This is a genomic window from Thalassospira lucentensis (assembly GCF_032921865.1).
GTDB classification, from domain to species: domain Bacteria; phylum Pseudomonadota; class Alphaproteobacteria; order Rhodospirillales; family Thalassospiraceae; genus Thalassospira; species Thalassospira lucentensis_A.
In genome coordinates, this window is sequence record NZ_CP136684.1 from 4,077,407 (window position 1) to 4,135,077 (window position 57,671).

Consider the following 57,671-nt stretch of genomic DNA (forward strand, 5'->3'; position numbering starts at 1 on the left):
CATTATCTGCTGCCCTTCATGATCCTGAATGTCTATGTCAGTCTGGATGGTATTGACAAAAACCTGACCGAGGCCGCTCAAAGCCTTGGCTGCACCGGCTGGCAGGCCTTCCGCGAAGTCACCCTGCCGCTGTCCTTCCCCGGTCTTGCTGCCGGATCCCTGTTATGTTTCGTGCTGGCCGCGGGCACCTATATCACCCCGATTGTTCTGGGTGGCCCGCGTGACGCGATGTTTGCCAATCTCGTGTTCGAGGCCATCGTCACACAGCTTAACTGGCCGCTGGGGTCCGCTCTTTCGCTTGTCCTGCTGGCGCTTCTGGGTGCGCTGGTTGTCATTTACACCCGTTATCTTGGCGTCGATCAGATCGCCAAAAGCTTCAAATAGGGGGAATGTAATGATGTCCGGCTGGTCCCTGATCCGTATCGCAACCATCCTTGTTTATCTGTTTCTTTTTGCGCCGGTTGCGGTTGTCATTCTGCTGGCCTTCAATGCCAACCAGTTCGGCGCCTTCCCGATCGAAGGCTTTTCCATGCGCTGGTTCGAAGCATTATGGAACAATGATGCGATTGTACGGGCATTCAAAACGTCCCTGATACTCGGCGCGCTGACCAGTGCCATTTCAACGACACTGGGCACGCTCGCAGCCCTTGCCATGGTCAGGTACGATTTTCCGGGGAAGCGCTCAATCTCGACGCTTCTGGTTGCTCCGATCCTGATACCTGAAGTCGTCCTGGCTGTGGCTCTTTTGCTGTTTCTGCAATTCCTGTCGATGCCCAAAAGCTTTGGCCTGCTTTTGATGGGACATGTCGTATTTACCCTGCCCTTCGTGGTTCTGGTGGTTCAGGCGCGCCTTGTATCAATCCGGCGCGACGTCGAAGAAGCCGCCATGAGCCTTGGCGCGACACCGATCCAGACATTCTTTGAAATCACCCTGCCGCTGATGATGCCGGCCGTCATGGCCGGGATGCTGTTTTCGTTCACCATCTCGTTTGACGACATCACCGGAACCCTGTTCTGGAAACCGGGCGGTGTCGAAACTGTCCCGACCCAGATTTTTGCCATGCTGCGCAATTCCATCAGCCCGGAAATCAATGCACTGGGGGCAGTGATGGTGATTTTCACCATTGCCTTGCCGCTGATTGCGACCGCAATCGCGCGTGTGGCATCTGCGCAAAAAATACGGGCACAGAAAACAACAGCATAACGCACAACCAGATACCGCGGGAAACCGCCAAAACCAACAACAAGACCCAAAAGAAGACCATAAGACCGACAAGAAAACGGATAAAAACCTTTATCAGGAGGCCTAAATGGACGAGACGAAACGCTATGAACGCCTGCTCACCCGCCTTAAAGACGGCGATATCAACCGTCGCACTTTCCTGACCATTCTGGGGGCTGCGGGTGTCACCGCCGGGATCACCGGTGGCCCGATGGGCATGCTGGCCCGCAACGCCCTTGCCGCAACACCAGAACAGGTCCGCTTTGACGGCTGGGGCGGCGTGGTATCCGAAGCATTCGAAAAATATGCCTTCGCCCCCTATACCGAAAAAACCGGTATCAAGGTCGTATCAGGCACCTTTGGCGGGGCGGATGAATATGTCGCCCGCGTCAAGGCCGGCCAACCGGGCGAGTTCAACCTTGCCCACCTGTCGGGTGTGTTTGACTATGCCCGCTATCATGGGCTGGAACTGACGTCCGAGCTGAACGAAGCCAATATTCCGAACCTCAAAAACGTTATTCCCGGCCTGATCGAACCGCTGCGCAAAATCACCGGTGGCACCATTTCGGCAGTCCCGTATGATTACGGCACCACCGGCATTGCCTATAACCGCAAATATATCAGCGATGATGAAGCCAAGGCCAAAGGTGCCAAGCTGATGGTCGATGAAGCTTACAAGGGCAAGATCGGCGGCTGGGGTGAATGGAAAACCCGCGTCTGGTACGGTGCCCTGCAATCCGATCAGGACCCGAATGCGATCAAGGATATCGATGCCGTCTGGGACATGATCCGTGCCCATCGCGATCTCGCCCTGAAATACTGGAGCTCAGGGGCCGAACTGATGAGCCTTCTGGCCGAAGAAGAAATCTATGTCACCGAAGGCTGGTCCGGCCGCATCAAGGCATTGCAGGATCAGGGCCACGATATCGGCTATCACGACCCGAAAGGCGGTCTTGGTTGGCAGGAATGCCTGTTCGTTCTGCGCGGAAGCCCGATGGCCGCCTGTGAAGAACTTCTGAACTTCATGCTTGAACCCGAAGTCGCGATTGCGGTTGCCGAAGGCCAAAGCTATCCGCCTGCCCTTGACCCGCAGAAAGTCGAACTCGGCAAAGTCATCCCGACCCTGCCCGCGTTTGATCCATCCGGCACACTCAAGGAACTCAGCTTCTTTGATCCGGCCTATTGGAACGAACACGAAGCCGACTGGTCGAAAACCTTCTCGCGGGTTCAGCGCGGCTACTAGGCCGGACTGATCGCATAAACCGGATCTCCGGTCGCTGGTTTCAAACTGGCGACCGGGGCACCACCGCCTTTTTCTGACAGGGTTATTTGTGATGGCTGACATCGAAAATGCGGTCGAACTGCAAAATGTCGTCAAGCGTTACGGCGAATTTACCGCCGTGCAGCGCATGGATCTGACCGTGCCTGACAACAGTTTCGTGACCTTTCTGGGTCCGTCGGGTTGCGGCAAGACCACGACACTTCGCATGATTGCCGGACTGACCGACATTACCGAGGGTGATTTGCTGATCCGTGGCAAACGGGTCAATGCCCTGCCGATCCACAAACGCAATCTGGGACTGGTGTTTCAGAACTACGCCCTGTTCCCGCATAAATCGATTTACGACAATATCGCCTTTGGCCTGAAATACCGCAAAGTGTCCAAATCCGACATCCGGGAAAAGGTCAATCGTGCCCTTGATCTTGTGCAACTGCCTCATGTCGCCGACAGGTATCCCAGTCAGCTTTCCGGCGGACAACAGCAGCGCATTGCGCTCGCGCGCGCCATCGTGATCGAACCCGATGTGTTGTTGCTTGATGAACCGCTATCCGCCCTTGACGCCAACCTGCGCGAAGAAATGCGGGTCGAACTTAAACGCATTCAGCGCGAACTGGGTATTGCTACGGTTTTTGTGACCCACGATCAGTCCGAAGCCCTTGCCATGTCCGACAAGCTGGTGGTGATGAATAATGGTGTTGTCGAACAGGAAGGCGCACCTGAAGAAGTCTATAACAATCCCGCATCGGCCTTTGTTGCCGACTTCCTTGGGCATTCCAATATCATTCCCGCCGCCCTTGGCGCACCGGATGCGGCCTTTACCAATGTCGCCCTGCAAAGTGGGGAAACATTGCTGACGACATCCGAACAGACTGCCAAAGCCAACGGATCAAAAGATGTTCGCGCCGTTATCCGCGCTGAAAAAATCGGGCTATCGGATCAGAATGGTGCCACAGACGGTGTGATCGCCATCCCCGGCAGGATCAAAACGGTCGACTATCTGGGGCAGCAGGCCCGCTATTTCGTCACGGCCAATGGTCGTGACTGGCAGGTGATCAACCCGATTGATGCCCGCCCCCATCACGAAGGTGCCGATGTGTTCATGCACATTGCCGCCCGAAATTGTGTGTTGTTGCCCGGTCATCACGACTGACCGGATCTGGAGTGCCACCCGAAGTGACGCATGATACCCCCAACAAAACCGGCCATAACCGGGAATCCCGCCTGTTTTATCAAAGCCGTTCGCGCCGGCCGCTGATTGACCGTGCCAAGGGCGTCTATATGTGGGATGTCGATGGCAAACGCTATATCGACGCCTCCAGCGGTGCGATGGTCAGCAATATCGGCCATAGCGACCCGCGCGTGATTGCCGCAATGAATGCGCAGCTTGAAAAAGCCAGTTTCGCCTATCGCCTGCATTTTGAAAATGATGCGGCCGAAAATCTGGCATTCCGCTTGGCCGAACGCGCACCGGGCGATCTTGAACGGGTATTCTTTGTCTCCGGCGGGTCCGAAGCCGTCGAAAGCTGCATCAAGCTTGCCCGGCAATACGCGTTGGCCAAGGGGCAAGCCCAGCGGACCAAGATCATTTCGCGTTTCCCCAGCTATCACGGTTCAACCCTTGGTGCGCTTGCCATCACCGGCTATACGCCAATGCATGCGCCCTTCGCCCCGATGATGGTCGATCAACCGAAAATCCCGGCCCCGACCTGCTATCTGGATCACGATGATCTGACTGATCATGAACGCGGCCTGAAATACGCCAACATGTTAGAGGCCGAAATACTCAAACAGGGTCCGGAAACTGTTCTTGGTTTCATCATGGAACCGGTTGGCGGGGCTGCGACCGGCGCACTGGTCGCGCCTGACAGCTACTATGCCCGTATCCGCGAAATCTGCGATCAATACGGCATTCTTCTGATCTATGACGAGGTCATGACGGGTGCCGGGCGCACCGGCAAATATTTCGCTGCCGAACATTGGGGCATCACGCCGGATATCTTGGCCGTGTCAAAGGGATTGGCTGCCGGTTATGCCCCGCTGGGGGCGATGATTGCGCCTGATCGTATTGTCGGACCGGTTCTTGATCATGGCGGGTTTATTCACGGTTATACCTATGCCGGAAATCCGATGGCCTGTGCAGCGGGCAACGCGGTTCTTGATGTCATCGACGAAGACAACCTTCTGGAAAATGCGACCCAAAGCGGGGCGGGATTAAAGGCCGAACTTGGCAAACTTGCCGCTGATTTTCCGTTTATCGGCGATGTGCGTGGCCTTGGATTACTTCTTGCGGTCGAACTGGTCAAAGACCGCGAAACCATGGAACCGATTGATCCCAAACATCTTGCGGCTGCCCGCCTTGTGGATATTGCCTATGACAAGGGCTTGATCATTTACTGGCGTCGCACCCGCGGCGGTTATCGCGGTGATCATGTGATGGTCTGCCCGCCCATGACGATCACACCCCATCAGTTTGACGACATCCTCATTCCGTTGCGCGCCGCCCTTGGCGACCTTCAGGACGAACTCACCCGTGCCGGAGCCTTCGCATGAGCCGGAAAGTCATCATCACCTGCGCAATCACCGGATCGGTTCACACCCCGTCCATGAGCCCGCATCTGCCAATCACCCCCGACCAGATTGCCGATCAGGCAATTGCGGCGGCAAATGCCGGGGCTGCGATCCTGCATCTGCATGCCCGCGATCCCGAAACCGGGTTTCCAAGCCCAGAACCGGCTGTTTTCGACCAATTCCTGCCACGCATCAAATCGGCTACCGATGCGGTGATCAACATTTCGACCGGCGGCGGCATGACCATGACGGTCAAGGACCGTATTCGGGCGGCAAAGCAGGCCGCGCCCGAAATGGCGTCGCTGAATATGGGTACGATGAATTTTGGCCTGTTCCCGGCCCTTGCCGGACGCAGCGACTGGAAACACGACTGGGAACCGAAATTTCTCGAAGACAGTCGTGATTTCGTATTCAAAAACACCTTTGCCGATATCGAAACCATTCTGGTCGATCTGGGCGATGCCAATGGCACAAGGTTTGAATTTGAATGTTATGACGTCGGGCATCTTTATACGCTGGCCCATTTTGTTGATCGCGGCCTGATCAAGGGTCCGATTTTCATTCAGTTCGTTCTGGGCGTTCTGGGGGGCATCGGGGCTGATCCCGATAACCTTGCCCATCTGAAACGCACCGCCGACAAACTTTTTGGCGATCAGTACCAGTTTTCGGTTCTGGGTGCCGGCCGTCATCAGATGCCGCTTGCCACGATGTCGGCCACCATGGGCGGTCATGTCCGGGTCGGGCTTGAAGATAACCTGTATCTGCGCAAGGGCGAACTGGCCCCGGACAACGCATCACAAGTTCGCAAAATCCGTGAAGTTCTCGACGGGTTATCCCTTGAAATCGCAACTCCGGACGAAGCCCGCACCATGCTGGGCCTGAAAGGTGCCGATCAGGTCGCCTTTTAGGAAATAACAAACTGCCACCAACACCACGACGCAAAGCCAACGAAAGGCGGCGCCCATGATGCATGCCTATTTCTCAGCCGATCAGCTTCGCCATCACGGCCAGACATTCATGGTCGCAGGCGAAGCACGGCCAATCCCCGAAGTCCCCGAACGGGCGGAAATCCTGACCACGGCCGTCAAACGGCTTGACCTTGATTTGCGCACCCCTGATGATTTCGGCATGGGTCCGATTGCCGCCATTCATGCGCCGGAATATCTGAAATTCCTGCAAACCATCCATGCCGAATGGAAGGTTTTTGGTGGTTCTGATCTGGTCGTACCCGGCATTCATCCGTTTGACCGGCTTGGCCCCTATCCAAGATCCCCGGCGGGCAAGGCCGGTTTTCATATGGGCGATACATCCTGCCCGATATCGGCAACCACCTGGCAATCGGCCTATGCCAGTGCGCAAACCGCGATTGCCGCCACCCGCCGTGTCCGAGATGAAAATGCCCAATCGGCCTATGCCCTGTGCCGCCCGCCCGGCCACCATGCCAGCCGCGATATTGCTGGTGGTTTCTGTTACCTGAACAACAGCGCGATTGCCGCACAGGAACTGCGCGCCAAATATGACCGGGTTGCGATCCTTGATGTGGATCTGCATCATGGTAACGGCACGCAGCATATTTTCTATGCCCGTGATGATGTCATGACGCTGTCGATCCATGCTGATCCACGCGATTTCTATCCGTTTTTCTGGGGCCATGCCGAAGAACGCGGACAGGATGCCGGGCTTGGTTTCAACCATAATTATCCCCTGCCCCTTGGCAGCGGTGATGATGCGTTTCTGAACGCCCTTGATCGCGCGCTTGCCATGATCGATCATTTCAGCGCCGATGCAGTTGTCATTGCACTGGGTCTGGATGCATCATCGGATGATCCGTTTGGCGGACTTGCCGTGACACCCGGCGGATTTGCCAAAATCGGTGAAAAAATTGGCAGCCTCAAACTGCCAACCGTGCTAGTGCAGGAAGGTGGTTATGTCAGTAACACACTGGCTGAAAACCTTTTTCAGTTTATCAGCGCCTTTGACGCCACCACCGCTGGGAGCCCCAAATGAAAACATCCGATATCCTGATCATTGGCGGCGGTATTGCCGGCATGTCAGCAGCCTATTTTTTGGCCAAACGCGGCAGGTCCGTCACAGTTCTCGAACGCGAAGATCAGCCCGGCTATCACAGCACCGGCCGGTCAGCCGCACTATACAGCGAAACCTATGGCCCGCAGATCATCCGCAAAATGTCGACGGCCAGCCGGGAATTTTTCCTGAACCCGCCCGAAGGTTTCACCGAAAATCCGATCCTGACCCCGCGCGGTGTGATCCTGACCGCCGCCCACGGCAATGAAGGCGCGATTGACGAACTTCTGACCGAAGGCCGCGCAAATGGCGCGAATGTTGTCCCCCTGACAGCAGATGACATCAAAAAACTGATCCCGATCCTTAATACCGATCTCATCGCGTGCGGTGCCCTTGAAACTGATGCCATGGATATTGATGTTCATGCGCTGCATTGGGGCTTCATCCGTCATTTCAAAAAGCTTGGTGGTGATCTGGTGGTCAAGGCCGATGTCACCGCAATTGCAAAAACCACAGCTGGTTGGCAGGTCACGGCGGGCGGCGAAACCTATGAGGCACAAATCCTCGTTAACGCATCAGGTGCATGGGCCGATGAAATCGCAAAACTGGCGGATGTAACACCGCTGGGCATCACCCCCAAACGCCGCACGGCGGTGATGGTTGATCTGCCATCTGATGTCAATGCGCATGGCTGGCACATGGTGTCAGACGTGGGCGAAGGCCTGTATTTCAAGGAAGACGCCGGGCGCCTGCTGGTGTCACCTTCCGATGCCACCCCTACCATGCCCCATGATGTCCAGCCCGAAGAACTAGATATCGCCATCACGATTGACCGCCTGATGACGGCAACCACGCTTAAGGTCAATCGGCCCGGCGAAGCATGGGCTGGCCTGCGCAGCTTCTTTGCCGATGGCGATCCGGTATCGGCATTCGACCCGGATGCGGATGGCTTTTACTGGCTTGCCGGTCAGGGCGGCTATGGCATTCAAACCGCCCCGGCCATGGGCGAATATGCCGCGAGCCTGATTTGCGGCGATGGCGTTCCGGACCGGATGGTGAAACTTGGCGTGACCGAAGATGCCCTTGCCGCCACCCGCCCCGGCCTTGTCCGAACCGCGTAAGGATGAATACGGAAATCGTGCCATGACCCATTTTGATCGCAATGAACTGCGCCGTAGCGTTGCCAATCGCCGGGATCGTGCGATTGATGATCTGTGCGCACTGGTTCGCCATGACAGCCTTCTGGGCAATGAAACATCCGCCCAGAACTGGGTTGCGGATCGTTTCGTCGATATGGGACTTCTGGTCGAACGGGTTGCGATCAATATTGACGAATTGCGGGATTTACCGGGCTTTTCCCCGCCAGTTACGACAGAATATGGCGGACGGGAAAATATCGTCGGCATTCATGAACCGGCAAAGCAAACCGGACGCAGCCTGATTTTAAACGGGCATATCGATGTCGTGCCGACCGGGCCGGTGGCGCAATGGCGACGTGGACCGTTTGATCCTTATGTCGAACGCGACTGGCTTTATGGTCGCGGGGCTGGCGATATGAAGGCCGGGATCATTGCCTATTGCCATGCCCTGGCAGCCCTTCATGATCTGGGCCTTGAGCCCGCCGCCCCCGTGATCCTGCAATCGGTTGTCGAAGAAGAATGCACCGGCAATGGCGCGCTGGCCTGCCTGCATGCCGGGTATCGCGCCGATTGTGCGATCATTCCCGAACCGTTCAACCAGACGCTGATGACCGCCCAGCTTGGCGTGATGTGGTTTCAGCTTCATGTCACCGGAAGTCCGGCGCATGTGCTTGATACCTCGGCCGGAAGTAACGCGATCGAGGCGGCCTTTGGCTTTTTCGAAACCCTGAAAGAAGTCGAAGACATCTGGAACCACCCCACCCACCGTCATGCGGCCTATGGCGCGCATATCCATCCGGTGAATTTCAATCTGGGCAAGATCGAAGGCGGTGAATGGGCATCGACCGTTCCGCCGGTCTGTTCGGCTGATATCCGTGTCGGGTTCTATCCCGGTATGGAATTATCCAAGGTCCGCGAAACCATCGAGGCGGTTGCACAAAGTGCGATGGAAAATCACCCCTCCTGCAAGGGTGCTAAATTCGAGATCACCTATCGCGGTTTTCAGGCCGAGGGATGCGTGATGGACGAAAGCCATCCGATGATGACGATGATCGGCAACATCCACCACGAAGTCACCGGCAGTGCGATCAAAAATTATGCCTCCACCGCGACAACGGATGCGCGGTTCTTCCAGATTTACGGCAATATCCCGGCCACCTGCTATGGCCCGAAAGCCGAACGAATTCATGGCATTGACGAACGGGTCTCGATTTCCAGCATGATGGAAGTCACCGAGGTCCTTGCCCTGTTCATTGCCGACTGGTGCGGCGTTACCAAACGTGATAATCACGCCGCATAAACCAACCAAAACCTAATCATATCTTGATATCAGGAGACTTTGATGAGCATTCAGCGTTTTCACACCGGCCCGCGCATGAGCCAGGCCGTTGTCCATGGCGACACCATCTATCTTGCCGGCCAGGTTGGCGAACCGGGCAGCGACGTTACCAACCAGACCAAGGAATGCCTTGCCAAGGTTGATGCGCTTCTGGCCGAATGCGGCGCGTCAAAGGAAAACATCCTGTCGACCACCATCTGGCTGGCCGATATGGCTGACTTCGCCAAAATGAATGAAATCTGGGACGCATGGGTCCCGCAGGGTCACACCCCGGCCCGTGCATGCGGCGAAGCCAAACTTGCCACCCCGGACTATCTGGTTGAATTCATCGTGGTCGCGGCAAAACCGTAATCCGGTCACTTCCGCCCCGAATATAAAACGCCCGGCCGATTGCGCCGGGCGTTTTTGTTTGCACTTTGCGTCAAGGAAGACCGGCTTTAACGATCCCGCTCATCACGGGTCACGATCAGCGACTTGGCTTCCAATGTGCGATGCACCGGGCATTTATTGGCAATCGCGATCAGTTTTTCGCGGATTTCCTCGGTAAAATCACCATGCAGGGTAATGATCCGTTCGAAACGGTCGATCTTGCCGCCCTTCTGTTCGAATTCCGCCCCGCATTCCATGCAATCCGTCGCATGGATTTTATCATGCCGGACTTCCACCCGAATGCCATCAACCGGGATCTGTTTCTGATCGGCATACATCCGCATGGTCATCACCGTACATGACCCAAGGGCGGCCGCCAGAAAATCATAAGGTGACGGTCCGCTGTCAAACCCGCCGACGGCCTCGGGTTCATCGGCCAGCATCCTGTGATGCCCGGCCAGAACCATCGCCTGAAACTTGCCAAGCCCGGTTTCACGGACAACCACGGCCCCATCGGGCACGTCCTCGTTGACCGGTTCTTCGTCGGTGATATACCGCCGCGCCCATGCACTGATCACTTCCGCGGCATAGGTCGCATCATCGGGATCACGCAACAAATGGTCGGCACTATCAAGCGACACAAAGCTTTTCGGATGCTTGGCGGCATCAAAAATTCGCGCCGCATTTTCAATACCCACCGTCTGATCCATCGGCGCATGCAGCACCAGCAACGCCTTGTGCAATTTGCCGACCGATTTTCCGATATCATGGGCGCGCAGATCATCAATGAAATGCTTCTTGATCACAAAGGGTCGACCGCTTAATGAAACTTCGGCCTGCCCGTCACGTTCGATATCTTCAAGGTAACCGGCGAAATTATGGGTCACATGCTCGACATCTGCGGGTGCACCAATCGTTGCAACTGCGGTTGCCTCGGGCACGCTATCGGCAACGGCCAAAACCGCCGCGCCGCCCAACGAATGCCCGATCAGCAAGCGGGGGGCGGCAAATTCATGCCGCAGGAAATCAGCCGCACGTTTCAGGTCATCCAGATTGGATGTGAAATTGGTGGATGCAAAATCACCGCCCGATCCGCCAAGCCCGGTAAAATCGAACCGCAAAACCCCAATCCCCTGCATGGTCAGCGACTGCGCGATCTTGCGCGCCGCCGTCAGGTCCTTGCTGCATGTAAAGCAATGCGCAAACAGCGCATAGGCCCGAACCGGCCCCGTTGGCAAATCCAACCGCGCCGAAAGCTGCGCACCAAGTGCACCTTCAAAGCTAAGCTTAATTGGCCTTACAGCCATATCGGACCTCCGCCGTCGGTGTTTCGCGAATTCGTTATTTGTTTACACACGTTCTGCGTTAGCATGCGTATCCGCCACCACGAAACCAAGGGTAATACAGTATGACAATACTGGAAACCAAAAGAACGCTTGTCCGTCATGCGACCCATGATGATGCCCCCTTTATCCTGCAACTGCTGAACGAACCGGGCTGGATCCGGTTTATCGGGGATCGCAATATTCGGGATCTTGATGCCGCACGTGACTATATCGATGAACGGCTTCTCAGCAGTTATCTGAAACACGGTTTTGGTTCTTACATTGTGATCGAAAAGGCAACGCATATGGCGATCGGTCTATGCGGCTTTGTCAAACGCGATACCCTTGATGCGCCCGATATCGGCTATGCCATTACCGAAAGCCGTCAGGGCATGGGCTATGCGTTTGAAGTCAGCAACGCCCTGATCGACTATGGTTACGACACCCTCGGGTTTGAGCGGATATTTGGCTATACCCTGCCGGACAATACAGTCTCGCTAAAACTTCTGACCAAACTTGGCCTGACCTATGAACGGGATCAGGACGTCAATAACAGCGGCGAAATCTGCAAGCTGTTTGTAAAGGTCGCCTGAATGCAAAAACCCGCATCACCGGATGCGGGTTTGATCGTTTCAGGGATGACTATCATCATCCTGCGCGGCGAATACCGATCTTGCGCCCAACCCCGCTTGGCACCGGCAAATCACGATGCGCATCACGGATCAGATCAAGCGTCTTTTGAATGTCATCGGGAAATGGTGCCGAACGCCGCGTTTTCATATCGATATGCATCGTGATGATTTCATTGGTCGCCGAAAGCCACCCTTCGGTCCCATGCCGTAATTCATGATACATGTGAATGCGTTTGTGATCGCAATCAAGAATTTGCGTATGGATCACGAACGGATCATTCAGATGAATTTCCCGGTCATAGGTAATGTGCATTTCAAGCGCAAAGGTCGAAAATCCGCGCCGCTCGGGATATGTCCGCCCCATCCCGACCCCATCCAGAAACGCCACTGATCCCAGATCAAAACCAACCACGTAATAACCGACATTCACATGCCCGTTAAAATCGATCCAGTCCTGCGGCACCGTCCCGCGATAGCATTCCAGCATCTCCGGGGCAAAAAGATCGGTACTGATCATTTGCCAGCCTTCCCGACGGCATCGACAACCGCAACCGCCGCAACGAAATCTTCCAGCGAATGGCCAACGGATTTGAAAACGGTGCATTCTGCATCGGTTTGGCGTCCCTTGACCTCACCGCGCGTCAGGCCAAACAGATCGCCCAGAATATCGGATTTCGAAATCAATCCGGCATTCAACGGTTGCACCACGTCGCCACCTTCGGCCGCTGCCCCTTCAAAACTATCAACATAAATCCGGCATTTCTGCATCAGGGCATCATCGGTTTCGCGCATGGTCGGCTTGAACGCCCCGACAAGATCGACATGCGTCCCCTCACGAAGCCATTCACCGCGCACCAGCGGCTCGGTCGAAAGTGTCGCGCATGAAATCAGATCGGCACTCTTGCAGGCCGTTTCCAAATCATCCGTGCCCACCGCCTCAAACCCAAGGGTGGCGGTTTCGGCGGCTAATGCGCGGGCCTTGTCGCCATTGCGGTTCCAGATCGTGACTTTTTTGATCGGACGCACCGATGCATGTGCATTGATCAGGTTGGGCGCCATTGCGCCAGAACCAACCATGACCATTTCGCGCGTATCCTTGCGCGCCAGATAGTCTGCCGCCAATGCCGATGCCGCCGCTGTCCGGCGTGTGGTCAGTTTGGTGCCATCAATCACGGCGGATGGTTGCCCGGTCACGGCATCAAGCAGGATATAAGTCCCCGAAACCGCAGGCAGGTTACGCGCCGAATTGCCCGGCACCACGGCCGCAACCTTGACCCCGGCCGCGCCATCCTTTTGCCAGGCAGGCATGATCAGAAACGTCGCGTCATCCTCATTGCTGCGTTCCATGTTGAAGTGGCTTCGCAACGGAGCTTCGCAGCCCTCGGAAAATCCTTTGCGGAGCGCCTCAACCAGATCGCGGGGCGAGACGAATTTATCGATTTCTTCGGCAGAGATGAAACGCATGGGCCTTCCTGTAAATTTATTTTCGATTTCAGCGTGGTAGCGTGGATATCTTATACCACGTCAAAGGACACGCGTCACAGGATCGCACGCTGTTTTTCACTTTGTTTCTGGTGAATAATCTGCCCGCCACATCTGGCCTGTTGGCCTATTAACGCTGCAAAAAGCGTTTCAGATGCCCAAACAGCGAACCGGTGCCAAGGTAAAGTTCTTCAAGCACCGTAAAATGGTTCGCCCCCCATGCCTTATAGACCGGGACCTTCAATCCCTCGCGCCCGCAATAGGCAGCATAGGCATCACTTTGGCGAACAAATTCAGGGCTTTCGTTACTCCCGACCACAACCATCATTTTGACGTCATGCGGGATAGCATCAAGCATCGGTGAATTATCAGCCGCCGTCGCAGCATTAAGCCGCACATCGTCATTGATGCTGGTAAAACGGATCGGTTCCAGATCAAAAACCCCCGAAACCGGAACAACCGCACAAAACGGATTGGCATCATCAAGGGTATCTTCCCAATGATGCGCCGCAAGGCGTGCGACAATCTGCCCGCCTGCCGAATGACCGGAAATGCTGATACGGTCGCGGTCCCCGTTAAAATCGCCGACATTCTGATAAATGAAAGTCATGCAACGGACCGCTTGCAAGGTAATTTCGGCAACCGTGACGTCCGGACAAAGATCGTAATTCGGGCAAATGACAGTAAAGCCCGCGGCATTCAGATCGCGGGCAACAAACGCATAATCTTTTTTGTCCTGGCTTCGCCAATAGCCACCGTGAAAAAACACATGCACCGGTGCGTCTGGCTCGGCCGCCGGGTAAACGTCCATGGTTTCCTTTGGCCCGTCACCATAGCGGATATCGGTAATGTGACGGACACTGGCACGCGTGTCATCGGACAGACGCACAAAACGATCAAAACAGGTCATATATTCCGGCACGGTTTCGCGCGGATTATACTGCCATTCAAGTTCGGCAAGGGTAAAACCACCCCAACTCATCTGAACCTCGTTTGCTCTGCCCGGACCGGAATTATTATCGGTAGATCATGCCTGTCCGATAATCTTTCTTTATTTTCCCGGTTTTTGCAAATGCTTCACACAGGAGCATAATTCCCGCTGGTAAACAGCCGGTCTCGATTGCGCTAAGGGAACGGCAATGGCAGAATATCGAAAATCAATTTTAAAATCAGTTGGATAGACCATGAGAAACCGCACATTCCAAAGCCCGTTCCCCGCCGATGATGCGGATCGCAACCAGATTTGGGAAATGCTGGTGCCGCGCGATATTGCGGCCTTCGTCGCAGCCGACTGGTCCATGGTCAAAGACGACTTCAAGGCCGACGGCTTTTACGCCATCGATGCCTGCAAATCCGACGATCCCGATGACTGGAAAATGATGTTCCCCGATCTGGCAGCCTATCGCGATGAATGGCTGCGTCAGGCCATCGCCGCACAGGAAATCGACTATGCCGAAGACCTGTTTGATGGTGTTTTCCGGGCCACCGACCTTTCGAAAATCGATATCACCGGTAACCGTGCACTGGTGCGCAAACATTTCAACGGCACGATAAAAAAAGCAGACGGATCAACCGACCGTCTGCTTTGGAAAACCCATTATTACTGCGAAAAACAGCTGAATGGAAAATGGCTGATTACCGGTTTCACCGGCTATCTGCCCAACCATGATCCGACATAGGAACCGGTCTTAAAGCACGCAACCCCGCGCGGCAACATCAACTGTTTCGATATCGCCATCACGCACCAGATGCACCTGATCCAGCATATTGCTGACAACACAGACATGGTTCGGAATGATTTCAATCCGCTGGCCAATCTCGAACGGCTGTGTCGCCGGATCAAAATGCAGAATGCCATGTTCTTCCGAAAGCGATTTGACCGCGACATCGGGGTACCCGACGACATAGCCATATCCTTCAAGGCCCAGCAGATCAGATGTCAGGACCTTTGACCCCGCATCAATGATCGCCCGGCCCGGGGTTGGCAAGGATACGATTTCGGTCAAAACCCGAAGCGCACAATCATCTTCCTTGCAAACACCGCGCGCCATCAGGGACCGGTCATTATAGATGTAAGTTCCGATGCGATGTTCGGTCACGGACGGTACTTCGTGGGCCAACCACATATCAGGTGTCCCGCCGGAACTGCGCACCGGGCATTCAATACCAATCGCATCCAGTTCCTTCATGGCCGTGGTAAAAAATACCTCAACCCTGGCACCACCACCGGTCGCCGGATAGGTCATGAGCCCGGCAAAACTGAGCCCCGGCAATGATTTGATTTTCTTTGCCAGTTCAACGGCCTCAGCCGGGTTTTGCACCCCGCAACGCCCGCCACCGGTATCGCACTCAATCAGGATTTCAAGCGGCTTCGCGCTGCTGGCAAAGGCCTTGGACAATCCCTCAACCACAACCGCATTATCGGCCACTACACGAAGGCTTTTGATACGGTCAAACAGTGCACGCAAACGTGCAAGTTTGCGTTCGCCCAAGACGTTATAGGTCAGAAGAATATCATCCAGACCGGCATCTGCCATCACTTCGGCCTCGCCGATTTTCTGGCAGGTGATCCCGATTGCACCTGCCTTCATCTGTTGGGCGGCGAAGGCAGGGATTTTATGAGTTTTGATATGCGGGCGCAGCCCGATCCCGTGTTTGTCGCAATAAGCCTGATAACTTTCGATATTCCGGTCGACAGTATCAAGATCAACAACCGCGCAGGGCGTATCAAGTTCGGGATATTGGGGCATTCCGGTCATCGGGGCAGCGTCCTTATCAAATCTGGTGGTGGCAGCAATCAGCTTGCGATGGCCGCAAACGGGTCATCGACAATCGGCCAAAGCGGACGGGTCAAATGGCGATATCCGTTGGTTTTCGGATCGGACGGATAAGGTCCGTGGACATCGACATAAATGATCTCGCCCGCGATCTTGGCGAACGCATCGTAGAAGTGATTGGTCGATTTGATAAACAGATATTTTTTCGAAGACGGATCAATTCCCATATTCGAAAACAGGCTGGGGTCGAAGCTTTGCGATCTGTTGGAATTCAGGATCACCTCGCCCCCACCCGGAAGCTCGATCACCGCGCAATCGCCCAACGGTACGATGCTGTCACCGAAATATTGCCATGAATCGCGCCGGATTTTTTTCACCCGCACTTCGGCATCAATCGGTGCCCCGGCATGTGCACCGGTTTTCCCGCCGAAGCGTAACGGCAATGTCGCGCCCTCGCCGGCCGAAATGCAAATCCGGACCGCCATCGGGTCCCAGATGGTCCCCACCGCAAAATCACGAAGCCCGCGTTCCATCGCCGCACGCAACAAAATCGTGCTGTCACCCGGAACACCACCACCCGGATTATCCCAGACATCGGTCAAAACGATGGGTTTGGCTTCGCTTGCCAATGCCTGATCAAGAGCAGCATCCGGCGTCAGGAAACTGGGTCTGGTCACCCCGCGGAACCCGAAAAGCTCCTGCCCCAAAAGCTGGGCAATATCATCTGCCTTGTCCGGATCATTGTCGGTGGTCACAATCACCTTTGCACCAAGATCAGGAACATCACCAGCCATAAAGCCGTGAATGAAAGATACCGACAGGACTCCATCCGTTCCTTCAAGGGCTTTGGCGCGATCAATAAAGGAACGCATCGGCTCCCGCGATGTCGGCAGAACTTCGATCATGTGGCAATCAAATACCGCCTTGATCGGCTTGATCTCGCCGCGCAATGTGCGCAATACCAGATCAACAACCGCACGACCGGTTTCAACGAAATCGGTATGAGGAAATTCCTTGAACGCGACGATAATATCGGCGTTGGAAACACGCAGCTCCGTCAGATGACTGTGCGGATCAAAACTGGTACCGATAATTACGTCGGGGCCAACGATTGCGCGGATACGCGAAATCAGATCACCTTCGCAATCCAGATATCCTTGCGCCACCATGGCCCCGTGCAGGCCCAGAATAACCGCATCAACCGGCATCGCCGCACGCAACTGGCCCAGAACCTCGTCACGCAACTGTTCATAGGTTTCCCGATTGACCAATCCTCCCGGCTCCGCCCAGGTAGCAGTCCCTTCGATCAGATCCCAGCCTTCCTTTGCCGCCCGCACACGCGCCTCGGTAAAGACGGCACTGCACAGTGTCGGGGTCACCGGATGCTGTCCGGGCGGGGCATAGAAGCTTTCCTTGAAATCGGAAAAATCGGTGCGCAACGGAGAGAATGTGTTGGTTTCGGTCGCAATAGAGGCGCAAAAAATCCTCATGACCCCATCCTTTTTGTTCTTTGTAATCATCATATTTTATGTGCAAAAGAAAAAAGCGTGCGGGTGAAGCACCACCCGCACGCGCATGGATTATTCCATGTAGCGGTGGGCGTTGGCTTTATCGACTTCCGTCTGGAACAGTTCGAGAAGTTCAACGCCTTCCGTGCCCAGGGATTCCTGAACGTGTTTGACCACGACCGGCTGGGTCACGTCTTTAAGCTTCTGACGCTCTTCTGCGCTCAGTGCCGTGATTTCCATTTTGTCGGTCAAACCGGCAAGACCACGATCAGATGCCTCGATCACGCGCGATACACCACGGCTGGCAACAACGCAGGACTGCGCAGCATAACGAACAATCTTCTGCTGGTCGGCAGTCAGATCATCCCAGAATGCTTTCGACAGCATGAAGGTGTAAGGCGAGAACAGGTGATTGGTCAGGGTCAGATACCCCTGCACTTCGTTGAACTTGGCAAAGGTCACGGTCGGAACCGGGTTCATCTGGCCATCGATCACGCCCGTCTGAAGACCGGCATAAACTTCGCCCCACGCCATCGGATAGGCTTCGGCACCCAGTGCCTGCATGATTTTCTGATGCGACGGCAGCGACATGGTGCGAACACGAATGCCCTTGAAATCGTCCAGCGTTGCAATCGGATGCTTGGAGTTGGTCACGGCAAAGAACCCGCCGGTATCCGGGAAACCAAGAACCTTGACATCGCCAAGGGTGTTTTCGATGTCGCTTGCCAGTTTCTGACCAAACGGACCATCAAACACGTCATAGGTCGATGCGTTGCTGTCGAACGCGAATGCAAGGTTCAGAACATCGATACGCGGATAATAGGATGCAATCGCCCCGGTCGAGGTCAGGGTCGCCTGAATAAGACCATCGCGGACCATCTGCACATGTTCTGCGGCCGAACCAAGCTGGTTGGACGGATAAACCTCAACCTTGATCTCGCCATTGGTGTCGGCTTCGACAATGTTGGCGAAAACAGCGGTGCAGGCATGCGCCGGGTTTTCAAACGGGTCCATTTTGTTGTCATGGGCAAATTTCAGAACCTTGGGCTCTGCATAGGCCAATGACGTCGTGCTGGCCAGCATGGCCGTCGCAAGGGCAAAAGCCCCCAAACGTTTCATCGTTTTCATTCTACCTCTCCTTGATTAAGGCCTTTTATTTCTGTCCGCTTGTCACCTTTCGGTGCCCCGGTCCGGACCTGACCGGGGCGTTTCATTGCCGCCGGTTACCTGAAACCAAGCAATCGCGGGATCGCGAGTGCAAGATCGGACCAGAAGGCAAACAGGAACAGCACACCCAGTTCAGCCAAAAGGAACGGCCAAAGCTGGGCGGCAATTTTTTCAAGCTTTTCACCCGTAACAGACGACAGCACGAACAGGCACGCACCCACGGGCGGCGTCATCAGGGAAATGTTAAGCGCAAGAACAAAGATGATCCCGGCATGGATCGGGTCCATTCCGATCTGGACCGTCAGCGGCACCAGAACCGGGGCCAGAATGATCAGGATTGCATTGATATCCATGACCATCCCGATCATCAGCAACAGGGCGACGATCATGAAAATGACCATATAGGGATCAGACGACAGCCCCAGGACAAGGCTCGCGACTTCCTGCGGAATGCGGTTGAAGCTCAGCCACCAGCCAAGGATCGACGCAAAGGCAATGATGATGAAAATCACCCCCGTCACCCGGGCTGTACGGATCAGCATCTTGAAGAAATCAGCAAAGGTCAGCGCACGGTAAATAAAAATACCGATAAACAGCGCATAGGCCACGGCGACCGATGCGGCCTCGGTCGGTGTAACAATCCCGCCCAGAATACCGCCCAGAATGATCAATGGCATGATCAGGGCCGTGATCGATGATTTGAAAATCTTCCAGATTTCCAGAAGGTTCGCACGACGTTCGTTTTTCGGCAGGTTCTTGGACCTTGCGGTTACCGCAATCACCGTCATGCAGATCAGACAGATCATCAAGCCCGGCAGGATACCGGCGGCAAACAGCCCGCCAATGGAAACCCCCATCAGCGATCCATAAACAACCATCAATCCCGACGGTGGAATGGTCGGGCCGATGATTGACCCGGCTGCGGTCACCGCACAGGCATAATCCCGGCGATACCCCCGTTCGACCATGGCCGGCACCAGCGTCTTGCCAAAGGCCGCCGCATCGGCGGTCGCCGCCCCGGTCAGTCCGGCAAAGAAAACCGATGCCAGCATATTGGTGTGCGCCAACCCACCACGAAAATGCCCGACCAGCGCCTGCGCAAACAGCACAAGGCGACTGGTAATCCCGATATGGTTCATGATCTCGCCAGCCAGAATAAAGAACGGCATGGCAAGAAACGGAAATACGTTCAGACCGTTAAAGACCTTGCTTGGCCCCTGAACAAGGAACATGCCCCCGCCCATGTCATAAAGGCCAATAACCCCGGCAACGCCCAGCGCAAAGCCGATCGGCATGCCCAGAACCATCAGAACGACAAAAGTAATACCGACGATCATTCTGCGCCCTCCGCCAGATCAATGGGAACGAAGCGGCCCTGATCGCGAAGCGCGACCAGCAACAACTGAATGGCAGCAAGAAGGGATGCAACCGGCACCGCGGCATAAGGCAGTGCCAGCGTCATGCCAAAGATCATCGCCTGACGGCGCATACCGCCCGCGGCAAAATCAAAGCCGTAAATCGCCAGATACAGAAATGCACATAACGCAATCAGATCGACACAGAACAGAACCGTGCGCTGCACGGGCATCGGCGCGTTAAGGATAAACATCCCGATGCCGATATGTTCGCGCCGCGCAATCCCGGCCGATACCGCCAAAAGTGCCGCCCAGATCATCAGGTAGCGCGCAAGTTCTTCGGGCCAGGGCAGTTGCCAGTGGAAAATGTAACGATCAATCACGCCCAGCCAGACATCCAGCACAAGGGCCAGCATCAGGACGGCAATCACACGTTCGACCACCCAGTTTAGCGACCGGCTGATCATTGCGGCTGTGGTTTCAACACGGCGCAGCGCCATCTTACTTAATCTCTCCGCTGATGAATGTTTTATGTAATTTTTCTACATCCTGAGGATATTTTTGTAGCTTGTCTACATATTTTTGAGTCATAATTGCAAATATCACCACGAATGATCCGCGAACAATGACATTATAGGTAGTTAAACTACATTTTTACCTATATTGTTTGGGCTACCCACCCAAAACCACCGGAAGACAACAACGGCGATCAAACAATTCGGCAATCAACGCCCTACCCGCTTTACGGTTAAATCCGGCAGGATGGATAATCTCGGGACCAAGATCGAAGCTATCGCCAGCAAACCAAAAAGTGATATTTATCAGCGGGGTGCCAACAACAGCACCTCATATTCGAGAATGATCGGAACGCTCGCATGCAACCTACTGTCGATATCATCAGCCTCCTGCGTCGAAAGGCCGGTACCTTTCCCGCACGTGAACAGCGGGTTGCCGACTACGTTCAGGATCACCTGCAGGACGTCACCACCATCGCCCTTTCCGATCTTGCGCAAAACGTTGGCGTCAGCGAACCGACCGTGATCCGGTTTTGCCGGACCCTTGGCTGTGACGGATTTCGCGATTTTAAAATACGGCTGGCACAGAACCTTGCGGTCAGCATGCAATATCTGGCGCCCGAGGACCTTGCCGACGACACAACAGCCGCCGACGTGCTTTCCAATCACGTGCTGGGCGTGATTGTCGATAATCTGCGTTTGCTGCGCGAACAGCTTTCAAGCACCGAAATCGACAGGGCTGCCGATATTCTGGCCAATGCCCGCCAGATCGCCTTTATGGGGGTCGGCGGCGGCTCCACGACGGTTGCCTTTGATGCCGCCAACCGTTTTTTCCGCCTTGGCATTCCCGCACAGGCCCAAAGTGATGGCTACCTTCAGCGCATGCTGGCATCGACCTTTGGCGAGGAAGATGTGCTTTTTGCCATCTCCACCAGCGGCCGACCAACCGAACTGATCCACAGTGCCGCCATTGCCCGCCAATATGGCGCAAAGGTCATCTCGATGACCCACCCGCAAAGTCCGCTTGCCGCCGAAAGCGACCTTGTGATTGGCATTGATATGCCTGAAAACCCTGATATTTATAAGCCAACGGCCACCCGGCATGTTTTTCTGGCAACCATCGATATCATTGCCACCGCGGTTGCCCGGCGCACGCCGGACCGAACACTTGAAAAACTTCGCCGGATCAGGTCATCTTTGCTGACTCTCAATCCGCCGACCGGCCGCCAGCCTATCGGCGACTAATCACGCCACCATCCCCATCGAGGCCCCAATGACCCGTACTGCCTTTATCGGCGAATGCATGATCGAGCTTGCCGGAACATCCCCCGGCAGCATTTTTGGCGCAGCCAATCTCGGCTTTGCCGGTGATACGCTTAATGGTGCGACCTATATGGCACGCACCAGCCGCCTGCTTGCAACGCCTGATACAGATGTTTCCTACATCACGGCACTGGGTACGGATCCCTATAGCGACGCGATGATTGCCGCCTGGCAGAACGACAATATCGACACGACACTGGTCCGACGGATCGATGGCGCCCTGCCCGGTCTTTATGCCATCCAGACCGATGAAACCGGGGAACGCAGCTTTTCCTACTGGCGCAATAATGCCGCCGCCAAACAGCTGCTTCAGGGCGGCCACGATACCGTGTTGCGCGATGCGCTTGGCGGGTTCGATTGCCTGTATCTTTCGGGAATCACACTGGCAATCCTGTCTGAAAAGGATCGCCAGACCCTGATCAGCATTGCCAGGGATTTTGCCAAACAGGGCGGCAAAGTCTGCTTTGATACCAATCACCGTCCGCGCCTTTGGGCCGATCAGGACGATGCAATGGCAACCTATCTGGCGATTGCGCCTCATTGCCACACCGTCCTGCCGACATTTGACGACGACAGCGCGCTGTTTGGCGACGCAACGCCCTCTGCCACCGCCAAACGCTGGCATTCGCTGGGCGCGGACGAGGTTGTTGTCAAATGCGGTGGTGAACCGACCTTCTATTCGATCAGGGACGGCGAAAACGGCACCGTAACACCGCCCAAGGTCACCGATATTGTCGATACGACGTCGGCCGGGGATTCCTTTAACGGATCATACCTTGCCGCCCGCAATGCCGGGCGCGATGTGCCTGCCGCCATTGCCGTTGCGCAAAAGGTCGCTGGTCGCGTGATTTCACGGCGCGGCGCGCTTGTTGATATCAGCGATATCAAACTTGATCAGTAATCCAGCCGGAACTGAACACCGGCTTTGCTGTCGATTTCGGTGGTTTCGCTGGTCACGCTGATATTTGGCGTCAATTCAATCTCGACCTCGACCCCGCTTGATCCCGGGGTCGTGCCGGTCTTGGTGCCGACATAGACCCCGTCCGTCAGGTATTTACCCACCTTGACGTTCGGGCCATCTTCGCCGCCGCCCACCTGCAAAACATCCGCCCCGATAAAGCGACGGACCGAACCGACGATGTCAAGTCCGCCGCCCCCGCCCGAAAGCTCGTTCACCGCACTGGCAAGCTGGACCGCCTCAATCGCACTCAGGCTTCCCTGCGATTTGCCAAACAGCACCTGCGACAGGATTTCGTCCTCCGGCAGGGACGGGTTGGATGTCAGAACCAGTTCCGGATCGCTTGCCGGTCCCTGGAACCCGGCCGTCACCGTCAGGTCGTCGGTGGTATAGACCCCTTCAATGTCCAACAATGGATCGGGCGGTGTTGCACCGGAAAACGTGATCTTGGAATCCTTGATCACGAATGTCTTGCCAATGATATCCAGCTGCCCGCGCAACGCCTGCAACTGCCCGACAATGACCGGCTCTGCGGTTGTCCCGCTGATATCAAGCTTGCCACCCCATTCAGAATCAAGCCCCCGCCCGCGCACAAACAAACGCCCGGGAATATCAACCGTCACATCCAGATTGCCGACAAAACCCGATGCCGCTTTTTTCTTTTCCTCTTCTTCCTCGCGCTGCTTGGCGTCCTCGATATTCTCGACATCAAGGGTCGAAACCGACGCAGGCAGCGCAAGTGTCAGGTCCACTTCACCACGGCGAAGCGTTACATTGCTTTTGATATCGGCGGTTTTTTCGGTCCCGGTGACAGATGTGTTCACATCCGCCCAGAATTGCAGCTCATCCTTGCGCGACAGGGCTGCGTTATCAATCTTAAGCTCCGCCTTGTAACTGACCACCGGATCGTCATCCAGTGTCACCTCGGCCGAGCCACTGATCCGGCCATTCCCGCCATCCGTTGCCGTAATTTCCGGCACCCGCAAACCGTTCTGATCAAAGTCACCATTGATCGTGATCTGCTTCAACAGCGTGCCATATTCCAGATGCTCATATGCCCCGTCAGACAGGGCGATATCGCCATTCCAGTCAAGCGCATCAAGCGTTCCCTTGGCAACCACATCCAGTTTGAGATGCCCGGACATCACATGATCAGGTGCCGGGACATAAGGCCAGAATTGTGCGATTTCGCCGTCCACCTTGACCTGCGCATCAATCGGCGCATCGGGGTCCAGTGTGAAATCCTGTTTGAGGATGGAAACACCCAAAGGCACGGTACCACGCGCCTCGACAATCTGTGCCTCTTCATTGCCAAGGGTAGCATTGCCGTCAAACTGACCGTCCTGCAACGCCAGATCAAGCACCATCCCAAACGGTGCCATATCCTTCACAGCCGCAGTCGTGATGTTTTCAATTCCGCCTTTGACGGTCGCAATCGGCAATTGTCCGGACGCTTCGGATATATCCGCGGTCACATTCATCGTACCATCCAGCCCGCTTAACCCGAACATCTCCCCCCACGGCCCCAGAACGAGGTCGGCAATTCGCGCATTGGCGGCAAAATTGCGCTTTGGCCGATGATCAAGTTTTGCGGTTACCTGCCCGGCACCGACATTCAATGCCGCGTCAAGTTTCTGCTGCCCGGCATCGGACTGGCTAAACAATAACGGTTCACGAAGTGCAATCGTCTGGCTGCCAATTTCGGCATCCAACCTGTCTGCCCGGACATTGATCCCGTCTGAAAGACCAAGTTCCACATCGCTATCAAGCTTGACCGGGATGTTGCCGTGAAGCTGACCATTGGCATCAAGTGCAATCCCGATGGCCGACATATCACCAGTGATTTCGGTGACAACTCGGTCCACCGCCAGCGGCGCAAAACGAATATCACGACCATTCAGTTTCAGATCGAAACCGGGCTCTTCAAACGCGTTCAGGATCGATCCCGCCAGAACGACATCCTCGATCGCAGGTTGCTCCGCACCTTCTTCGGCGGCAAACCGAATGCCTTTGATGTTCGCATTCACATCAATCTGCTGCTGGCCCGATTTCGGCACAAACGCCACATCCGCGGTTAGCGTACCATTCGTCACCGGTGCCCCGAAATCCGACAGCATCGCGGCATCGAGTTTACGCACCGAAAGCTTGCCACGCATCGGCACCGCGTAATCTGGCAACATCAGGCTACCAACAAGTTCAAGCCGCTCGCCGCTCAGGGCAATGTTATCAACCCGCAACCCATCCGTGGGCAAAACCACATCAGCCGCCAGATCGTAATTTCGGCCCATCAACCCGAACCCGGCCTTGTTGATCAGCGACAATACCGCCTGATCGGACCAGCGCATTTCGCTCACAAGATCAAGTTTTTCAAACTTCTGCCCACCGGCCAAAACCGATGGCGTTGAAAGTTTGATGGTCCCGACCGGTGCCGCGATATCCCCATCAAGATTGATCGCAACCGTCGCCGGGGCGATGGAAACACCGATATCAGGTGGCACCACGCCGGGCTGAACCGAAAGTTCAGAATCAACCGACAAATTACTGAATTCATTTGAAATATCGATCTGCGCCGGGCCGGAAACCATCGCCGTGGCAATCTGACCCAGCGTGATCGACAGATCAAATGCATCACTAACCGCAAGCTTGCCATCAATGGTTGGCGTCGCCCCGACAATGCGATCAAGATCGGCAATGCCAAACCCGGACTGATCGGCCTTGATTGCAATATTTGCCGTACCACCCTGCTCAACCGACCATGTCAGATCGCGTATCGCAACCTGCCCCGTCCCGCGCAGATCAAGCCCCGAAATCGGCGCAAAGATCGAAAGGTCTGCGACATCGGCAATCAGTTCGCCATCCGTCACCGCCATCACGTCATTGATATCGGTCTTGCCGTTAACCGAAATGCCCGGCGTTGTGATATTGATTTCTCCAAGCGCAAACTTGCTGAAATCCGGTGCGATTGCCGCATCAAGGGCAACCTGCTGCGCATTGCCCAGCATCGCACCAAGATCGGCATCCTGCCAGTCATTGCCTGAAACATCGATCCGGCTTTGAACAGAAAACCCGTCCCCGTCACCACGAAGATCGGCATCAAGTGCCAGCGTCGCGATGGTTGATACCGGCGTTACGACCTTATCCCCACGCAGCATCACCGTCACATCAGGCAATTCAAGCGGCCCTTGGGCATGTGCGACCACATCAAGCCCGCCCCATGTCACGGCATCCTCGATCAGGCCCGATGTCGCCGGATCAATATCACCGTGCAGATCGGCCAGAAGAGTACTCTCATCAAAATCGATTTCCGCCGTCGCGCCAATCGTCGCAAGCCCGGATTTCGCGATATCGCCGCGCGTGATAGAAAGGATATTGGCATCCGCATCAAACTGCCCGCCAATCCCCAAATCGACATCGCCCCGCAACGGTTCAGGAAGCTGCCCGGCAAGGTCGCCCTGCGTTGCCAGAACACCATCAAGGTCAAACCCGATCCGGCTGTCATCCAGCCGAAGTCCCAAATCACCACCAAGCGTCATCAGATCACTTGCCGCAAGTTCGATCCGCCCTTTCCAGCCTGTCGCCGGGCCATCCCCCTTAAGGCTGATCGTGACATTTGGCGCATCTTCGGGTGCCACCCCGGCAAGGGTCATGACCAGCCCTGCACGATCAAGCTTGCCGTCAATGTCGGCTTTCAACCGCTGTTCATCGCCGTCAAAATCAATATCGGCCTTCAAATGGTCGATGCTGTCATCTAGCGGTTGCAGATCAAGCGACAAGGCCGCTTCAAGGTTTTCGCGAATTGCCGCACTGGCGCTTAGACCATATTCAAAGCTTTTGCCACTGGCCGGGTCGGAAATGCGCACATTGCCAAGCGCCAGCTTGCCAAGTTCAATGGCAAGCGGCGGCGCAAAACCGCCCGACGTACTCTCTTCTTCCTCGGCCAGGTCTTCGGTGCCTGACATATCGGGCAAAACGACATCAATCGTGGCACTTTCAACCCGATCAATCCGAAGCGTCCCACCCAAAAGTGCCAGCGGCGACCAGTCAAACCCGAACTGGCTGACCTCCACAGCCAGGCCATTTGACGGCATCGACATCGACAGCCGGTCAAGCGAAAGCCCCGTCCAAAGGCTGCCCTCGATCCGGCCCAGTTCGAAATCGCCCTCTATCGCCTCTGCCACCGTGGTGTTCAGCCACGGCGTTATCGCACGCAATACCGGCCCGGTTCCCGCAATGCCGACAATCGAGATCATCAGCAGCAACAGGCACGCAAACGCAATCGCGCCACGTCGCGCCCATTTGGCAACCTTTCCGCGTTTGGTGGTTCCGGATGGTTTGGGATCGTCAGGCAACGTCAAAATGCTTGTCCAAGGCTAAGATAAATCTGGAAATCGTCGTCAACATTGTCACGCTTATCAAGCGGCACTGCGAAGTCAAAGCGCAAGGGGCCGACCGCCGTGTAATAACGGAAACCAAGCCCCGCCGCCCAAAGCAGATCAAGGTCGTCGGGGTCGCTTGCCTCAAAGACATTACCGCCTTCGACAAATGGCACGATGCCAAAGCTTTCCGTAACCCGTGCCCGGAATTCCAGCCCGGCCTCAAGCACCGAACGCCCGCCAAGCGGATCGCCATCTTCGTCAAGTGGCCCGACTTTCTGATATTCGTAACCGCGAACCGATCCGCCGCCACCGGAATAGAACCGTTTGTTGGCCGGAAGATCCGAACGATCTTCACCAATAATCATCCCGGCACGCCCCCGACCTGCAAGGACATAATCGCCTTCTTCGTCAAAGGCGAAATATTGCGATCCATTCAATGAAACGGATGTGAATTGTGCGCTCGGGCCGCTCAGACTGGTATAGGGCGACACGTTAAATTCAAGCCGGTTGCCTTCGGTCGGATCAAGCGGGTTATCCGTGCTGTCACGCCGCAAAATACCCCGCAAACCACCCAGATAGAATTGCTCGTTGGGCAAATCAGCCCCGGTCAAATCGGAATATTCCGCCGTCGGGCCCAGCGTGACAGACCAGTAATCACCAATCTTGCGTTCAACCCCGACAAAGGTTTCGACCAGTTCGCCGTCATAGGCATCCGTGCTGTAATTCTTGGCCGATCCATCCGCCACAAGCGCCTGACGACGCTTAAGGAATTGCGGCTTGCGGAATGTCGCTTCAAGCCCCTGGCTTTGTCCCGATCCTTCGATACCAAGTCTGAGCCGTTCCCCCGCCCCGAACAGGTTGCGGTTTTCCCAGAACGCATTCGCCCCCGGCCCGTCAGCGGTTGAAAAATCAACCCCGCCACCGATTGTACGATGCTTGCGTTCGCGCACTTCGATCTCGACGGGGATTTCACCATTTTTGGCGACCGGCCCGACCGGCTTGACAATCACACTGTCAAACAGGTTCGATTGCGCCAGATCACGGCGCGTTGTCCGGACTTCTTCGGGGGAATATTTCTGCCCCGGTTTCCAGCTGCGATAACCGGCGATGAAATCCTCATCAACGGTCTCGGCTCCTTTGACACTGACCTTGCCAAAATTGGCTTCCGGTCCGGTGACCAGCTCGTACGTCACGGAAATGGTTTTTTCCGCCGTATTGGCAATGACCTTGCGCTTGCCCGCTTCCACCAGCGGGAAACCGCGATCTCGCATGAAATCAACCGCATATTGCTCGGCCAGAATGATCGGGTCGGCAGCCGCACGCTGCCCAAGATGCAGATTGGTACGTTCCAGTTCCTCGTCCGTGGCTTCGCGGCGCGTTGTATGATCCGGGCGGACAATAACCAGTTTCACTTCCGACAGAAGATAGGGCTGATTGACATCAATCTGATAAACCAGATCAACCGGATCGGGTTGTTCTGCACTGTCCGGCGCGCCGGCTGCCGGTTCGCTTGCCGCACTGACAATGTCATCGCTCTCCCCGCCATTTTCACCGTTCGGTGTATTCGGATCATCGGGTTCGGCTTTGCGGATATTGAAAGATACCTGTCCGTCATAGAACCCGAATGACCGCAAAACGGTTTCAAACCGTTCCACATCATCCTCGGCACGGCGTTCAAGCCCGGCAAGCGATGGCGTCGGGCGGGATTGCAGCCGGATCGACGTGCTGACATCGCGTAACGCAGCTAACAGTTTTTCTTCCTGCGGGTCGATACCTTCGATCTGGACTTCATAGGGGATTTTCGCGCCCAAGGCGTCCTGTGCGGCACTGTCGCTGTCCTGTCCGAAACCAAATTCGGATAAAACATTGTCGCCCGAACAGGCCGAAAGCGCCGTTCCCATCAGCAAAACAGACACAACACCAATGCCGCGCAATCTGGATTTGCGGTTGTAGCGTTTATCCGTATTCACCAACGACGTCCCCAATATCTTCACTCGGTCCCGATAGACTTATGTAACGTCCGGCCGCATTCATCGCACAGGCCGATCCGTTTATTGTTTTAAGGCACTTGCCAAGCGTCTACCATATTTTCATTCTATACGCAGGTCGAATGCACCAACGATCAAACAGCATGAAAAAATGGCATGGCTGTGATCGGTAATCGCACTTGTCAGAAAAAACTGTTCCGCTTACTCGAAGTTGAAAGCAATCTGTTTGCTGTTGCCACCCAAAAGCCGGAGGCCACCCATTGACTCCAAACGTGACTTCAACCCCGTCCCTGCCCGTCATCATCCGCAACGCCACCCGTTCTGATCTGGATGGTCTTTGCGCCCTTGAAAGCGGCAGCTTTACAAGCGACGCGATTTCGCGGTCCGGCTTTTCGCGCTTCCTGCGTCAGGCATCCGCCCGTCTTCTGGTCGCCGATGCCGGCGAAAGCGGCAAACCCGACATTGTCGGCTACGGCCTGCTTTTGCTGCGCGCCAACACGACGACCGCGCGCATTTATTCGCTGGCGATTTCCGATAACTGGCGCGGCAAGGGTCTGGGCACGCAACTTCTGGCCGGTCTTGAAAACCTTGCGATGGATGCCGGATGTGTCCGTATCCGCCTTGAAGTGCGCGTTGAAAACAGCAATGCCCGCAATCTTTATGACCGCCACGGCTATCAGCAGATTGCCGACCTGCCCGGCTATTACGAAGACGGTGCCAATGGCATTCGCCTGCAACATGATCTGTATGACATCCCGACTGAACGGTCGCCAGCGGTCGCAACCGGTGCGCCGCTGATCCTTGTTGACCGCCTCAAAGACCTGCCGTTTCAGGTGCCCGGTGCGCGCATCATGCGGGTGCGTGAATATCTTGCGCTTGATCACGGGGTGCGAAACCGGCGTGTCATCAACCTGTGCCAGTCTTATGAATATCTGTCGCGGGGTTATTATTGCAGCTTGCTTGCCGCCGCACGCAGCGAACGCGTAATCCCCGAGGCCGACGTGCTTCTGGATCTGAACTGGAAACGGCTGCAAAAAACCGCGCGTGCAGAAATGAGCCCGCAAATCGTCGAGGCACTGGCCAAACCGGGCGATCACCCGACCAAGATCGACGTATTCTTTGGCCGCACCGTCGATAAACGCTTCCGTGATATCGCCCAGCGCGCCTTTGATCAGTTCCGCTGTCCGATCCTGCGTCTGCATCTGAACCCGTCGGACAAGAAAATCCTGCGCGAAATCGAAGCCCCGGCACTAAGCCAACTGGGCGCTGAAGACCTGCCTGCATTTGAAAGCGCCATCCGTGCCTATCTGCGCGGTCGCGTGCGCAAACCGGCGGCTGGTGGCAACCCGCCAAGCGCGCTGGTGGCAATCCTGCATGATCCCGATGCGGTCCTGCCGCCATCCGATAGCGATGCACTGGCCCTGTTCATTCAGGCCGCCTCCGACCTTGGTGCGAAGGCCGAACTGATCACCGCCAAGGATTTCCATCACCTGTCGGAATTTGATGCGCTGCTGATCCGCGAAACCACCGCCCTTGATCATCACACCTATCGCTTTGCCAAACGGGCGCGCAAGGAAGGCATTCCGGTGATTGACGATCCGGACTCAATCCTGCGCTGCACGAACAAGGTGTATCTTGCCGAATTGCTGCGTACACACCGTATTCCGGCCCCGCGCAGCATGATTTTCGATAAACGCCGCATTGCCGAAATCGGACAGCAATTCAGCTTCCCATCGGTGCTTAAGGTACCCGATGGCTGCTTCTCGCGCGGGGTGCGCAAGGTGAAATCACCCGAACATCTGGCCGAAGTTGCGACCGAGATGTTCAAAAATTCCGAACTTCTCGTCATTCAGGAATATGTCGAAACCACCTTTGACTGGCGTATTGGCGTTCTGGGGGGCGAGCCACTCTTTGCCAGCCGCTATTTCATGGCGCCGGGCCACTGGCAGATCGTCAAACACGAAGATGACGGCAAATCGTTCGAGGAAGGCGGCTTTGAAACCGTCGCCGTCGAAGATGCCCCGGCTGATATCGTTTCCACAGCCTTGGCTGCGGCCCGCCTGATGGGCGATGGTCTTTATGGTGTGGATATGAAAGAAACCCCGCATGGCCCGATGGTGATCGAAGTCAACGACAACCCCAACATCGATGGCGGGGTCGAGGATGTCGTGCTCGGCATGGATCTGTATCGCCGGATCATCGCCCATCTTCTGGGCAAGATCGCGCGTCCGTGACGCATTCCATTCAAAATGACAAAGGGCCGGTTTATCCGGCCCTTTTTTCAATGAAGACTGCTGCCTGAAGCTTGTCGCGGCCATAACGCACCATAAGGTCAAACTCGTTGCGCAGGATCGGCGTTGATACGCAATCGCTGCCGCTGAATGGTTCGTGATCATCGCCAATATCCGGATCGGTGACATAGACATACCGGTCATCAAATCCCGAAACCACAACCCAGTGCGGGATTTTATCGCCGTAAATACGATACTGGCTGATCAGGACAAGCGCGATCTTGCCCTGTTTTGACCGTTCCTCGATTTCTGCAATGCTGAACGGCCCGGTGGTTACCGGAATACCGGCCTCGCGCGCCTGACGGGCGAAATCATAATGCACCAGTTCCACGACTTCGCGGTTCTTGGGTTTACGTACCGTATCAACAAAAAGCGGCCCGTCACGGCTGCTTAAAACCTCGACATCAAAACCGCGTTTGTGCGCCGCCAGTCCAAGGCCAAGCGGCCCGCACCCGCCATGCCCCGATGTCATGAAAACGGTCGTTGCCTCACGCCAAAGCGCAATTTCCTGATTGCGATCCATTTCGACATTGGGATCAAGCGCGTTCATCGCCATCATCAATGCCGCTGGTCCACAGGTGAATGGCATGGTCTGGTGATAAAAATGGATTGGCGATGGCCGACGCAGGGATTGCGGCACCAGAACACGTTCCATGCGCAGCGCGTCGGAATGATCGGGATAATAATCGGGATAAAGGGCAAACTCGCGATATCCCGCCGCCTTGAACAATCCAATCGCCGTTTCGTTACCCGGATTGACTTCAAGCCGCAGGATCGGGGCCCCGAAATCAAGGCTGAGTTCCTCGGCCCGGGTCAGGAGTGCCCGGCCGATCCCCTGCCCACGCTGCGTCTCCAGAACCGCCATGGAATAAAGCCGTGCCATCGCAACGTTGGATCGGAAAATTACCAGGGCATAGCCGACAACCGCACCATCGCGTTCAGCAACACAAAGGCGCGCCGTCTCGCTGCCAAGGAAACGCTTGAAAGCGCGGCGTGACAAACGGTCAATATCAAATGAACTGTTTTCGATCTCGCACAGGGCATCAAGGTCCCCATCTGTTGCGATACGAAGGTCAAGTTTGGTCAAAAGGCACCCGAAGCATCAATACTTGCCGATCCCATAGATCAAGGCGGTTTCACCCATTTCGCCATGAAACGGATGAAACCGGAAGTGCATTTTCGGCAGGTTAGCTGCGCGCGGCAATCCGGGGTGCCAGAGGCGACATGTCATATCCCGCCCCCGCAGCCGTTTTGACAATATCTTCAACCGGCAAATTGCCAGCACTGGCAAGCGACCAAAGGATCGTGCAGCGCGTGCCACTACGGCAATACGCGAATACCGGTTTTTCAGCCTCGCTCAGAACCTTGGCAAAGGCATCGGCATCGGCATCCGAAACATTGCCGCTTGCAACCGGAAGAAACACGGCGGCAAGACCAAGGCTTTTTGCCTTTGCCTCGACTTCTGCGAATGATGGCTGACCGGGGTCCTCGTTGTCCGGACGATTACAGACAATGGTCTTGAAACCGGCCCCGGCGATGTCATTAACAGCATCAAGGGGCATCTGCGGCGAGACGGTCAGTTCATCATTCAGGCGTTTCATTGTTGCGGGTCCGTATTTCTGGGTCACAAGGACCGCTTATGCGCTTGGAACGTAAAAGCGGAATACCAGGATTACGGATGCCACTATATCCGTCGGCTGACAACTCCCCGACATCATAAAAGTCGATTATCTGGCGGATTTTGTATCAATCGGGCATGTCCCGATACCCAGAATGCGATAAAGCGGGCAAAACCGCATCCCACCGGTCAGGATCATGATTGCACCGGCAATCATCGCCACCCAGCCAAATCCGCCAAGTGCTGCAAACGGGCCGGTCTCCGTCGCAACAACAAACGGCAGCGCAATCAGAACGACGCCAAGAATTACACGCAAAGCACGATCAATTTTTCCGACATTGGATTTCATCGGGAACTCCTGTTTCTGAAAACCACGGGATCAATATCACCCTGATAATATATAATATTATAATTAACAAATGTAATTTTATCATTTATTTGTGTTAAAACTGATCTATCGCAAGGAATGCGGCACATGATCCGGTTGCAGGCCGTGAAAACGCGTGCTACGCCCTTGTTTGATTTGCAGGTAAAGGGCCCCGACATGACCGATAAATTCGCATCCGTTGCCGATTGGCCGATCTGGCACGATCAAAATCCGGGCAACACTTTTTCCCAATGGCTAAAGGCATGTGTTGCCGATGACTGGCACAAGGTCACCCATCATCCCTTTACCGATGCCTGGGGCAAGGCCGCCGTTCCTGACCGCAACCTTAAAAACTATCTGATTCAGGATCACCGTTTTATCGACCGGTTTGTCGCTCTTCTGGCTGGTGCCGTATCGCGTGCCCCGACCCTTGCCGACAGGATTCCGGCCTGCCAGTTTCTCGCCCTTCTGACCGGACCGGAAAACACCTATTTCGAACGCTCACTTGATGCGCTTGGCGTCACCGAACAGGAACGCTGCGAAATGCCCGACTGGGACGTCACCGCGGACTTCAAGGACCTGATGCGCACCGCCATGGAAAGCAACGACTACGCCAGCATGCTGGCGGTTCTGGCTGTCGCCGAAGGCACCTATCTTGGCTGGGCGGACCGGGTTCACAATGAAATCGAAAGCCACCCCAAAGAGTTCTGGTACGCCGAATGGCTTGATCTGCATATCGGGACCTATTTCGAAAGCGTCGTCGCCTTCCTGAATGATCAGCTTGATAAAACCGGACCGACACTGGATGACGCTGCCCGCGCAAACTGTCTTTCCTGTTTCCGCAAGGCAACCGAACTTGAAGTCCGGTTCTTTGACGCGGCATGGGGTTCACAAACGTGATCACCATCCGCCCGTATCGCGCAACCGATGCATCGGTGCTGACCGAAATTTATACCCGTTCTGTTACGGAACTGGGATCGCGTGCCTATAACCCCGATCAGGTCGGCATCTGGGCAACCCTTGCTCCAACCGCAGAACGGTTTGCCGAACTGATGGACGATGGTCGGCTGCGCCTGATCGCGGCGGATGAAAACGACCAGCCCGTCGCCTTTTGCGATCTCGAAGCCGACGGACACATCCATTTCCTGTATGCCCTGCCCGAACTTGCCGGGACCGGTGCGGTCACGACACTGTATGACGCCCTCGAAAAAGCGGCACGTGACCGCAACATCGCAAAGCTTTATTCCGAAGCCAGCGAACTTGCCAAAGGCTTCCTGTTAAAACACGGTTTTCACGTGCTTGAACGCCGGGATTTTGAAGTCGCCGGTGTCCCGATCCATAACTATGCCGTCGAAAAACGCCTGCGGCCTGTGACCTGATCGCGGGCAAAATCAAAAGGCGGTCATTTTCCGACCGCCTTTTTGTTTCAGCTATCCTTGATCGCCCGCCGTGCGGTTGTCACCACCCGCTCGACATAGCTATCGGCCTGTCCGATATAGTTCGCCGGATCGCGCAGCTTGGCCCAGTCAATCCCGACATCGGTCATTTTGGGCAACTCATCAAACAGATTGCTTTGATTGGCCGCAGATCGCGACAACGCGTCTTTCACCAACTTGTCTGCCACATCACGCCCAAGATGCTCGGCAAGGGCAAAGGTCGCGGCTTCCGCCAGCATCGCCCCGCGTGACAGTTCAAGATTGGCCGCCATCCGGTCAGTATTGACCTTAAGGCTCGGCACCATATCAACCGCCTGCGCCAATCCGGCCCCGGTTGCCATGATCATCTGCGGCAATGTCAGCCATTCCAGCAACCAGCTTGCCCCGGATCGTTCATGTTCATGGATCTGGCTTTGCGCAAATGTGCCAAGCTGCCCGGCATTGAACCGCGCCAGCGTGATCAGCATCTCGGCCTGAACCGGGTTGGATTTATGCGGCATGGTCGATGATCCGCCGCCCTTGCCCGGCTGGACTTCGGCAATTTCGGATTGCGCCAGCAACACCAAATCCAGCCCCATCTTGCCAAGCGCACCGCTAAGTGCGGTTAACTGTGCAGCAAAATCGACCAGAACATCGCGCTGGCTGTGCCACGGCATATCGGTTGGGGGCAGTTCAAGTTCATCGGCCAGATTGCGTTCAACCTCAATCGCCTTATCACCGATGGACGCCAGCGTCCCGGCCGCCCCGCCAAAACTTAACCGGAACAAGTCAGAACATAACGTATCAATCCGCTGATCAATCCGCACCAATGGTGCCAGCCATCCGGCGGCTTTAAGCCCGAATGTGGTCGGCACGGCCTGCTGGGAACGGGTGCGTCCGATCATCACCGTCGCCCGGTGGGTTTCGGCCTGTGCAATCAATGCCTTGATCAGCTTGCGCGTCCGGCGGCGGATAATCGCCACCGCATCGCGAAGCCGTAACACCAGCCCCGTATCAAACACATCCTGACTGGTCGCGCCAAAATGGACATAGCGCGCATCATCCCCGCCAATCTCGGCCTTAAGCGCCTTGACCAATGCCGGAACCGGCACACCGGCACTTGCCGTACCCGCCGCAAGCGACGCCGGATCGGGGCGAAATTCGCGGCACACATCGGCAATACGGTTCGCACTTGCTTCCGGGATCACGCCTGCGCTTGCTTCGGCCGATGCCAATGCCGCCTCAAACAGAACCATCGATGCGATCTGCGCATCATCGGTAAAAAGCGCGGCAATTTCCGCATCGGCAAACAGATTGCCAAGCATCGCGGAATCAAAGGGCGAAATTGTCATCTGGTTTGGTCCACCGTTTAAACAGGTGTTATTTCAGGTCGTTAGTGTCGCGCCGCGACTGCGTTCGGTCAACAACACAAAAGAAGCCCCTGCCCGTTCTTCAACGGCACAGGGGCCCTTTTGAAATCAAACGATCAATCAGACCGCTTCAAGCACAATGGCAATACCCTGTCCGACGCCAATGCACATCGTCGCCAGCGCATATTTACCACCGGCACGTTTCAGCTGCATCGCAGCCGTCCCGGTGATACGTGCGCCCGACATGCCAAGCGGATGACCAAGGGCAATCGCCCCGCCATTCGGGTTCACACGCGCATCGTCATCGGCAATGCCAAGATCGCGCAACGTCGCCAGCCCCTGCGAGGCAAACGCCTCGTTCAGTTCGATCACGTCAAGCTGATCGGTCGTAAGGCCATGACGCGCCAGAAGCTTCTTGCTGGCCGGTGCCGGGCCAAAGCCCATGATGCGTGGCGCAACACCCGCCGTCGCACCACCAAGAACCTTGGCAATCGGTTTCAGGCCGTATTTCTTGACCGCCGCATCCGATGCAATGATCAATGCTGCCGCACCATCATTCACACCCGATGCGTTGCCTGCCGTTACCGAACCACCTTCGCGGAACGGGGTCGGCAGTTTGCCAAGCTTTTCGGCCGTGGTGCCCGGACGCGGATGTTCATCCTTGTCAACGATGATCGGGTCGGCCTTGCGCTGCGGAATGGTGACCGGCGTGATTTCCGCGGCCAGATTGCCGTTTTCCTGTGCGGCCACCGCCTTGTCCTGCGAACGGGCGGCAAAGGCATCCTGATCAGCACGGCTGATCTTGAAATCCTCGGCAACGTTTTCACCGGTTTCCGGCATGGAATCAACGCCGTACTGCTTTTTCATCACCGGATTGATGAAACGCCAGCCAATCGTGGTGTCATAGATTTCCGCATTGCGCGAAAAGGCCGTTTCGGCCTTTGGCATCACAAACGGGGCACGCGACATGCTTTCAACACCGCCCGCAATCATCAGATCGGCCTCGCCCGATTTGATCGCACGTGCGGCCATGATGATCGCATCCATACCCGACCCGCACAGACGATTGACCGTCGTGCCGGTCACATTTTCCGGCAACCCGGCCAGAAGCGACGACATGCGCGCCACGTTGCGATTGTCTTCACCGGCCTGGTTGGCACATCCGAAAATCACGTCATCGACATCGCCGAAATCGATATTCGGGTTGCGTTCGATTAACGCCTTCAGCGGAATGGCACCAAGGTCGTCCGCACGGACCGACGAAAGACTGCCGCCAAAACGGCCAATCGGGGTGCGAATAAAATCGCAGATATAAGCATCAGCCATATTCAAAGTCCTTACTGCTGGCCTTCATGGGCCTTGGCGGTGCGGGCATGCAAGTCACGCAGGACCTGAAGCTCGTGCGCGTCGGGCACCGGAGTTTCGGCGACTTCATCCGCAAATTCAACAGCCCAGCCGGTGTTTTCGATAATATCTTCGCGCGTCACGCCCGGATGGATCGATGTCACGATGAAATGCTTGCCAACCGGATGCGGTTCCATGATGCAAAGATCGGTAATCAGCCGCGACGGACCTTTGGTATCGACACCATAAGATGCGCGGTCATCACCGCCCTTGCCATGACCAAGCGAGGTCACGAAATCGATCTTTTCAACAAAGCCGCGCTTGCTCTGTTTCATCACCAGAAACACCTCGCCACAGCTCGTCGCGATTTCCGGCGCGCCACCACCACCCGGCAGGCGAACCTTGGGATCGTCATAATCGCCGATCACGGTGGTGTTGATGTTGCCGTATTTATCAAGCTGTGCCGCGCCAAGGAAGCCGACGGAAATCTTGCCGCCCTGCAACCAGTAACGGAACATTTCCGGCACCGGCACGGTATTGACAGCCGTTTCGCAAAGCTCGCCATCACCGATGGATAACGGCAATACGTCTGGCTTCGTACCAATCGTGCCGCTTTCATAAATAAGGGTCAGTTCCGGCGCATGCGTCAAACGCGCAAGGTTGCACGCTGCCGACGGCATGCCGATGCCGACAAAGCACACATCGTCATTCTTGAGTGCGCGCGAGGCAGAAACCGTCATCATTTCGGTAGGGGTATAGTCAACCATGATCTTTCCTCCGCTTACCCTTTGTTCGCTTCGCGCTTGGCGGCGAAATCTTCGGGGCCGCCCTTCATGACATGCTCATCGATCCATGCGGTGAAACTGTCGCGATCATTGGCAATCTTGTCCCACGCCTTGTAAAACGCGTTGTCACGCTTGTAATAACCCTGGGCATAAGACGGATGTGCGCCACCGGGCACCTCGACAATCGCGGTCACCGCCCAGTTCGGCAGCATCACGGCGTTGTAGGGAACATCATCGAAATTATCGACAATGTCCTCGACCGTGATGATCGATTTTTTCGCTGCCAGAACGGCTTCCTTCTGAACCCCGACAATACCTTCAAACAGGACATCGCCCTTCTTGTTGGCTTTCTGGGCATGGACAACCGCCACATCCGGTCGAATGGCCGGAACCGCTGCCAGACGTTCACCGGTGAACGGGCATTCGATGAATTTGATGTTCTTGTTCACGCGCGGCAATTCCGCCCCGCGATATCCCTTGAACACCGCACAGGGCAGACCCGCCGCCCCCGCGTCATAGGCATTGGCCATTGCCGCGTGGCTGTGTTCCTCGATCTCAAGCTTGTGCGGCCAGCCTTCCTGAACCGCATCGCGCAACCGGTGCAACGACCCGACACCGGGGTTGCCGCCCCACGAAAACACCAGTTTCCTTGCACAACCGGCCCCGATCAGCTGATCATAGATCATATCGGGCGTCATCCGGATCAGGGTCAGATCACTGATCCCCTGACGGATGACCTCGTGCCCGGCGGCATGCGGGATCAGATGCGTGAAACCTTCCATCGAGACGGTATCGCCATCCTTGATGCAGGATGCGACAGCCTCTTTAAGCGACATGAAACGTGCAACCACGGTAAAACTCCTGTGGTAACCAGAACAATAAAACGCGGCATATCTCAGCCGGATGCGTTGGAATGATTTGGATGGCTGTGACCACCGGCTTTCCCCAAAGCAGCGAACACAGCCATCCAGACCGAAGCGACTTACACGTCGAAGAACACGGTTTCCGCGTCCCCCTGCATATGAATGTCGATCCGGTATTGAACCCCGGTACGGGTTTCGACACGCTTGGCAATCAGCGTGTCACGGCGATCGGCGGGAACTGATTGCAGGATGTCGTCCTTGGCGTTCAATGCCGCCTCGTCATCGAAATAGAAACGGGTAAAGGCATGAACCAGCATGCCGCGCATGAACACGATGACATTGACAAACGGGGCCGTGCCATCGGCAACAACCCCCGGTTTGACGGTGTCAAAATAAAAGCGGTTCTGCGCGTCCGTGCCGGTACCGCAACGGCCAAGGCCCCGGAAACCCGATGATGCAACATCCACCGGATTTTCGGTATAGGCGCCGTTGGCATCGGCCTGCCAGATTTCGATCATCGCGTCATTGACGACATCGCCATTGCCATCAAGAACACGACCGGTGATGCGGATATGCTCGCCTTCGGCATCCGGTCCGGCGATGGTTGTGTCTGCGATATCGGTAAAATCATAACCATACTGCCCGGCCGTCAGGCCATAGGCGAAATAAGGGCCAACCGTCTGCGAAGGGGTTTCACCATATGCCATGACTTAGTCCTCCATCGGGGTGGCATTACGTCCGCGAAGGACGATGTCAAACTGATAACCAAGGGCAAAGCCTTCCTCGGTTTTCTCGATTGAAAATTTGGAAATCAGACGTTCGCGGGCGCTCGCATCCTGGGTTTCAAGGAAAATCGGATCAAGCTCCAGCAACGGATCACCCGGGAAATACATCTGGGTCACAAGGCGCGTGGCAAAGCCCGGCCCGAACAGCGACAGATGGATATGGTTCGGACGCCATGCGTTGAAATGGTTGCCCCACGGATAGGCCCCCGGCTTGATCGTATAGAAAACATAATTGCCATTGGCATCCGTCATGCACCGGCCCGACCCGCGGAAATTCGGGTCAAGCGGCGCGTCATGCTGATCCACCTTGTGCACATAACGCCCCGCCGCATTGGCCTGCCAGACTTCGACAAGAATGTCGGGCTGCGGGCGGCCATCGGTATCCATGACCTTGCCATGCACCACAATACGTTCGCCCAGCGGTTCACCATTGGTGATGCCGTTCTTGGTCAGATCGAAGTCAAGCTTGCGCACCGATGCCGGGGCAAAACGCGGGCCGGTGCCCTCGCTCAATCCTGACTTGATCGCAAGCGGTGCCTGCGTCGGGCCGCGCAGGATGGTGGACTTGTAACCGGGTGCGATATAGGGGGCGTGGGAACCCCAGTCGCGCGGTTTAAAGGTGGACATGGCGTTTACTCTCCCTTGGCGGCCGCATCGATCTCGGCATAGGTTTGTTTGGCAATGCGGAATGCCGTATTGGCGGTGGGAACACCGGCATAGACCGCAACATGCATCAGAACTTCACGGATATCTTCGCGTGTGGCACCGGTATTGAGCGTTGCACGGATATGCATCGCCAGTTCTTCTTCATGGCCAAGCCCGGCCAGAAGCGCGATGGTCACAATACTGCGTTCGCGTTTGGTGAACGCATCGCTGGTCCAGACACCATTCCAGACATTCTCGGTGATGTAACGCTGAAAACCGGCATCGATTTCCGTGACATTCGCCGATGCACGATCCACATGGGCATCGCCCAGAACGGAACGGCGGGTTTTCATACCGACTTCATACCGGTTCTCAGACAAGGTTCTTCTCCTTGATAAATCGGTCGATCAACCGGGAAAGCAATTCAGGGGTTTCAAGGCACGGCAAATGCCCGACCCCGTTTATAAGTTCGAATTCGGCACCGGGGATCATCCCGGCCATCTCGCGCACCACATCGGGCGGTGTCGCCAGATCGTCCGATCCACAAACGCAAAGGACCGGCACCGAAATCCGGGTCGCCGCATCGCGCAGATCACCATCGCGAAGGGCAACGCACGTTCCGACATAACCCTCGACCGTGGTGCGCACCAGCATGTCGCGATACATCGCGGTTTCAACCGGCCGTTCGCGGCGATATGTCGGCGACAGCCAGCGTTCGATGATGGCATCGCCAAGAACCTCGATACCACCTTCCCTGATGGCATTGATACGCATGTTCCAGCCATCCGCATCGCCAAGTTTCGGCGCGGTATCACACAGGATCAGGCCGCGAACGCGGGCGGGCACCAGTTCCGTGACCTTCTGCGCAATCAGTCCACCGACCGACAAACCGCAAATAATGACGTCTTTGACGCCCAGATAATCCAGAAGCCCGATCAGATCATTGGCATGCAGGTCGATATTATAATCCGCCCCGCCAATGCCCGATAAACCATGTCCGCGCTTGTCATAGGTTATGACGTTGAACCGGTCGGCAAAGGCCGGGGTAACATCGTTCCAGATACGAAGATCCGTACCCAGCGAATTTGAAAACACCAAGGCCGGGCCGTCTTTCGGGCCGGTCTGGCAATAATGGATATGTGTCCCGTTGATCGGGGCGACTTGTAAACTCATGTTATTTCCACCCTGATTTGTTACCCATAATCTGGCAGGCAGATTTGGTTATGTAAAATGAGGATTTGCGTTAATTGCATAACTATACAATTATATAAACTTGCAAGATTTGATTTCTGGAATGGTACGCATGCTTGATCAACGCATTAAATTCCGCCATCTGACCTGCTTTCTGGAGGTCGCGCGCCAGCGCAGCGTCGTCAAGGCCGCCGACACATTATCCATCACCCAGCCGGCCGTTTCCAAAACCATCCGCGAGCTCGAAGAACATCTTGATGCCCGTCTGTTCGACCGCTCCAAACGCGGCGTCACACTGACCGATTTCGGCAAGGTGTTCCTGCGTTATGCCGGTGCCAGTGTCACCGCCCTGCGTCAGGGTGTCGACAGCATCAGCCAGGTCCGCATGCAGGGCGGACTTTCGATCAATCTTGGTGTTCTGCCAACCGTCGCCGCCAGCGTCATGCCAAACGCCATCCGCCGGTTCAAGGCGCTAAGCCCCGATACAACGGTCAAGGTCGTCGCTGGCCCGAACGTGATGCTGATGGGGCAATTGCGCGTCGGCGAACTTGATCTGGTGGTTGGTCGTCTGGCCGAACCCGATCAGATGTCGGGTCTGTCCTTTATACATCTATATTCGGAACATATCTCGCTGGTCGCACGTCCGGGCCATCCGTTACTGGCCGATAAAAACCCGGACATCACCCGCATCCGCGAATTCACCGTTCTGGTACCGCCCAAACAGGCGATCATTCACCCGACCGTCGATAAAATGCTGATCGCGCATGGCATCGGTGCCCTGCCCGACCGGATCGAAACCGTTTCAACATCCTTTGGCCGTGCCTTTACCCGCGAAACCGATGCGATCTGGATCATCTCGAACGGGGCTGTGGCATCCGACATTGCCGAAGGACATCTTGTCGAACTGCCGATTGATACCAGCGATACCTTTGGCCCGGTGGGCCTGACCACCCGCATCGACAGTCCGGTATCCCCGCCGGTCGAAATGCTGATCAATGCCGTCCGCGAAGAAGCCACCCGGCATCATTCGACCCATTCCCGACACGATACATAATCATTTGGTTATGAAAATGTGCGCCAATATCATTATACATAACCATGCGGGGACGATTAGATTGATTACAAATTGGCATGGCAGCTGTGCATAAACGGCAACCATCCGAACAAAAAGAACAATAAAAACAACAAGAAAAAACTTCTGGAAAACTTCGCAGATAAAAAAAACGCATCATGGCTGAGACGTTTGATGGCGTTTGGCTACGCCAGGGGACGTTAAAAGGAGGAAGAATGAAACACATTACAAAATTGCTGGCAGGTGCCGCCGTCGCGACCATGGTGTCGTTCGGCGCACATGCACAGGAAGTAACCCTGACGATCCATCACTTCCTGGGCCCGAAAGCACCGGCCCAGGCCCAGATGATGGAACCGTGGGCGAAAAAGATCGAAGAAGAATCAAACGGCCGTATCAAGTTTGAAATCTTCCCGTCCATGTCGCTGGGCGGCAACCCGCCGGAACTGTATCGTCAGGTCCGTGACGGTGTGGCCGACATTGTCTGGACCCTGCCGGGTTACACCCCGGGCGTCTTCCCGCACACCGAAGTGTTCGAACTTCCGGGTGTCCATCTGGGGGATGCACGCGCGACCAACCTCGCGATCTGGGACATGATGGAAGACATGGCACCGGATCTTAAAGACATTCATCCGCTGGCCGTTCACGTCCATGCCGGTCAGGCCATCCACCTGACCGAAAAAGAAGTCCGCACCGTTGCCGATGTCAAAGGCCTCAAACTGCGTACGCCGACCCGTACCGGTTCCTGGGTGATTGAATCCTGGGGTGCAGAACCGGTTGGCATGCCGGTCCCGGCCCTGCCGCAGGCAATGTCGCTTGGCGTGGTTGACGGCGGCCTTGTACCGTTCGAAGTCGTCCCGCCGCTGAAACTGGCTGAACTGGTTTCCTACTCGGTCGAAGGCCAGGGCGTTAATTCCCGCTTTGGTACCTCGGTCTTCCTGTTCGCCATGAACAAGGATCGTTACGACAGCCTGCCGGACGATCTCAAAGAAATCATCGACCGTAACTCCGGTCGCGATTTTGCCGCCCAGATCGGTGACGTTTTCAACAATGTCGAAGAAGTCGGCAAGAAAATGATCAACGATGGCAAGGGTCAGGTTGTTGAACTGACGCCTGAAGAAAAAGCAACCTTCGACGATGCATCCGCATCGGTTGTTGATCGCTGGATCGAAGAAGCAAAATCGAACGGCATCGACGGTGCCGCACTGGTCGAAAAGGCCAAAGCCGCCGTTCTCGCCAATACCAAACAGTAATCTTTTCAAGTTACTGGCAAATCTGACGGGGTCACGTATCATATATTTACGTGACCCCTCATTCCCGCAAGATTGTATGACACATGAAACACGTGCTGAATAAGGCCGCATCCTGGTTTGCCGTGGCTGGCGGTTTTTTGGCCCTGCTGATTGCCGTGGTCACGATCGTGAACGTTACCGCATTCGGCCTGGACAAAATTGCGCGCCTGTTTGGTGCCAATTTCCCGGCAATTATCGGCTATGAAGACTTCGTCAGTATGATTGTCAGCTCGGCAGCCCTGATGTTCTTCCCCTATTGCCAGACCCGCTACGGCCATGTCGCCGTCGATGTCTTTATCAAAATGTTTCCCCAATGGTTCGCGCGCGGCGTGGATATCATCTCGGGCGTCCTGATGACGCTTCTGGCCCTGTTCCTTGGCTATATGATGATCCACGGCCTGATCGAAGTACGCAGCGACAATACCCTGTCGGCAATTCTGGGTTGGCCGATCTGGCCGTTCTATGTGCCGGGCATCGTATCGATGTTCCTGTGGGCGCTGATTGCCGCAAGCCAGATTTTCGAAAGCGAGGCCCCGGCCAATGTCTGAACGCGAATTAATCGGCCTTGGCGGTCTCGTCGTGCTGTTCTTTATTCTCGCACTGCGTGTTCCTGTCGGCCTTGCCATGATCGGTGTCGGAATTGGCGGCAACTATGTGCTCAGCCTGTTCTTCCCGTTCCTGCGCTTTGAACCCTATCTGCAACAGTTCAAATCCCTGTTTTACGGGATTGTCTCGAACTATGAATTGTCGGTCGTGCCGCTTTTCGTCCTGATGGGCTATCTCGCCAGTCAGGCCAACCTGTCACGCGATCTGTTTCAGGGCGTAAACGCCATTCTCGGTCGTTTCCGCGGCGGTGTCGCCATGGCTGCCATCGGGGCCTGCGCCGGGTTTGGGGCGGTTTGCGGATCATCGCTTGCCACCGCATCCACCATGGGCAAGGTCGCCCTGCCGGAATTGCGCCGCCTGAATTATTCACCGCGCCTTGCCACCGGTACGCTGGCGGCGGGCGGTACGCTTGGCATTCTGATCCCGCCGTCCGTCGCACTTGTGATCTATGCCGTCACGGTCGAGGCATCCATCATCCAGATGTTCCAGGCGGCCATCATTCCCGGCCTGATCGCGGTTGCATTCTTTATGGGGGTGATTGCCATTCAGGTCCGCCTGAACCCAAGCCTCGCCCCCATCCCCGAACCGATGGAACCGGCCGAACGCCGCGAGGCATTGCTGCGCCTGATCCCGGTCATGGTGATTTTCGGCTCGATCATTCTCGGTCTTGGGGCCGGTCTGTTCACCCCGACCCCGGCGGCCGGTGTGGGTGTGTTTGCCATTCTGGTTTACGGTGCCTATATGCGCCTGCGCGGCAAGGGTGGCCTGACATTTTCCGGTCTGAAACAGTCGCTGCGCGATACGGCTGTCACCACCTCGATGATCTTCTTCATCCTGCTGGGTGCCGAAATCCTCAAGGGTTTCTTCAGCCGTGCCAACCTTCCGGCCTATATGGCCGAGGCCGCCGCCACCAGCGGCCTTGATCCCTGGCTGATCATGGTTCTGATGCTGCTCGCCCTGATCGTTCTGGGCTGCTTCATGGAAAGCCTGTCGATGATCGTGGTGGTCATCCCGTTCTTCTGGCCGGCCCTGGTCGATATCAATGGCGGCGACTGGGCAACGGCGGCATCCGCAGCATACGGCATGGGGGCCGAGGACCTGAAAATCTGGTTCGGTATTCTGGCCCTGATTGTCGTGGAGCTTGGATTGATAACGCCACCGGTGGGATTGAATGTGTTCATCATCAACGCCCTTGCCGATGGCGTCCCCATGAGCCAGACCTTCCGCGGTGTCATGCCCTTCTTTGCCGCGGAAATCCTGCGCATTCTGCTGCTGATCTTTGTGCCGGTGCTAACCCTGTTTGTCCCGACATTGCTCGGCGGTTAGCGACGCGCATCATAAGCTTCCGAAAAGCCCGCCCGATCTGGCGGGCTTTTCTTTTGGTCAAACCCGAAAACCGCTAGACTGTCCCAAAGCAAACAGCAAAACATGATCATGGTCGCAACCCGCAACAGCATTCCGGTCTACAAGCTTTACGGTGAAACCGGCGAAACCGCACCCGGAACCGCCGAACAGATTGCCATTTCCGAACCGGAATTCTTCCATCTCGAAAGCATCCCGTCGCGATCCAAACTGCATGACCTGCACATCCAGCCGCACCGTCATGCCAATCTGTTTCAACTGCTTTACATCACACGCGGCCATGCCGGGATCGAATTTGACGACCGGCAATTCACCATGCAGGTCGGGCAGATCCTCACCATGCCGCCCGGCACCGTTCACGGCTTTCGCTTCAGCCCCGATATCGATGGCTGGGTCATTTCACTGACCGATTACCATTTGCAGGAAATCCTTTCCCCCGCCCCCAAACTGCTTGCACGCCTTGACCGGCCGCTTTGTGTCGATGGATCGGGAACCGCCGATCAGCCAGGCCCCACAGATTTCCTGATCCGCCAACTGGTCGCGGAATATTACGGACATAATACCGGGCGGTTATATGCGCTGCGCAACATATTGGGGTTGCTGTTGCTCGGCATCGGGCGCGATGCTCCGTCGGGTGATCCGGCGCGCCTAAGCCGCAAGGAACAGAAAACCGCCAAGTTCCGCAAATTCCAGTCGCTGATCGAAACCTTCTACAAACAGCACAAACCGCTGGAATTCTACGCCCGCGAAATCGGTATCACCACGACACAGCTTAACCGCATCGCCAAGGACATCTATGGCATGACTGCCATCGAAGTCCTCCATCACCGCCTGATCTTGGAGGCCAAACGCACCCTGATCTATACCGACATCGCGGTTCAGCAGATCGCCGATGAACTGGGCTTCCGCGATGCCGGATATTTTTCGCGCTTTTTCGCCAAAAAGGCCGCGATGTCACCGATGCAATTCCGACAGGACCATCGATAACATCCCGGCCTTGATATACCGTTTATGGATTACGGGTTAAAGCCAGCCACCCGTCCCGCTCAGATGCTTGGGCAAGTCATCAAGCGGTATCTTGGTCAGGTCCTTGACGATTTCCCCATCAAGCGCCTCGGCCAGGGGTTTTGGCATTTTATTGCGCACCTCGCCCATCACCTTGGGCGGGGCAATCACGATCAGGTTGTCGAACTTGCCATGCTTGCGCTTGTCGGTCAGGTAATTGACCACATCATCGACAAATTCCATCTGCGCATGTTCATGGGGGTCGGTCGATGGTGGCATGGCGTGGCGCTGCTGGTTGCCGCCGGGATTGTTAAAACCGCGTCCCGGTTTGTCACTGGCGATTTCCCGGCTCGACCTGTTATCGGCCTGCATTTCCGTGACCGTTTCCAGATGCCGTCCTTCGGCATCAAACGTGACGGCCACCACATGGGCGCGACCGCCGTCGGCAACAAGTATCCATTGGTTTTTATGCATATTAACCTGCTTTTCTGTTGCGACTGTCCCCGGAACGTCCCCCACCCGATCAAGGTTCCATAAAAGTCATTTTCAACATCAGGCCACAGAACAAAAAGGCCGGTCCGCATGTCCGAACCGGCCTTTGATATCATCGATCAGGATCGGCTTATCGCCATGCCAACAACCAGCGATCAAGCCTTCCCAGAAGCCACGAAACACACAACCCCAAAAGCGATAAAACCACCACACCGGCAATCAGTTGATCGGACTGATACAGGTTCCCTGCTGCCAGAATAAGCGCCCCGATGCCGTATTGCGCCCCGATCATCTCAGCCGCAATCAAAAGGATAATCGCGATCGAGGATGAAATACGGAACCCCGACAGAATGGTCGGCAACGCACCGGGCAGGATGATCTTGCGGATCACCGACCACATCGGCAGATCAAAGCTCTGCCCCATGCGGATCAGGTTGCGCTGCACATTGTCCACCCCGCCGAATGTATTGATCACGGTCGGGAAAAACACGCCAAAGGCAATGGTGGCAAATTTCGATGGTTCACCAATTCCAAACCAGATGATGAAAAGCGGCAGAAGCGCAATTTTCGGGATCGGGAAAAGGGCCGATACAAACGCCACACCGGGCGACCGCGCCCAGCTAAACATCCCGACCAGAAAACCGACAAAAAGCCCGGCCACCGTCCCCATGATCCAGCCGCCAACAAGCCGCTGCAACGACGCGCCAAGATGAAGCCAAAGATCACCCGTGACGATCAACTGCCAAAGCGCCTTGGCCACCGCAACCGGGCTTGGCATCGCAAGTTCGCTGATCACCCCGGTGCTTGATCCCAATTGCCAAAGCGCAATCACGGCCACAAAAAAGCCCCACGCCGCAACCGGATTGGCCTTCGGGTTAAACCCCGTCGCGCGAAACCGCACCTGACTTGCTGGGGACGCTGCACTTTGGGGTTCTGCCCGGACTTCGCTGATATCATGCGACATTTTCAAGCTCCTTATCGGCCGCAATCGCCTCATCCCGGATCAGGTTCCAAAGGGCGCTCTCATGCGCGATCAGCTCCGGCATGCCTTCGCGCCGCTCTGCTATCGGAATATCGATTGTGTGGATTTCCTTGATCGTGCCGGGGCGACGGCGCAATGCCACCACCCGGTTGGCCAGCCGCACGGCTTCGTTCAGGTTATGCGTCACATAAACCGCTGTCATGCCGGTGCGCGCAAATAACGCGGCAAATTCATCCAGCAGCAAAATCCGCGTCTGCGCATCAAGGGCTGATAACGGCTCGTCCATCAGCAAAACCGCCGGCCGCACCGCCAATGCACGCGCAATCCCGACCCGCTGCTTCATCCCGCCCGAAAGCTGTTTGGGATACGCATCACGGAAATCCCACAGATTGGTCTGCTCCAGCACCTCGGCCACCCGCGCATCACGGTCCGCCTTGGATAATCCGTGATCTTCCAGCACAAGGCTGATATTGCCCGCCACCGTCCGCCACGGCAAAAGCGCGAAATCCTGAAACACATAAGTCAGCGGGTTAAGGCACCCCTCGGGCGTCGCCTTGTCACAAATCAGAATCTCGCCGCGTGTCGGGGCCAGCAACCCGCCAATGATCGACAGCAATGTCGATTTGCCGCAGCCCGACGGCCCGATCAATGCCACGACCTCGCCCGGTTCGATCCCGAAATCGATATCGCGCAGCGCCTCGACCTGATCATATGAATGGCAAATGCCCTTGATTTGCAGCCGCATGGCACAATCCGTTTATCTGAAATCTACAAATGAAACGACCGGGCCAGAAGACATCGCAACTGGCCCGGTCGGGAAAATATAGCCTTACTCGGTCAAGGCCGGGATAAAGCTGGTATCGATGAATTTCGCCGGATCGGCATCGGCGGAAACAAAGCCGCGATCCTGATACCATTTGACCTGCGCCTTGACATCGGCAACGTCAAGTCTGGCTTCTTCGGTGATGAACATCGCGCCATTGCGGATTTTCGGATAGGCCTTGTCCGCCGGATCGTTGGCATAGACATATTTATGCACGATCTCGAGGATCTCCTGCGTGGTGTCGCTTTCGGTCAGCTTGCCATCCGCATCCGTCGCCAGAAGGGCCGCACGGTAATCCGCCACACCCTTCTGATAGGCACGCACGAACTTCTCCACCATCTCGCGGTTTTCTTCGACATTCTCGGTCGATGTAAACAGACCACCCACCTGATAAGGCACGTAATCCTTCACCCAGCCGATAATGTGTGCTGCCCCGGCATTGGCCAGCGGCTTTGCGATATGCGGCACGATGATCATGCTATCAACCTGCCCGCTTTTAAGCGCACCGATCATATTGGGTACGGACTGCAACGGTTTAAGCGACATGCTTTCCGGGTCAAACCCGGCCTTCTCGGCCACATTGCCGATCATGTAATGGAAGCTTGATCCGACCTGCGAAAGCGCAAAGCTATGACCGGGCAATTTATCAACCGATGTCAGACCGGCCTCAAACGCCGCATTGGATGCCAGAATGGCCGACCCGTCATAACCCGGATCTTCATGCAACTGCGCACCGATAACCTTAAGCGCCCCCTTGGCCGCAAGGTTAAAGAACCCACCCGTGAACGCCGTCACGCCAAAATCGGCATCGCCCGATGCAATCGCAACCGCAACCGGCTGGGCCGCCTGAAAGATCGAAATCTCGGCATCAAGGCCCTCGTCGGCAAGATATCCCTTTTCCTTGGCAATAAATAACGGCGCGCTTGAAACAAACGCCAGTGCCGCAATATCGACCTTCTCATTGGCCTGTGCGCCAAACGCCACAAGGGCAGTCGCCCCCATCGCCAATGCCGCAACCGATCCACGCGCCAGCCGTGCCGCGCCCGCCATTCCCCTAATCGAAAGCATGTTTCCTCCACAGGATCATTTTTTTGAATGCATTATAACCTTCGGAATTTTGTTAGCCGATTTATCGACAAATTGCCAATCTTTGCCGCATTTTTCCGCCAAAAGGGTCGATTTCACCCTTAATGCGCAAGTGACCCCGCCCCCTATTTCCGTCAAGGTCGAATTTACGCGGGTCTCCCGACATTGCCGTACCACGCTCTCCCATCTTTCTAGCACCCCTCTACCGTCGTTCCAGCGAAAGCGGGACCCCATCGGCCCGCAACTTCCATCACCGAAATCGGAGAAACCCGGGACCACAAACTGGATGCCCGCCTTCGCGGGCATGACGGGGATGGGTCATACGCCCGACACCTGCGCGCACAAAACCACCATCACCCCACCTCTCTATCGTCACTCCCACGGAGCTTACCCCGCCTCGCCCCCTTTACCGTCGCCTCGCCCCTCTACCGTCACTCCCGCGAACGCGGGAGTCCATCGTGCCGCCTGCTCCCACGCCGCCGCCTGTAATCCCGCAAATTGCCATCCCCCGCCAAACCGGCTAAAACCGCCAGAGACAAACCCCGCACTCAAAGGCCCCGCATGTCATCAAACCCGGATACCCCAGCCCCAAAACCAAACGGCAAAACCGCGATGATCATCGGGGCGGGTCCGGCGGGGCTGATGGCGGCCGAACGCCTCGCCGGATCCGGTCATGCCGTTACGATCTTTGAGGGCATGCCAAGTGCCGGGCGCAAATTCCTGATGGCGGGGAAATCGGGGCTCAACATCACCCACGCCGAGGACCTCGAAACGTTTCTGTCGCGCTATGGCACCTCGCGCGCACGGCTCGAACCGCACTTACGCAAATTCGGCCCCAACGGAATCCGCGACTGGTGTGCCGGGCTTGGCATCGAAACCTTTGTCGGCTCCTCTGGCCGCGTTTTTCCGACCGCGATGAAGGCAAGCCCGCTTTTGCGCGCCTGGTTGCGTCGTCTGGATGGGCTGGGCTGCAAAATCCATTACCGCCATTACTGGACCGGCTGGGATGAAACCGAAAATGCCGTTTTCAAAACCCCGGACGGCGAAGTGACCGCCAAGGCTGATATCACCGTTCTGGCATTGGGCGGCGGAAGCTGGAAACGGCTGGGATCAGATGGCAAATGGATGGAAATCCTTAAGTCCGCCGGGATCACCTGCAACCCGTTCAAACCGGCCAATTGCGGCTTTGACGTCGCCTGGACCGACCATCTGATCGATAAATGCGCCGGTTCCCCGGTCAAGGCCGTGACGCTGACGGTCGCAACAAAATCCGGCTCGCAAACCGTGCGCGGCGAATTCGTGATTTCCAGAACCGGGATCGAAGGCAGTGCCGTCTATGCCATCTCGGCCGCCCTTCGAGATCAATGGCTTGAAACCGGCGATGCTACCGTGACGCTCGACCTGACGCCCGACCGCGACCTGGCCGACGTCACCACGCGCTTAAACAAACCACGCGGCAAAAACTCGCTTGGCAATCACCTGCGCAAAACACTCGGTCTGGACGCCACCAAAACCGCGCTCGTTTTCGAAGTCACCCCACGCGAAACCCTGAACGACCCCGCCAAACTCGCAACCGCGATCAAGACGCTCCCGCTTAAAATCACCCAACCCCGCCCGATTGACGAGGCGATCAGCACGGCGGGCGGTGTCGCATGGGAAGAACTCGACGACACCTTCCAACTCAAAAAACGCTCCGGCACCTATTGCGTGGGCGAGATGGTCGATTGGGAAGCGCCTACTGGGGGGTATTTGTTGAGTGGCTCAATGATTATATTAGGTAATCATACTTAAAAAACTAACGGAAAACAAAATGCGAAACGTTGACTTTCCTCTTGAAGATGTTCGCGATGACCTTCTGGGCAGGAAAATGTTTGCGTTCAGCTTAGCCACGGCATTGATGAATGTTGACCTAACAAAAAATGGATTTGTAGCATCTATCACTGGGCCATGGGGATCAGGAAAATCGTCAACAATTAACTTTGTCAGACACTATGTTCAGCAAATTTCAATAAAAACCGCAATGGAGAAATCCCAAAGATCAAACATAGATGTAATAAAAAATCTAGACGAACTATATTATCAGTACATAAAATTCAAACCATACATAGAAAACCTCATCGCAGATGGTAAGAATCCATACATTGTTTCAAAAGAATATCTAACATCAAAGATGGTTGAATTTGACGTAGATACCAAAAAATTGGATGATGTCTACGAATACATATTGCTTAAGAGAGAAAATGAGATAAGACCAGATACTACTGTAATCAATTTTTCTCCTTGGTCTTTACAAAACAGATCTGAAATAACTCTTTCACTTCTTTCAGAGATCAATCTTGCTATTGGGGATAATTTCGACTCCGAAACATACGAAACGTTTGCAAAATACATTGAAAAATTTGGTGAACTCGCAACAGCTACGGGATCGGATGCTGGTATTGGGAAGTTCATATCAAAATTGGTCACACTTCCTCTAAATAAAAAAAGAAAAACACTGAACGAAATCAGAGAGGAGCTATCCAAAAATCTACTTTTAGATAAAAACAAAAATAAAAGAATTATAATTATAATTGATGATCTAGATAGATTGACTCCATTTGAAGCATCTGAAACAATCAATGCTTTAAAAGGCGTAGCAAACTTACCTAAGATTGTTTACCTGCTATCATATGACAGGCATGAATTTAGTAGCTTAATATCACGTGCGATTTACGATCAAGAAGCTCCTCAAAAAGGGGAAATATTCTTGGAAAAAATAATCCAATACACAAAGGAACTTCCACTTCCAAGAGAAGAGGAGAACTCCGAGATATTCAATAAGAATTTTCTCGAAATATTATCTGATTTCAATGTTTTCCCTGAGGAAAAAAGAGCTTCATTAGCTTGGTTTTACATACTTCATAGATATTTAAAAACCCCCAGAGACACTATCAGACTATTAAACAACTACAGTGTAGCATTTTCCGTTACGCATGACATAACAGATCCTATTGATCTGCTTGTATTGACCTGCCTAGAAACCTTCGAGCCAAGCGTATACACAGCTTTGAAAACCTACGTTCAAATTTCAAAAAAGATATCGATAGATGAGGATAATCAAGAGCTGATTGAAAACTCATTGGAGAGCGCTCGCGACAAAAAAACAGCAAAATTCGCGCTTGGTTTTCTAGATCAAAGTCTGAAATCGGCAGAAAAATATCTCAACCCTCCTCCTCCTCAAACATTTAAGAATAGGGCACATTTATTTTCCAACCCAAGCTCCGCCGAGGTCTACTTTGATTTAGATCCAAATAGATCACCAATTCACAAAATTGTTCTAGAAAAATTAACACCTCTAGAGGCACCAAAAGGCCTGCTGCGACAATCAATTAGTGAATTAATCTCTTCAAGTGAGCATCGACAATCTATTCGCCCCACGCTTGAAGCACTAAGCAGCTATTTCTTTGAAAGAGATACCTGCCTTAGCATTGAATGGGCAGAGGAACTCCGAGATGTTGCCGAAATCTTAATAGCTCAGGCCCCTCCGCGCTCCTCAGCATTACTTAGCACTAACGACGAGATTATAGTCTCTATGTTTAAAAACGGATTATCCCGTTGCGATAGGGATGACCAAATTGAAATATTAACTTCACTTATCAATAAAGGCGAAGATTTATCCTTTGCATGCAAAATTATACGTGACTTAATTGGAGATCTAAAATCAGAGGGATACAAAACAAGTTCAATTTTTACATTGCCTCAAGAAGAGAGTTTCCGCGAAATATTAACCTATCGAATTCGTAAAATTGCTACAGAGCACAAAATATTCAATCAACTCTCACCCAGCAACCTAATATGGTTTTGGTGGGGAGTTGACGAAAAAAATGAAGTTCGCGACTTCATCTCGATGACGTTAGATCAAGAAGAAAGTACCCTATGCGCGTTACTGCAAATGCTTATAGGTAAAGTATTTACTAGCGATGGGGTTTTTGAAAAAACAAGCCCAAGATCACTTGAACTTCTCGCTAGCACCAGTTCATTTTTATGTGCCGCCGAACGCTTATCAAAGTCAGCGATTGAGTCTCATAGAGAGGTAGCAAATCGCTTCAAAAATGCGGTTAAGGTGGGAGAAAGTGGAGATTGGTGAGGCTTTATCTTCGGCATGAGTTCAAACATAAAAACAAACACACGCCCGAAAACAAGTTGACAAAATCAACCACATTTTATATTGGTTGATAAAGTCAACCATATAACCGTGCCCGCAACCGCGATATCGGGTGGCATTTTGCCCCGTTTGCCCGCTCCTCGCGCCACCTTGCTGTTGCACGCTTTATTTTCGGAATGTTGCCCCACATGAAGATATCAAAAACCATCCACGCAGACGGATTGCCGCAGCCCCAGCGGTCATTCGCCATGATCGCCGTGTTGCTGACCGTCATGATGGCCGTGCTTGACGGGTCGATCATGAATGTCGCCCTGCCCGCCATCGCGCAGGATCAGAATGTCAGCCCGGCGCACGCCATCTGGGTCATCACCGCCTATCAATTGGCGGTTGTCGTGGCCCTGCTGCCGCTATCCGCCCTTGGCGAGGCGATTGGCTTTCGCAAGGTCTATCTGGCCGGGATGGTGATTTTCGGCATTGCATCCGCGCTTTGCGCCTATTCCCCCAATATCGAATTCCTGACCTTCGCCCGCGTGTTGCAGGGTCTGGGCGGTGCGGCGCTGATGAGCATCAATGCGGCGCTTATGCGCCATAGCGTCCCGCAGGCAAAGCTTGGCCGCGCCATCGGGCTGATTGCCATGGTGGTGTCGATCTCCGCCGCCGCCGGGCCGACCATCGCCTCGGCCATTCTGGCGGTCACGACATGGCACTGGCTGTTTCTGATCAATATCCCGATTTCGATCATCGCCATTGTTCTTGGCACATTCGCCCTGCCCTATACCAAACCGACCCGCACCCGGTTTGATTACATAAGCGCGTTTCTGAACGTGCTGGCCTTTGGCGGGCTGATTTCGGCGCTCGGCAATGTCGGCACCCAAAGCCACCCGATGCTGATCGCGGGCCAGTTCGTGATTGCGATTACCGCCGGGTTCTTCCTTGTGCGTCGCCAGTTTTCGCGCGAACGGCCGATGCTGCCGCTTGATCTGCTCGCCCGTCCGGTCTTTGCCTGCTCCATTGGGTCGTCCATCGCGGGCTTTTGCGCGCAATTCATCGCCTTTGTCGCACTCCCCTTCTATTTCCATGACGTGCTGCATTATAGTGCGGTCGATACCGGCCTTCTGATGACGCCGTGGCCCGTCGCCACCGCCATCATCGCCCCCATTGCCGGGCGGCTGGCTGATCGATATTCACCGATCCATCTGACCGGGATCGGCATGGGAATTTTTGCCATCGGTCTGTTTGCCGTCACCCTGATCCCGGCCGGAAGTCCCCATACCGCACTTGCGATCATTGCCTGTCTGATGATCTGCGGGGTTGGTTTTGGCCTGTTCCAGTCGCCCAATAACCGCCTGATGATGACAAGCGCCCCACGGGACAGAAGCGGCGGTGCCGGCGGGATGCTCGCCACCGCCCGTCTGACCGGGCAATCGGTTGGTGCGGCCCTTGCCGCCATCCTGATCGGCACGGGTGGCGCGTTTGATCTGACCGCGATCATGGGTGTTGCGGCGGGCTTTGCCCTGATCTCGGCCGCCATTTGCGAGGGCCGCAAATATGCGATCCGCACCGGCATCATCGCCCCGCATGGTGCGGATGCCGTCGCCAAGCAGTCATGACAACCCCCGCAACACCTTGCGCACCGGCAAGACAGAAACATATCGATGAGTAAGCCAATGGAAACGCCAGAAACCAATCTCGCAAATGCGCATGTCCCCGGCGAAACCCTTCACCGGCTTGTCCATGCCTTCAAGCGTGCCATGCGCGAAGGTTTGCAGGATGCCGATATGCCCTTGCCAATCTCGCAGATGCGCACCCTGAAATGGATCATCAAAAGCCCCGGCGTCACCGCACAGCAAATCGCCACCCGCACCGGACAGGACAAGGGCCGCATCACGCGGCTTATCAAGGAACTCGAAGAAAACGGATTGATCGAACGCCGCCCCCATCCCGAAGACGGGCGAAGCCAGACCCTGCATTTGACGCCAAAGGGCGATGCGCTGATGGAAGAATACCGTGCCGTAGAAGCCAAAATCCGTACGCGCATGGCCAATGGTTTAAGCCAGAAACAAATCACGGATTTCAACGAAATTGCCAGCCTGATGGCCGACAATCTGGAATCCGAAAACAGATAATCCCTACAGGAGCTTGGAATGAACAGACCAGCACCCCGCGATCTGACCGTGATCCGCAAAACCTATGTCACGCCCAATATGCTGCGCGTGACGCTTGGCGGTGACGGCATCGCATCCTTCCCCGACGATCAGGAAAGCGCCTATGTCAAACTGATCTTCCCGATTGACGGCGATGAAAAGGACCGCGTTCTGCGCCGGACCTATACCGTGCGCCATGACCGCATCACCGATCAGGGCCGCGAGATTGACATCGATTTCGTCATGCATGGTGATGGTTCCGATGATAACGATCACGGCGGCCCGGCCTCCAACTGGGCGGTGAATTGCAAGCCCGGTGATCAGATCACCATCGGCGGCCCCGGCCCGAAAAAGCTGGTTGATCCCACCGCCGACTGGTTCCTGATTGTCGGCGATATGACGGCCCTGCCCGCCATTTCTGTCAATCTGGAAACCTTGGCCCCCGATGCGCGCGGTTACGCCGTGATCGAAATCGCGTCCGAGGCCGACATGCAGGATTTGCAAAAGCCCGAAAACGTCACCATCGAATGGGTGATCAACCCGCATCCGGGCGAAAATGCCAATGCCCTGCCCGATGTGGTGAAAAAACTGCCCTGGGCCGATGGCCGCCCGTCGGTCTGGGCCGCATGTGAATTTACCGCG

General features: G+C 55.4%; 53 protein-coding genes (2 of these 53 running past the window's edge). 27 read left to right on the top strand and 26 right to left on the bottom strand.

Annotated elements, in window-relative coordinates; all coding sequences use genetic code 11:
* From R1T41_RS19710 to R1T41_RS19755, 10 genes are all read left to right on the top strand, one after another.
* Positions 1-384 carry the final stretch of an ABC transporter permease gene (locus tag R1T41_RS19710; protein ID WP_097050137.1) on the top strand. 489 nt of this gene lie to the left of the window's left edge, so the window shows 384 of its 873 coding nt (coding positions 490-873); its start codon lies off the left edge, out of view; its stop codon occupies positions 382-384.
* A gap of 10 nt (positions 385-394) precedes the next feature.
* Positions 395-1,204 carry an ABC transporter permease gene (locus tag R1T41_RS19715; RefSeq protein ID WP_062961424.1) on the top strand — a complete coding sequence of 270 codons (810 nt, stop codon included), beginning with the start codon at positions 395-397 and terminating at the stop codon, positions 1,202-1,204.
* A 106-nt stretch (positions 1,205-1,310) separates the two neighbouring features.
* Positions 1,311-2,465 carry a PotD/PotF family extracellular solute-binding protein gene (locus R1T41_RS19720; protein WP_317338707.1) on the top strand — a complete coding sequence of 385 codons (1,155 nt, stop codon included), beginning with the start codon at positions 1,311-1,313 and terminating at the stop codon, positions 2,463-2,465.
* A gap of 91 nt (positions 2,466-2,556) precedes the next feature.
* Positions 2,557-3,654: an ABC transporter ATP-binding protein gene (locus R1T41_RS19725; RefSeq protein WP_317338709.1), complete on the top strand. Its 1,098-nt coding sequence runs from the start codon at positions 2,557-2,559 to the stop codon at positions 3,652-3,654.
* A gap of 23 nt (positions 3,655-3,677) precedes the next feature.
* Positions 3,678-5,054 carry an aspartate aminotransferase family protein gene (locus R1T41_RS19730; protein ID WP_317338711.1) on the top strand — a complete coding sequence of 459 codons (1,377 nt, stop codon included), beginning with the start codon at positions 3,678-3,680 and terminating at the stop codon, positions 5,052-5,054.
* Positions 5,051-5,980, top strand: a complete 930-nt coding sequence (locus R1T41_RS19735; protein ID WP_317338713.1) for a 3-keto-5-aminohexanoate cleavage protein — start codon at positions 5,051-5,053, stop codon at positions 5,978-5,980. Before R1T41_RS19730 ends, R1T41_RS19735 begins: the two co-directional genes overlap by 4 nt.
* 55 nt (positions 5,981-6,035) lie before the next feature.
* Positions 6,036-7,079: a histone deacetylase family protein gene (locus R1T41_RS19740; RefSeq protein ID WP_317338714.1), complete on the top strand. Its 1,044-nt coding sequence runs from the start codon at positions 6,036-6,038 to the stop codon at positions 7,077-7,079.
* The gene (locus R1T41_RS19745; protein WP_317338715.1) at positions 7,076-8,218 is read left to right on the top strand and encodes an FAD-binding oxidoreductase; all 1,143 of its coding nucleotides are present in this window, start codon (positions 7,076-7,078) and stop codon (positions 8,216-8,218) included. Before R1T41_RS19740 ends, R1T41_RS19745 begins: the two co-directional genes overlap by 4 nt.
* 22 nt (positions 8,219-8,240) lie before the next feature.
* A complete protein-coding gene (locus R1T41_RS19750; protein ID WP_317338716.1) occupies positions 8,241-9,536 on the top strand; it encodes an ArgE/DapE family deacylase in 1,296 nt (431 codons plus the stop codon).
* 42 nt (positions 9,537-9,578) lie between these two features.
* Entirely contained in the window at positions 9,579-9,926 is a 348-nt protein-coding gene (locus R1T41_RS19755; RefSeq protein WP_062953099.1) for a RidA family protein, read from the top strand.
* Between the two features lie 86 nt (positions 9,927-10,012).
* Here R1T41_RS19755 and R1T41_RS19760 read toward each other — a convergent pair whose 3' ends face one another.
* Entirely contained in the window at positions 10,013-11,251 is a 1,239-nt protein-coding gene (locus R1T41_RS19760; RefSeq protein ID WP_317338717.1) for a bifunctional alpha/beta hydrolase/OsmC family protein, read from the bottom strand.
* Positions 11,252-11,352: 101 nt separating this feature from the next.
* On the opposite strand from R1T41_RS19760, the gene R1T41_RS19765 reads away from it, so the two are divergent.
* Positions 11,353-11,862 carry a GNAT family N-acetyltransferase gene (locus R1T41_RS19765; RefSeq protein ID WP_062953097.1) on the top strand — a complete coding sequence of 170 codons (510 nt, stop codon included), beginning with the start codon at positions 11,353-11,355 and terminating at the stop codon, positions 11,860-11,862.
* Between the two features lie 55 nt (positions 11,863-11,917).
* On the opposite strand, the gene R1T41_RS19770 is transcribed toward R1T41_RS19765, so the two are convergent.
* From R1T41_RS19770 to R1T41_RS19780, 3 genes are all read right to left on the bottom strand, one after another.
* The gene (locus R1T41_RS19770; RefSeq protein ID WP_317338719.1) at positions 11,918-12,418 is read right to left on the bottom strand and encodes a thioesterase family protein; all 501 of its coding nucleotides are present in this window, start codon (positions 12,416-12,418) and stop codon (positions 11,918-11,920) included.
* Positions 12,415-13,365, bottom strand: coding sequence for an ornithine cyclodeaminase family protein (locus tag R1T41_RS19775; RefSeq protein WP_317338721.1), 951 nt, complete (start codon positions 13,363-13,365; stop codon positions 12,415-12,417). The genes R1T41_RS19770 and R1T41_RS19775 overlap by 4 nt, the downstream gene beginning before the upstream one ends.
* Before the next feature lie 148 nt (positions 13,366-13,513).
* Entirely contained in the window at positions 13,514-14,365 is an 852-nt protein-coding gene (locus R1T41_RS19780) for an alpha/beta hydrolase (protein ID WP_317338723.1), read from the bottom strand.
* 202 nt (positions 14,366-14,567) lie between these two features.
* Here R1T41_RS19780 and R1T41_RS19785 point away from each other — a divergent pair, with 202 nt between their 5' ends.
* Positions 14,568-15,062 (top strand): hypothetical protein, encoded by a 495-nt coding sequence (locus tag R1T41_RS19785; RefSeq protein ID WP_317338725.1) that lies wholly within the window; start codon positions 14,568-14,570, stop codon positions 15,060-15,062.
* 9 nt (positions 15,063-15,071) lie between these two features.
* Here R1T41_RS19785 and R1T41_RS19790 read toward each other — a convergent pair whose 3' ends face one another.
* The 5 genes from R1T41_RS19790 to R1T41_RS19810 form a co-directional block, all read right to left on the bottom strand.
* Complete coding sequence (locus R1T41_RS19790; RefSeq protein WP_317338727.1) at positions 15,072-16,142, bottom strand: D-TA family PLP-dependent enzyme; 1,071 nt, start codon at positions 16,140-16,142, stop codon at positions 15,072-15,074.
* 38 nt (positions 16,143-16,180) lie between these two features.
* On the bottom strand, positions 16,181-17,650 hold the full coding sequence (locus tag R1T41_RS19795; RefSeq protein WP_317338729.1) for a M81 family metallopeptidase: 1,470 nt from the start codon (positions 17,648-17,650) through the stop codon (positions 16,181-16,183).
* 90 nt (positions 17,651-17,740) lie between these two features.
* On the bottom strand, positions 17,741-18,796 hold the full coding sequence (locus R1T41_RS19800) for a DctP family TRAP transporter solute-binding subunit (RefSeq protein WP_317338731.1): 1,056 nt from the start codon (positions 18,794-18,796) through the stop codon (positions 17,741-17,743).
* 95 nt (positions 18,797-18,891) lie between these two features.
* Positions 18,892-20,172 carry a TRAP transporter large permease gene (locus R1T41_RS19805; RefSeq protein ID WP_062953091.1) on the bottom strand — a complete coding sequence of 427 codons (1,281 nt, stop codon included), beginning with the start codon at positions 20,170-20,172 and terminating at the stop codon, positions 18,892-18,894.
* Complete coding sequence (locus tag R1T41_RS19810; RefSeq protein WP_297207950.1) at positions 20,169-20,690, bottom strand: TRAP transporter small permease; 522 nt, start codon at positions 20,688-20,690, stop codon at positions 20,169-20,171. Before R1T41_RS19810 ends, R1T41_RS19805 begins: the two co-directional genes overlap by 4 nt.
* A 375-nt stretch (positions 20,691-21,065) precedes the next feature.
* Between R1T41_RS19810 and R1T41_RS19815 the strand changes: the two genes are divergently transcribed.
* Together R1T41_RS19815 and R1T41_RS19820 are read left to right on the top strand one after the other, a co-directional pair.
* Complete coding sequence (locus tag R1T41_RS19815) at positions 21,066-21,950, top strand: MurR/RpiR family transcriptional regulator (protein ID WP_062953089.1); 885 nt, start codon at positions 21,066-21,068, stop codon at positions 21,948-21,950.
* 28 nt (positions 21,951-21,978) lie between these two features.
* Positions 21,979-22,929, top strand: a complete 951-nt coding sequence (locus R1T41_RS19820; protein ID WP_317338735.1) for a sugar kinase — start codon at positions 21,979-21,981, stop codon at positions 22,927-22,929.
* Here the strand turns inward: R1T41_RS19820 and R1T41_RS19825 are convergent.
* Together R1T41_RS19825 and R1T41_RS19830 are read right to left on the bottom strand one after the other, a co-directional pair.
* Positions 22,923-27,341, bottom strand: coding sequence for a translocation/assembly module TamB domain-containing protein (locus R1T41_RS19825; RefSeq protein ID WP_317338736.1), 4,419 nt, complete (start codon positions 27,339-27,341; stop codon positions 22,923-22,925). The two genes, R1T41_RS19820 and R1T41_RS19825, sit on opposite strands and share 7 nt — an antisense overlap.
* Positions 27,338-29,332 carry an autotransporter assembly complex family protein gene (locus R1T41_RS19830; protein WP_317338738.1) on the bottom strand — a complete coding sequence of 665 codons (1,995 nt, stop codon included), beginning with the start codon at positions 29,330-29,332 and terminating at the stop codon, positions 27,338-27,340. Before R1T41_RS19830 ends, R1T41_RS19825 begins: the two co-directional genes overlap by 4 nt.
* A gap of 278 nt (positions 29,333-29,610) precedes the next feature.
* Between R1T41_RS19830 and R1T41_RS19835 the strand changes: the two genes are divergently transcribed.
* Positions 29,611-31,584 (top strand): GNAT family N-acetyltransferase, encoded by a 1,974-nt coding sequence (locus R1T41_RS19835; protein WP_317338740.1) that lies wholly within the window; start codon positions 29,611-29,613, stop codon positions 31,582-31,584.
* Between the two features lie 31 nt (positions 31,585-31,615).
* Here the strand turns inward: R1T41_RS19835 and R1T41_RS19840 are convergent, their stop codons facing one another.
* From R1T41_RS19840 to R1T41_RS19850, 3 genes are all read right to left on the bottom strand, one after another.
* Complete coding sequence (locus R1T41_RS19840; RefSeq protein WP_317338742.1) at positions 31,616-32,728, bottom strand: peptidase C39 family protein; 1,113 nt, start codon at positions 32,726-32,728, stop codon at positions 31,616-31,618.
* Positions 32,729-32,828: 100 nt separating this feature from the next.
* Positions 32,829-33,242: a TIGR01244 family sulfur transferase gene (locus R1T41_RS19845; RefSeq protein WP_062961409.1), complete on the bottom strand. Its 414-nt coding sequence runs from the start codon at positions 33,240-33,242 to the stop codon at positions 32,829-32,831.
* Positions 33,243-33,368: 126 nt separating this feature from the next.
* On the bottom strand, positions 33,369-33,608 hold the full coding sequence (locus R1T41_RS19850; protein ID WP_317338744.1) for a DUF2892 domain-containing protein: 240 nt from the start codon (positions 33,606-33,608) through the stop codon (positions 33,369-33,371).
* A 195-nt stretch (positions 33,609-33,803) separates the two neighbouring features.
* Here R1T41_RS19850 and R1T41_RS19855 point away from each other — a divergent pair, with 195 nt between their 5' ends.
* Together R1T41_RS19855 and R1T41_RS19860 are read left to right on the top strand one after the other, a co-directional pair.
* A complete protein-coding gene (locus tag R1T41_RS19855) occupies positions 33,804-34,526 on the top strand; it encodes a TenA family protein (protein WP_317338745.1) in 723 nt (240 codons plus the stop codon).
* Positions 34,508-35,005, top strand: coding sequence for a GNAT family N-acetyltransferase (locus R1T41_RS19860; RefSeq protein WP_317338747.1), 498 nt, complete (start codon positions 34,508-34,510; stop codon positions 35,003-35,005). The genes R1T41_RS19855 and R1T41_RS19860 overlap by 19 nt, the downstream gene beginning before the upstream one ends.
* Before the next feature lie 47 nt (positions 35,006-35,052).
* Here R1T41_RS19860 and R1T41_RS19865 read toward each other — a convergent pair whose 3' ends face one another.
* The 8 genes from R1T41_RS19865 to pcaD form a co-directional block, all read right to left on the bottom strand.
* On the bottom strand, positions 35,053-36,393 hold the full coding sequence (locus tag R1T41_RS19865; RefSeq protein WP_317338749.1) for a 3-carboxy-cis,cis-muconate cycloisomerase: 1,341 nt from the start codon (positions 36,391-36,393) through the stop codon (positions 35,053-35,055).
* A gap of 138 nt (positions 36,394-36,531) precedes the next feature.
* Positions 36,532-37,737 carry a 3-oxoadipyl-CoA thiolase gene (gene pcaF, locus R1T41_RS19870; RefSeq protein ID WP_317338751.1) on the bottom strand — a complete coding sequence of 402 codons (1,206 nt, stop codon included), beginning with the start codon at positions 37,735-37,737 and terminating at the stop codon, positions 36,532-36,534.
* A gap of 11 nt (positions 37,738-37,748) precedes the next feature.
* Entirely contained in the window at positions 37,749-38,522 is a 774-nt protein-coding gene (locus tag R1T41_RS19875) for a CoA-transferase subunit beta (RefSeq protein ID WP_062953078.1), read from the bottom strand.
* A 14-nt stretch (positions 38,523-38,536) separates the two neighbouring features.
* On the bottom strand, positions 38,537-39,391 hold the full coding sequence (locus R1T41_RS19880; RefSeq protein ID WP_317338752.1) for a CoA transferase subunit A: 855 nt from the start codon (positions 39,389-39,391) through the stop codon (positions 38,537-38,539).
* 131 nt (positions 39,392-39,522) lie between these two features.
* Entirely contained in the window at positions 39,523-40,110 is a 588-nt protein-coding gene (gene pcaG, locus R1T41_RS19885) for a protocatechuate 3,4-dioxygenase subunit alpha (RefSeq protein WP_317338753.1), read from the bottom strand.
* 3 nt (positions 40,111-40,113) lie between these two features.
* On the bottom strand, positions 40,114-40,815 hold the full coding sequence (gene pcaH, locus R1T41_RS19890; RefSeq protein WP_317338755.1) for a protocatechuate 3,4-dioxygenase subunit beta: 702 nt from the start codon (positions 40,813-40,815) through the stop codon (positions 40,114-40,116).
* Between the two features lie 5 nt (positions 40,816-40,820).
* Positions 40,821-41,213, bottom strand: a complete 393-nt coding sequence (pcaC, locus tag R1T41_RS19895) for a 4-carboxymuconolactone decarboxylase (protein WP_037991466.1) — start codon at positions 41,211-41,213, stop codon at positions 40,821-40,823.
* Positions 41,206-42,006 (bottom strand): 3-oxoadipate enol-lactonase, encoded by an 801-nt coding sequence (gene pcaD, locus R1T41_RS19900; protein WP_317338758.1) that lies wholly within the window; start codon positions 42,004-42,006, stop codon positions 41,206-41,208. The genes pcaC and pcaD overlap by 8 nt, the downstream gene beginning before the upstream one ends.
* 130 nt (positions 42,007-42,136) lie before the next feature.
* On the opposite strand from pcaD, the gene pcaQ reads away from it, so the two are divergent.
* The 5 genes from pcaQ (at position 42,137) to R1T41_RS19925 (ending at position 47,340) form a co-directional block, all read left to right on the top strand.
* Positions 42,137-43,078, top strand: coding sequence for a pca operon transcription factor PcaQ (gene pcaQ / locus R1T41_RS19905; protein ID WP_062953073.1), 942 nt, complete (start codon positions 42,137-42,139; stop codon positions 43,076-43,078).
* Between the two features lie 233 nt (positions 43,079-43,311).
* Positions 43,312-44,346, top strand: a complete 1,035-nt coding sequence (locus tag R1T41_RS19910) for a TRAP transporter substrate-binding protein (RefSeq protein WP_062953072.1) — start codon at positions 43,312-43,314, stop codon at positions 44,344-44,346.
* Between the two features lie 83 nt (positions 44,347-44,429).
* On the top strand, positions 44,430-44,933 hold the full coding sequence (locus R1T41_RS19915) for a TRAP transporter small permease (protein WP_062953071.1): 504 nt from the start codon (positions 44,430-44,432) through the stop codon (positions 44,931-44,933).
* Complete coding sequence (locus R1T41_RS19920) at positions 44,926-46,317, top strand: TRAP transporter large permease (RefSeq protein WP_062953070.1); 1,392 nt, start codon at positions 44,926-44,928, stop codon at positions 46,315-46,317. Before R1T41_RS19915 ends, R1T41_RS19920 begins: the two co-directional genes overlap by 8 nt.
* 102 nt (positions 46,318-46,419) lie before the next feature.
* Positions 46,420-47,340, top strand: a complete 921-nt coding sequence (locus R1T41_RS19925; RefSeq protein WP_247793338.1) for a helix-turn-helix domain-containing protein — start codon at positions 46,420-46,422, stop codon at positions 47,338-47,340.
* A 36-nt stretch (positions 47,341-47,376) separates the two neighbouring features.
* On the opposite strand, the gene R1T41_RS19930 is transcribed toward R1T41_RS19925, so the two are convergent.
* The 4 genes from R1T41_RS19930 to R1T41_RS19945 all read right to left on the bottom strand — a co-directional run bounded on the left by R1T41_RS19930 (position 47,377) and on the right by R1T41_RS19945 (position 50,723).
* Entirely contained in the window at positions 47,377-47,832 is a 456-nt protein-coding gene (locus R1T41_RS19930; protein WP_062953068.1) for a host attachment protein, read from the bottom strand.
* A gap of 148 nt (positions 47,833-47,980) precedes the next feature.
* On the bottom strand, positions 47,981-48,814 hold the full coding sequence (locus tag R1T41_RS19935; RefSeq protein ID WP_317338764.1) for an ABC transporter permease: 834 nt from the start codon (positions 48,812-48,814) through the stop codon (positions 47,981-47,983).
* A complete protein-coding gene (locus tag R1T41_RS19940) occupies positions 48,804-49,577 on the bottom strand; it encodes an ABC transporter ATP-binding protein (RefSeq protein ID WP_062953066.1) in 774 nt (257 codons plus the stop codon). The genes R1T41_RS19935 and R1T41_RS19940 overlap by 11 nt, the downstream gene beginning before the upstream one ends.
* An 84-nt stretch (positions 49,578-49,661) precedes the next feature.
* Positions 49,662-50,723, bottom strand: a complete 1,062-nt coding sequence (locus R1T41_RS19945; protein ID WP_317338765.1) for an ABC transporter substrate-binding protein — start codon at positions 50,721-50,723, stop codon at positions 49,662-49,664.
* Positions 50,724-51,302: 579 nt separating this feature from the next.
* Between R1T41_RS19945 and R1T41_RS19950 the strand changes: the two genes are divergently transcribed.
* The 5 genes from R1T41_RS19950 to R1T41_RS19970 form a co-directional block, all read left to right on the top strand.
* Positions 51,303-52,532 carry a TIGR03862 family flavoprotein gene (locus tag R1T41_RS19950; RefSeq protein ID WP_317338767.1) on the top strand — a complete coding sequence of 410 codons (1,230 nt, stop codon included), beginning with the start codon at positions 51,303-51,305 and terminating at the stop codon, positions 52,530-52,532.
* Positions 52,533-52,551: 19 nt separating this feature from the next.
* On the top strand, positions 52,552-54,867 hold the full coding sequence (locus tag R1T41_RS19955) for a P-loop NTPase fold protein (protein WP_317338769.1): 2,316 nt from the start codon (positions 52,552-52,554) through the stop codon (positions 54,865-54,867).
* A 206-nt stretch (positions 54,868-55,073) separates the two neighbouring features.
* Positions 55,074-56,495, top strand: coding sequence for an MFS transporter (locus R1T41_RS19960; RefSeq protein WP_085643547.1), 1,422 nt, complete (start codon positions 55,074-55,076; stop codon positions 56,493-56,495).
* A 45-nt stretch (positions 56,496-56,540) separates the two neighbouring features.
* Positions 56,541-57,011, top strand: a complete 471-nt coding sequence (locus R1T41_RS19965; protein ID WP_317338770.1) for a MarR family winged helix-turn-helix transcriptional regulator — start codon at positions 56,541-56,543, stop codon at positions 57,009-57,011.
* Positions 57,012-57,029: 18 nt separating this feature from the next.
* Positions 57,030-57,671, top strand: partial view of a siderophore-interacting protein gene (locus R1T41_RS19970; protein ID WP_317338771.1) — the 5' portion only. 138 nt of this gene lie beyond the right edge of the window; only the first 642 of its 780 coding nucleotides appear in the window; the start codon lies at positions 57,030-57,032; its stop codon lies off the right edge, out of view.

Excerpts from the sequence above, each read along its gene's own strand:
- R1T41_RS19860 (WP_317338747.1), top strand. The coding sequence starts at position 34,508 with ATGGGGTTCACAAACGTGATCACCATCCGCCCGTATCGCGCAACCGAT.
- R1T41_RS19945 (WP_317338765.1), bottom strand. The coding sequence starts at position 50,723 with ATGCTTTCGATTAGGGGAATGGCGGGCGCGGCACGGCTGGCGCGTGGA.
- R1T41_RS19940 (WP_062953066.1), bottom strand. The coding sequence starts at position 49,577 with ATGCGGCTGCAAATCAAGGGCATTTGCCATTCATATGATCAGGTCGAG.
- R1T41_RS19775 (WP_317338721.1), bottom strand. The coding sequence starts at position 13,365 with ATGCGTTTCATCTCTGCCGAAGAAATCGATAAATTCGTCTCGCCCCGC.
- R1T41_RS19855 (WP_317338745.1), top strand. The coding sequence starts at position 33,804 with ATGACCGATAAATTCGCATCCGTTGCCGATTGGCCGATCTGGCACGAT.
- R1T41_RS19930 (WP_062953068.1), bottom strand. The coding sequence starts at position 47,832 with ATGCATAAAAACCAATGGATACTTGTTGCCGACGGCGGTCGCGCCCAT.
- R1T41_RS19805 (WP_062953091.1), bottom strand. The coding sequence starts at position 20,172 with ATGATCGTCGGTATTACTTTTGTCGTTCTGATGGTTCTGGGCATGCCG.
- R1T41_RS19740 (WP_317338714.1), top strand. The coding sequence starts at position 6,036 with ATGATGCATGCCTATTTCTCAGCCGATCAGCTTCGCCATCACGGCCAG.
- R1T41_RS19950 (WP_317338767.1), top strand. The coding sequence starts at position 51,303 with ATGTCATCAAACCCGGATACCCCAGCCCCAAAACCAAACGGCAAAACC.
- R1T41_RS19755 (WP_062953099.1), top strand. The coding sequence starts at position 9,579 with ATGAGCATTCAGCGTTTTCACACCGGCCCGCGCATGAGCCAGGCCGTT.
- R1T41_RS19925 (WP_247793338.1), top strand. The coding sequence starts at position 46,420 with ATGATCATGGTCGCAACCCGCAACAGCATTCCGGTCTACAAGCTTTAC.
- R1T41_RS19910 (WP_062953072.1), top strand. The coding sequence starts at position 43,312 with ATGAAACACATTACAAAATTGCTGGCAGGTGCCGCCGTCGCGACCATG.
- R1T41_RS19955 (WP_317338769.1), top strand. The coding sequence starts at position 52,552 with ATGCGAAACGTTGACTTTCCTCTTGAAGATGTTCGCGATGACCTTCTG.
- R1T41_RS19960 (WP_085643547.1), top strand. The coding sequence starts at position 55,074 with ATGAAGATATCAAAAACCATCCACGCAGACGGATTGCCGCAGCCCCAG.
- R1T41_RS19915 (WP_062953071.1), top strand. The coding sequence starts at position 44,430 with ATGAAACACGTGCTGAATAAGGCCGCATCCTGGTTTGCCGTGGCTGGC.
- R1T41_RS19765 (WP_062953097.1), top strand. The coding sequence starts at position 11,353 with ATGACAATACTGGAAACCAAAAGAACGCTTGTCCGTCATGCGACCCAT.
- pcaH (WP_317338755.1), bottom strand. The coding sequence starts at position 40,815 with ATGTCCACCTTTAAACCGCGCGACTGGGGTTCCCACGCCCCCTATATC.
- R1T41_RS19720 (WP_317338707.1), top strand. The coding sequence starts at position 1,311 with ATGGACGAGACGAAACGCTATGAACGCCTGCTCACCCGCCTTAAAGAC.
- R1T41_RS19745 (WP_317338715.1), top strand. The coding sequence starts at position 7,076 with ATGAAAACATCCGATATCCTGATCATTGGCGGCGGTATTGCCGGCATG.
- R1T41_RS19715 (WP_062961424.1), top strand. The coding sequence starts at position 395 with ATGATGTCCGGCTGGTCCCTGATCCGTATCGCAACCATCCTTGTTTAT.
- R1T41_RS19845 (WP_062961409.1), bottom strand. The coding sequence starts at position 33,242 with ATGAAACGCCTGAATGATGAACTGACCGTCTCGCCGCAGATGCCCCTT.
- R1T41_RS19800 (WP_317338731.1), bottom strand. The coding sequence starts at position 18,796 with ATGAAAACGATGAAACGTTTGGGGGCTTTTGCCCTTGCGACGGCCATG.
- R1T41_RS19935 (WP_317338764.1), bottom strand. The coding sequence starts at position 48,814 with ATGTCGCATGATATCAGCGAAGTCCGGGCAGAACCCCAAAGTGCAGCG.
- R1T41_RS19725 (WP_317338709.1), top strand. The coding sequence starts at position 2,557 with ATGGCTGACATCGAAAATGCGGTCGAACTGCAAAATGTCGTCAAGCGT.
- R1T41_RS19780 (WP_317338723.1), bottom strand. The coding sequence starts at position 14,365 with ATGAGTTGGGGTGGTTTTACCCTTGCCGAACTTGAATGGCAGTATAAT.
- R1T41_RS19865 (WP_317338749.1), bottom strand. The coding sequence starts at position 36,393 with ATGACAATTTCGCCCTTTGATTCCGCGATGCTTGGCAATCTGTTTGCC.
- R1T41_RS19810 (WP_297207950.1), bottom strand. The coding sequence starts at position 20,690 with ATGGCGCTGCGCCGTGTTGAAACCACAGCCGCAATGATCAGCCGGTCG.
- R1T41_RS19760 (WP_317338717.1), bottom strand. The coding sequence starts at position 11,251 with ATGGCTGTAAGGCCAATTAAGCTTAGCTTTGAAGGTGCACTTGGTGCG.
- R1T41_RS19785 (WP_317338725.1), top strand. The coding sequence starts at position 14,568 with ATGAGAAACCGCACATTCCAAAGCCCGTTCCCCGCCGATGATGCGGAT.
- R1T41_RS19750 (WP_317338716.1), top strand. The coding sequence starts at position 8,241 with ATGACCCATTTTGATCGCAATGAACTGCGCCGTAGCGTTGCCAATCGC.
- R1T41_RS19770 (WP_317338719.1), bottom strand. The coding sequence starts at position 12,418 with ATGATCAGTACCGATCTTTTTGCCCCGGAGATGCTGGAATGCTATCGC.
- R1T41_RS19795 (WP_317338729.1), bottom strand. The coding sequence starts at position 17,650 with ATGAGGATTTTTTGCGCCTCTATTGCGACCGAAACCAACACATTCTCT.
- R1T41_RS19920 (WP_062953070.1), top strand. The coding sequence starts at position 44,926 with ATGTCTGAACGCGAATTAATCGGCCTTGGCGGTCTCGTCGTGCTGTTC.
- pcaF (WP_317338751.1), bottom strand. The coding sequence starts at position 37,737 with ATGGCTGATGCTTATATCTGCGATTTTATTCGCACCCCGATTGGCCGT.
- R1T41_RS19965 (WP_317338770.1), top strand. The coding sequence starts at position 56,541 with ATGAGTAAGCCAATGGAAACGCCAGAAACCAATCTCGCAAATGCGCAT.
- pcaQ (WP_062953073.1), top strand. The coding sequence starts at position 42,137 with ATGCTTGATCAACGCATTAAATTCCGCCATCTGACCTGCTTTCTGGAG.
- R1T41_RS19735 (WP_317338713.1), top strand. The coding sequence starts at position 5,051 with ATGAGCCGGAAAGTCATCATCACCTGCGCAATCACCGGATCGGTTCAC.
- R1T41_RS19815 (WP_062953089.1), top strand. The coding sequence starts at position 21,066 with ATGCAACCTACTGTCGATATCATCAGCCTCCTGCGTCGAAAGGCCGGT.
- pcaD (WP_317338758.1), bottom strand. The coding sequence starts at position 42,006 with ATGAGTTTACAAGTCGCCCCGATCAACGGGACACATATCCATTATTGC.
- pcaG (WP_317338753.1), bottom strand. The coding sequence starts at position 40,110 with ATGGCATATGGTGAAACCCCTTCGCAGACGGTTGGCCCTTATTTCGCC.
- R1T41_RS19850 (WP_317338744.1), bottom strand. The coding sequence starts at position 33,608 with ATGAAATCCAATGTCGGAAAAATTGATCGTGCTTTGCGTGTAATTCTT.
- R1T41_RS19820 (WP_317338735.1), top strand. The coding sequence starts at position 21,979 with ATGACCCGTACTGCCTTTATCGGCGAATGCATGATCGAGCTTGCCGGA.
- R1T41_RS19790 (WP_317338727.1), bottom strand. The coding sequence starts at position 16,142 with ATGACCGGAATGCCCCAATATCCCGAACTTGATACGCCCTGCGCGGTT.
- R1T41_RS19875 (WP_062953078.1), bottom strand. The coding sequence starts at position 38,522 with ATGGTTGACTATACCCCTACCGAAATGATGACGGTTTCTGCCTCGCGC.